The organism is Nocardia sp. NPDC004151, from assembly GCF_042874235.1.
Taxonomy (GTDB): Bacteria; Actinomycetota; Actinomycetes; order Mycobacteriales; family Mycobacteriaceae; genus Nocardia.
Genome location: NZ_JBIAMR010000008.1, coordinates 169232 through 226241 on the forward strand (window position 1 = coordinate 169232; position 57010 = coordinate 226241).

Annotated in this window: 54 protein-coding genes; 25 read left to right on the forward strand and 29 right to left on the reverse strand. The window is 69.4% G+C overall.

Annotated features, from left to right (window positions below; all coding sequences use genetic code 11):
- Window positions 1-49: 49 nt before the first annotated feature.
- The 4 genes from atpB to ACFYTS_RS19855 all read right to left on the reverse strand — a co-directional run bounded on the left by atpB (window position 50) and on the right by ACFYTS_RS19855 (window position 3321).
- Entirely contained in the window at window positions 50-814 is a 765-nt protein-coding gene (atpB, locus tag ACFYTS_RS19840; RefSeq protein WP_357283020.1) for a F0F1 ATP synthase subunit A, read from the reverse strand.
- On the reverse strand, window positions 811-1170 hold the full coding sequence (locus ACFYTS_RS19845) for a hypothetical protein (protein WP_387306170.1): 360 nt from the start codon (window positions 1168-1170) through the stop codon (window positions 811-813). Before ACFYTS_RS19845 ends, atpB begins: the two co-directional genes overlap by 4 nt.
- A 184-nt stretch (window positions 1171-1354) precedes the next feature.
- Window positions 1355-2986, reverse strand: a complete 1632-nt coding sequence (locus ACFYTS_RS19850) for a cation acetate symporter (RefSeq protein ID WP_387306172.1) — start codon at window positions 2984-2986, stop codon at window positions 1355-1357.
- Window positions 2983-3321: a DUF485 domain-containing protein gene (locus ACFYTS_RS19855; RefSeq protein ID WP_357283017.1), complete on the reverse strand. Its 339-nt coding sequence runs from the start codon at window positions 3319-3321 to the stop codon at window positions 2983-2985. The genes ACFYTS_RS19850 and ACFYTS_RS19855 overlap by 4 nt, the downstream gene beginning before the upstream one ends.
- Before the next feature lie 234 nt (window positions 3322-3555).
- Here ACFYTS_RS19855 and ACFYTS_RS19860 point away from each other — a divergent pair, with 234 nt between their 5' ends.
- The 3 genes from ACFYTS_RS19860 to ACFYTS_RS19870 all read left to right on the forward strand — a co-directional run bounded on the left by ACFYTS_RS19860 (window position 3556) and on the right by ACFYTS_RS19870 (window position 7067).
- Window positions 3556-5067, forward strand: a complete 1512-nt coding sequence (locus ACFYTS_RS19860) for a methyltransferase (protein ID WP_387306174.1) — start codon at window positions 3556-3558, stop codon at window positions 5065-5067.
- Window positions 5068-5500: 433 nt separating this feature from the next.
- Window positions 5501-6469, forward strand: coding sequence for a sigma-70 family RNA polymerase sigma factor (locus tag ACFYTS_RS19865; RefSeq protein ID WP_357093448.1), 969 nt, complete (start codon window positions 5501-5503; stop codon window positions 6467-6469).
- A gap of 223 nt (window positions 6470-6692) precedes the next feature.
- Window positions 6693-7067 carry a hypothetical protein gene (locus ACFYTS_RS19870; RefSeq protein WP_387306176.1) on the forward strand — a complete coding sequence of 125 codons (375 nt, stop codon included), beginning with the start codon at window positions 6693-6695 and terminating at the stop codon, window positions 7065-7067.
- A gap of 1 nt (window position 7068) precedes the next feature.
- On the opposite strand, the gene ACFYTS_RS19875 is transcribed toward ACFYTS_RS19870, so the two are convergent.
- Entirely contained in the window at window positions 7069-7881 is an 813-nt protein-coding gene (locus ACFYTS_RS19875) for a helix-turn-helix domain-containing protein (RefSeq protein WP_387306178.1), read from the reverse strand.
- An 86-nt stretch (window positions 7882-7967) separates the two neighbouring features.
- Between ACFYTS_RS19875 and ACFYTS_RS19880 the strand changes: the two genes are divergently transcribed.
- Window positions 7968-8819, forward strand: coding sequence for an NAD(P)H-binding protein (locus tag ACFYTS_RS19880; RefSeq protein WP_387306180.1), 852 nt, complete (start codon window positions 7968-7970; stop codon window positions 8817-8819).
- Between the two features lie 7 nt (window positions 8820-8826).
- Here the strand turns inward: ACFYTS_RS19880 and ACFYTS_RS19885 are convergent, their stop codons facing one another.
- From ACFYTS_RS19885 to ACFYTS_RS19910, 6 genes are all read right to left on the reverse strand, one after another.
- A complete protein-coding gene (locus ACFYTS_RS19885) occupies window positions 8827-9270 on the reverse strand; it encodes an SRPBCC domain-containing protein (RefSeq protein WP_387306182.1) in 444 nt (147 codons plus the stop codon).
- Window positions 9267-9635 (reverse strand): metalloregulator ArsR/SmtB family transcription factor, encoded by a 369-nt coding sequence (locus tag ACFYTS_RS19890; RefSeq protein ID WP_357283011.1) that lies wholly within the window; start codon window positions 9633-9635, stop codon window positions 9267-9269. Before ACFYTS_RS19890 ends, ACFYTS_RS19885 begins: the two co-directional genes overlap by 4 nt.
- 74 nt (window positions 9636-9709) lie before the next feature.
- On the reverse strand, window positions 9710-10180 hold the full coding sequence (locus ACFYTS_RS19895; protein ID WP_387306185.1) for a hypothetical protein: 471 nt from the start codon (window positions 10178-10180) through the stop codon (window positions 9710-9712).
- 125 nt (window positions 10181-10305) lie between these two features.
- Complete coding sequence (ppc, locus tag ACFYTS_RS19900; RefSeq protein ID WP_357283009.1) at window positions 10306-13068, reverse strand: phosphoenolpyruvate carboxylase; 2763 nt, start codon at window positions 13066-13068, stop codon at window positions 10306-10308.
- A gap of 30 nt (window positions 13069-13098) precedes the next feature.
- Window positions 13099-15792, reverse strand: a complete 2694-nt coding sequence (locus ACFYTS_RS19905; RefSeq protein WP_387306430.1) for a GNAT family N-acetyltransferase — start codon at window positions 15790-15792, stop codon at window positions 13099-13101.
- 55 nt (window positions 15793-15847) lie between these two features.
- A complete protein-coding gene (locus ACFYTS_RS19910; protein ID WP_357283008.1) occupies window positions 15848-17104 on the reverse strand; it encodes an acetoin utilization protein AcuC in 1257 nt (418 codons plus the stop codon).
- A 213-nt stretch (window positions 17105-17317) separates the two neighbouring features.
- Here ACFYTS_RS19910 and ACFYTS_RS19915 point away from each other — a divergent pair, with 213 nt between their 5' ends.
- Together ACFYTS_RS19915 and galE are read left to right on the forward strand one after the other, a co-directional pair.
- Window positions 17318-18004: an iron dependent repressor, metal binding and dimerization domain protein gene (locus tag ACFYTS_RS19915; protein ID WP_357093423.1), complete on the forward strand. Its 687-nt coding sequence runs from the start codon at window positions 17318-17320 to the stop codon at window positions 18002-18004.
- A 3-nt stretch (window positions 18005-18007) separates the two neighbouring features.
- Entirely contained in the window at window positions 18008-18988 is a 981-nt protein-coding gene (gene galE / locus ACFYTS_RS19920) for a UDP-glucose 4-epimerase GalE (RefSeq protein WP_357283007.1), read from the forward strand.
- A gap of 34 nt (window positions 18989-19022) precedes the next feature.
- Here galE and ACFYTS_RS19925 read toward each other — a convergent pair whose 3' ends face one another.
- Window positions 19023-20258 carry a DUF4192 domain-containing protein gene (locus tag ACFYTS_RS19925; protein ID WP_387306188.1) on the reverse strand — a complete coding sequence of 412 codons (1236 nt, stop codon included), beginning with the start codon at window positions 20256-20258 and terminating at the stop codon, window positions 19023-19025.
- A gap of 327 nt (window positions 20259-20585) precedes the next feature.
- Complete coding sequence (locus ACFYTS_RS19930) at window positions 20586-20993, reverse strand: VOC family protein (protein ID WP_387306190.1); 408 nt, start codon at window positions 20991-20993, stop codon at window positions 20586-20588.
- Window positions 20994-21087: 94 nt separating this feature from the next.
- Here ACFYTS_RS19930 and ACFYTS_RS19935 point away from each other — a divergent pair, with 94 nt between their 5' ends.
- Window positions 21088-22035 carry a helix-turn-helix transcriptional regulator gene (locus ACFYTS_RS19935; RefSeq protein WP_387306192.1) on the forward strand — a complete coding sequence of 316 codons (948 nt, stop codon included), beginning with the start codon at window positions 21088-21090 and terminating at the stop codon, window positions 22033-22035.
- Window positions 22036-22158: 123 nt separating this feature from the next.
- Window positions 22159-22713, forward strand: a complete 555-nt coding sequence (locus tag ACFYTS_RS19940; RefSeq protein ID WP_387306193.1) for a hypothetical protein — start codon at window positions 22159-22161, stop codon at window positions 22711-22713.
- A 67-nt stretch (window positions 22714-22780) separates the two neighbouring features.
- Here ACFYTS_RS19940 and ACFYTS_RS19945 read toward each other — a convergent pair whose 3' ends face one another.
- On the reverse strand, window positions 22781-23455 hold the full coding sequence (locus ACFYTS_RS19945) for a sensor domain-containing protein (RefSeq protein ID WP_387306195.1): 675 nt from the start codon (window positions 23453-23455) through the stop codon (window positions 22781-22783).
- 232 nt (window positions 23456-23687) lie between these two features.
- Between ACFYTS_RS19945 and ACFYTS_RS19950 the strand changes: the two genes are divergently transcribed.
- The 4 genes from ACFYTS_RS19950 (at window position 23688) to speD (ending at window position 29748) form a co-directional block, all read left to right on the forward strand.
- The gene (locus tag ACFYTS_RS19950) at window positions 23688-24641 is read left to right on the forward strand and encodes a PAC2 family protein (protein WP_357283001.1); all 954 of its coding nucleotides are present in this window, start codon (window positions 23688-23690) and stop codon (window positions 24639-24641) included.
- An 88-nt stretch (window positions 24642-24729) separates the two neighbouring features.
- The gene (locus tag ACFYTS_RS19955) at window positions 24730-27198 is read left to right on the forward strand and encodes a DEAD/DEAH box helicase (protein ID WP_387306432.1); all 2469 of its coding nucleotides are present in this window, start codon (window positions 24730-24732) and stop codon (window positions 27196-27198) included.
- 222 nt (window positions 27199-27420) lie between these two features.
- The gene (locus tag ACFYTS_RS19960) at window positions 27421-28521 is read left to right on the forward strand and encodes a type III PLP-dependent enzyme (RefSeq protein WP_357283200.1); all 1101 of its coding nucleotides are present in this window, start codon (window positions 27421-27423) and stop codon (window positions 28519-28521) included.
- A gap of 12 nt (window positions 28522-28533) precedes the next feature.
- On the forward strand, window positions 28534-29748 hold the full coding sequence (gene speD, locus ACFYTS_RS19965) for an adenosylmethionine decarboxylase (protein WP_357283199.1): 1215 nt from the start codon (window positions 28534-28536) through the stop codon (window positions 29746-29748).
- A 102-nt stretch (window positions 29749-29850) separates the two neighbouring features.
- Here speD and ACFYTS_RS19970 read toward each other — a convergent pair whose 3' ends face one another.
- Window positions 29851-30888, reverse strand: coding sequence for a beta-ketoacyl-ACP synthase III (locus ACFYTS_RS19970; RefSeq protein ID WP_387306197.1), 1038 nt, complete (start codon window positions 30886-30888; stop codon window positions 29851-29853).
- Window positions 30889-30985: 97 nt separating this feature from the next.
- Between ACFYTS_RS19970 and ACFYTS_RS19975 the strand changes: the two genes are divergently transcribed.
- The 4 genes from ACFYTS_RS19975 to ACFYTS_RS19990 all read left to right on the forward strand — a co-directional run bounded on the left by ACFYTS_RS19975 (window position 30986) and on the right by ACFYTS_RS19990 (window position 33131).
- Window positions 30986-31570, forward strand: coding sequence for a TetR/AcrR family transcriptional regulator (locus ACFYTS_RS19975; protein ID WP_357282998.1), 585 nt, complete (start codon window positions 30986-30988; stop codon window positions 31568-31570).
- Window positions 31571-31670: 100 nt separating this feature from the next.
- On the forward strand, window positions 31671-32654 hold the full coding sequence (locus tag ACFYTS_RS19980; protein WP_387306199.1) for an aldo/keto reductase: 984 nt from the start codon (window positions 31671-31673) through the stop codon (window positions 32652-32654).
- 38 nt (window positions 32655-32692) lie between these two features.
- Window positions 32693-32971: an RpiB/LacA/LacB family sugar-phosphate isomerase gene (locus ACFYTS_RS19985; protein WP_387306201.1), complete on the forward strand. Its 279-nt coding sequence runs from the start codon at window positions 32693-32695 to the stop codon at window positions 32969-32971.
- Complete coding sequence (locus tag ACFYTS_RS19990) at window positions 32952-33131, forward strand: RpiB/LacA/LacB family sugar-phosphate isomerase (RefSeq protein ID WP_387306203.1); 180 nt, start codon at window positions 32952-32954, stop codon at window positions 33129-33131. The genes ACFYTS_RS19985 and ACFYTS_RS19990 overlap by 20 nt, the downstream gene beginning before the upstream one ends.
- On the opposite strand, the gene ACFYTS_RS19995 is transcribed toward ACFYTS_RS19990, so the two are convergent.
- From ACFYTS_RS19995 to ACFYTS_RS20010, 4 genes are all read right to left on the reverse strand, one after another.
- The gene (locus ACFYTS_RS19995; protein WP_387306205.1) at window positions 33132-34727 is read right to left on the reverse strand and encodes an acyl-CoA synthetase; all 1596 of its coding nucleotides are present in this window, start codon (window positions 34725-34727) and stop codon (window positions 33132-33134) included. It lies immediately after the preceding gene.
- Window positions 34728-34761: 34 nt separating this feature from the next.
- Window positions 34762-35220, reverse strand: a complete 459-nt coding sequence (locus tag ACFYTS_RS20000; protein WP_387306207.1) for a gamma-glutamylcyclotransferase family protein — start codon at window positions 35218-35220, stop codon at window positions 34762-34764.
- Complete coding sequence (locus tag ACFYTS_RS20005; RefSeq protein ID WP_357282993.1) at window positions 35217-35993, reverse strand: MBL fold metallo-hydrolase; 777 nt, start codon at window positions 35991-35993, stop codon at window positions 35217-35219. Before ACFYTS_RS20005 ends, ACFYTS_RS20000 begins: the two co-directional genes overlap by 4 nt.
- Window positions 35994-36084: 91 nt before the next feature.
- Window positions 36085-36993 carry a LysR substrate-binding domain-containing protein gene (locus tag ACFYTS_RS20010; protein ID WP_387306209.1) on the reverse strand — a complete coding sequence of 303 codons (909 nt, stop codon included), beginning with the start codon at window positions 36991-36993 and terminating at the stop codon, window positions 36085-36087.
- Window positions 36994-37100: 107 nt separating this feature from the next.
- Between ACFYTS_RS20010 and ACFYTS_RS20015 the strand changes: the two genes are divergently transcribed.
- The 4 genes from ACFYTS_RS20015 (at window position 37101) to ACFYTS_RS20030 (ending at window position 39875) form a co-directional block, all read left to right on the forward strand.
- Window positions 37101-37688 carry a peroxiredoxin gene (locus ACFYTS_RS20015; RefSeq protein ID WP_357282991.1) on the forward strand — a complete coding sequence of 196 codons (588 nt, stop codon included), beginning with the start codon at window positions 37101-37103 and terminating at the stop codon, window positions 37686-37688.
- 24 nt (window positions 37689-37712) lie between these two features.
- Entirely contained in the window at window positions 37713-38252 is a 540-nt protein-coding gene (locus ACFYTS_RS20020; protein ID WP_357282990.1) for a carboxymuconolactone decarboxylase family protein, read from the forward strand.
- Window positions 38253-38471: 219 nt separating this feature from the next.
- Window positions 38472-39161, forward strand: coding sequence for an HNH endonuclease family protein (locus ACFYTS_RS20025; RefSeq protein WP_387306212.1), 690 nt, complete (start codon window positions 38472-38474; stop codon window positions 39159-39161).
- A gap of 21 nt (window positions 39162-39182) precedes the next feature.
- Window positions 39183-39875, forward strand: a complete 693-nt coding sequence (locus ACFYTS_RS20030; RefSeq protein ID WP_357282988.1) for a PhzF family phenazine biosynthesis protein — start codon at window positions 39183-39185, stop codon at window positions 39873-39875.
- Window positions 39876-39879: 4 nt separating this feature from the next.
- Here the strand turns inward: ACFYTS_RS20030 and ACFYTS_RS20035 are convergent, their stop codons facing one another.
- A complete protein-coding gene (locus ACFYTS_RS20035; protein ID WP_387306214.1) occupies window positions 39880-40239 on the reverse strand; it encodes a VOC family protein in 360 nt (119 codons plus the stop codon).
- A gap of 122 nt (window positions 40240-40361) precedes the next feature.
- On the opposite strand from ACFYTS_RS20035, the gene ACFYTS_RS20040 reads away from it, so the two are divergent.
- Window positions 40362-41918, forward strand: a complete 1557-nt coding sequence (locus tag ACFYTS_RS20040) for an MFS transporter (protein WP_387306216.1) — start codon at window positions 40362-40364, stop codon at window positions 41916-41918.
- 12 nt (window positions 41919-41930) lie between these two features.
- Here ACFYTS_RS20040 and ACFYTS_RS20045 read toward each other — a convergent pair whose 3' ends face one another.
- Window positions 41931-43157, reverse strand: coding sequence for an aspartate aminotransferase family protein (locus ACFYTS_RS20045; RefSeq protein ID WP_387306218.1), 1227 nt, complete (start codon window positions 43155-43157; stop codon window positions 41931-41933).
- Window positions 43158-43284: 127 nt separating this feature from the next.
- Window positions 43285-43914, reverse strand: a complete 630-nt coding sequence (locus ACFYTS_RS20050) for a DUF5134 domain-containing protein (RefSeq protein WP_357282984.1) — start codon at window positions 43912-43914, stop codon at window positions 43285-43287.
- Window positions 43915-44102: 188 nt separating this feature from the next.
- On the opposite strand from ACFYTS_RS20050, the gene ACFYTS_RS20055 reads away from it, so the two are divergent.
- A complete protein-coding gene (locus tag ACFYTS_RS20055) occupies window positions 44103-44297 on the forward strand; it encodes a hypothetical protein (RefSeq protein ID WP_357282983.1) in 195 nt (64 codons plus the stop codon).
- 337 nt (window positions 44298-44634) lie between these two features.
- Window positions 44635-45090 carry a GNAT family N-acetyltransferase gene (locus ACFYTS_RS20060; RefSeq protein ID WP_387306220.1) on the forward strand — a complete coding sequence of 152 codons (456 nt, stop codon included), beginning with the start codon at window positions 44635-44637 and terminating at the stop codon, window positions 45088-45090.
- A gap of 10 nt (window positions 45091-45100) precedes the next feature.
- On the opposite strand, the gene ACFYTS_RS20065 is transcribed toward ACFYTS_RS20060, so the two are convergent.
- Window positions 45101-45730, reverse strand: a complete 630-nt coding sequence (locus ACFYTS_RS20065; RefSeq protein WP_387306222.1) for a Pr6Pr family membrane protein — start codon at window positions 45728-45730, stop codon at window positions 45101-45103.
- A 138-nt stretch (window positions 45731-45868) separates the two neighbouring features.
- Here ACFYTS_RS20065 and hrpA point away from each other — a divergent pair, with 138 nt between their 5' ends.
- Window positions 45869-50197 (forward strand): ATP-dependent RNA helicase HrpA, encoded by a 4329-nt coding sequence (hrpA, locus tag ACFYTS_RS20070; RefSeq protein ID WP_387306224.1) that lies wholly within the window; start codon window positions 45869-45871, stop codon window positions 50195-50197.
- Window positions 50198-50307: 110 nt separating this feature from the next.
- Here hrpA and nrdR read toward each other — a convergent pair whose 3' ends face one another.
- The 3 genes from nrdR to ACFYTS_RS20085 all read right to left on the reverse strand — a co-directional run bounded on the left by nrdR (window position 50308) and on the right by ACFYTS_RS20085 (window position 52501).
- Window positions 50308-50784: a transcriptional regulator NrdR gene (gene nrdR / locus ACFYTS_RS20075; protein WP_357282979.1), complete on the reverse strand. Its 477-nt coding sequence runs from the start codon at window positions 50782-50784 to the stop codon at window positions 50308-50310.
- 105 nt (window positions 50785-50889) lie between these two features.
- On the reverse strand, window positions 50890-52113 hold the full coding sequence (locus ACFYTS_RS20080; RefSeq protein WP_387306226.1) for a hypothetical protein: 1224 nt from the start codon (window positions 52111-52113) through the stop codon (window positions 50890-50892).
- A 178-nt stretch (window positions 52114-52291) separates the two neighbouring features.
- The gene (locus ACFYTS_RS20085) at window positions 52292-52501 is read right to left on the reverse strand and encodes a hypothetical protein (protein ID WP_387306228.1); all 210 of its coding nucleotides are present in this window, start codon (window positions 52499-52501) and stop codon (window positions 52292-52294) included.
- A gap of 417 nt (window positions 52502-52918) precedes the next feature.
- Here ACFYTS_RS20085 and lexA point away from each other — a divergent pair, with 417 nt between their 5' ends.
- Entirely contained in the window at window positions 52919-53707 is a 789-nt protein-coding gene (lexA, locus tag ACFYTS_RS20090) for a transcriptional repressor LexA (RefSeq protein ID WP_387306230.1), read from the forward strand.
- 68 nt (window positions 53708-53775) lie between these two features.
- On the opposite strand, the gene ACFYTS_RS20095 is transcribed toward lexA, so the two are convergent.
- The 3 genes from ACFYTS_RS20095 to ACFYTS_RS20105 all read right to left on the reverse strand — a co-directional run bounded on the left by ACFYTS_RS20095 (window position 53776) and on the right by ACFYTS_RS20105 (window position 56938).
- Window positions 53776-54240 carry a DUF2231 domain-containing protein gene (locus ACFYTS_RS20095; protein ID WP_357282976.1) on the reverse strand — a complete coding sequence of 155 codons (465 nt, stop codon included), beginning with the start codon at window positions 54238-54240 and terminating at the stop codon, window positions 53776-53778.
- An 85-nt stretch (window positions 54241-54325) separates the two neighbouring features.
- Window positions 54326-54973: a hypothetical protein gene (locus ACFYTS_RS20100; RefSeq protein ID WP_387306232.1), complete on the reverse strand. Its 648-nt coding sequence runs from the start codon at window positions 54971-54973 to the stop codon at window positions 54326-54328.
- 291 nt (window positions 54974-55264) lie between these two features.
- Window positions 55265-56938 (reverse strand): alpha/beta hydrolase, encoded by a 1674-nt coding sequence (locus ACFYTS_RS20105; RefSeq protein WP_387306234.1) that lies wholly within the window; start codon window positions 56936-56938, stop codon window positions 55265-55267.
- Window positions 56939-57010: the final 72 nt, after the last annotated feature.

Sequence of the window (57010 nt, forward strand, 5' to 3'; positions counted from 1 at the left end):
AAAAATAGCTGCAGCCCAAATGGGTGCAACGCCGAACGACCGAAGCCGCTCAGTGGTTTTCACTCTCCAGCGACATCGACTGGCTGAAGTAGAGAATGGTCAGCAGGGCGAAGATGAACGCCTGAATCGCCCCGACGAACAGGTCGAAGAGTTTCCAGACGGCATTCGGCCCCCAGCTGATCCAGAACGGGAACAACGTGATCACCGAAACCATGACGCCGCCCGCGAACATGTTGCCGAAAAGTCGCAAGGAGAGCGACAGCGGCTTGGCGATTTCCTCGACCACATTGATGAAAACCATGGGGCCCCAGCCGGTGTGACCCTTGAGCAACTGTTTGGCGTGCCCGCCCGGCCCGCGCCGCCACGCGCCCGCGGCGTGATAGAGCAGGAACACGAACAGCGCGAGCGCCAGCGTGAAGTTGAAATCGGACGCCGGCGGCGCGATCAATTCGCCCGAACCGTACTGAACGGGCAGAACCGACAACCAGTTCGACAGCAGGATGAACGTGAACAGCGTGACCGCCAGCGGCAGCACGAACGGCGCGACCGTCATCCCGATGGCGGTCTCCACCTGGGAGCGCATCTGGACGGTAATGGTCTCGAAGAACAGCTGCACCCCGTTGGGCACGCCCGAGGTGATCTTCACCCGCAGATAGAAGGCCAGGCCCAGCACGATCAGCGCGGCCACCGCGGTGGACACGATGGTGTCGACATTGAAGGTCATGCCCAGCAGGTGCGCCTGGGCGTGATCGCCGACGTGGATCTTGGCCTCGCCCGAGGGTTCCTCGGCGGCCAGTATCGCGTAGATGCTCATGACTGCTGTCGAAGCCCTTTCACCTCGGGCAGAGCCGTATGGAGAACCAGAATCAGCTGAAAGAACGCCAGCCCGAAGAAGATTCCGACGCCGTAGGGACGGGTCAGGAATGCCACCAGAATCGACAGCCCGGTCAGAATGATCAATCGAGACGCCGAGGACAGCGCCAATTTCTGTTTGCTGGGAGTTTCCGCATCCGTGATGCGCACGATGGACATCCACGTGAGCCGGGCATTAACCCAGCCGAGCGTCAGACCGGTAGCCATGAAAACACCCAGCAACAATCGATCCAACGCACCAGTGACCATCAATGCCAGTACGCCGAAACCGATTGCAATTGCAGTCGCTCTCCGCATCCGGAGCCTGTTGAGGTCCAATACGACACCGCCTCGCCGTCATCCCACCTCGTAGTGGGGCCGTGCATGATCAATAGCATACACAGCCCAACCTCGTTGCGGGGCAGTATTTTTGATCTTCAAACTGTTGATCTTGAAATTCTGAAACGCTTTTCAGCGAACTTCCCGCCAATTAATTCGGACATCAGTGTTGCACAGCCTTTTCCGCTCCGACGCCGGTCAGCGACCGCACCTGCATCTCGGCATACTTGCCGTCGTCGTGCTCCCTGGACAGCACGGTTCCCAGCCAGCCCAGAGCGAACGAAACCGGGATGGACACCAGGCCGGGGTTGGCGAGCGGGAACCAATGGAAGTCATGGGATTTGATCATGGCGGTGGGCGCTCCGGAGACCGCCGGGGAGAACACGATCAACACGATGGTGACGGCCAGTCCGCCGTAGATGCTCCACAGCGCGCCGGCGGTATTGAAGCGCCGCCAGAACAATGAATACAAAATGGTCGGTAGGTTTGCCGAGGCTGCTACCGCGAACGCCAGCGCCACCAGGAACGCCACATTCTGATTCTTCGCCAGAATGCCGCCCACGATCGCCAACGCGCCGATCACCACCGCGGTGATCCGCGCGACCCGCACCTCGCCGTCCTTGCCCTCCCCTGCATCGGCGCCCTCGCCACGGCCACGCCTGAGCACATTGGCGTACACGTCGTGCGCGAACGACGCCGACGCGGTGATGGTCAGCCCCGCGACCACCGCCAGAATCGTCGCGAACGCGACGGCCGCAACGAATCCCAGCAGCACCGGCCCGCCCAGCTCCAACGCCAGCAGCGGCGCGGCGGCATTCTCCTTGCCCGGCGCCTTGGCGATCTTCTCCGGCCCCACCAGCGCGCCCGCGCCGTAGCCGAGCACCAGGGTGAACAGGTAGAAGACGCCGATCAGCCCGATCGCCCACACCACCGAGCGGCGCGCCTCCTTGGCCGTCGGCACGGTGTAGAACCGCATCAGCACGTGCGGCAGTCCGGCGGTGCCCAGCACCAGAGCCAGTGCGAGCGAGAGGAAATCGAGCTTGCTGGTACCGGTCTTGCCGTACTTCGCGCCCGGTTCCAGCAGCTTCGCGCCGGTCTTGCCACCGTGGTTCACCGCATCCTGCAACAGGCTGGAGAAGTTGAAGTCGTAGCGGCCCAGCACCCACACGGTCATGGCGGCGGCCGCGCCGATGAGCAGCACCGCCTTCACGATCTGCACCCAGGTGGTGCCCTTCATACCGCCGACGAGCACGTAGACGATCATGATCGCGCCGACCACGGCGATCACGAGATTCTGTCCCGCCGAACCGGACACACCCAGCAGCAGCGAGATCAGCACACCCGCGCCCGCCATCTGCGCGAGCAGATAGAACAGACTCACCGCCAGCGTCGAGGTGGCCGCCGCGGCTCGCACCGGGCGCTGCCGCATCCGGAAGGCCAGGACGTCGCCGAGCGTGAATTTTCCTGTGTTGCGCAGAAACTCGGCCACCAGCAGCAACGCCACCAGCCAGGCCACCAGGAATCCGATGGAGTAGAGGAACCCGTCGTAGCCATACAGCGCGATGGCCCCGGCGATACCGAGGAAGCTGGCGGCCGACAGGTAGTCGCCGGAGATGGCGATGCCGTTCTGCGGGCCCGAGAAGGCACGGCCGGCCGCGTAATAATCAGCGGCCGTGCGGTTGTCGCGGCTGGCCCACACCACGATGCCCAGGGTGATGGCCACGAAGATCGCGAAGATGGTGATATTGAGGCCGGGACGGCTGCCCTCGACGGCGGCGGCCAGATAGGTGGTCATCGGGTCGGCCCTTCCAGTTCGGCGCGGATCCCCTCGGCGATCGGGTCGAGGGTGCGGTCGGCGTAGCGGACGTAGAGGCCGGTGATGACGAAGGTCGAGACGAACTGCAGCAGGCCGAAGATCAGGCCGATGGTGATATTGCCGCCTACCTTGTGGGACATGAAGCCGTGCGCGTAGTCGGCGAGCAGCACGTACAGCGCGTACCAGGCCAGGAACAGAGCGGTCATGGGGAAGACGAAGCGGCGGAAGCGACGCCGCAGGCTCTGGAACTCGGGGCTGTCGAAGACCTGGGGCCAGTCGGGATCCGGTCCGCCGGTCTGGGTTTCAGTTGTCAACTGCGATACCTCCTGGTGATGCCGGTCACAGTAGCAACGAAAGTGGTTGTAACAAGGGCGAATAACCGCAGGTGAGATCATGAATTCATCCGAAAGTGAGCCGGGATTCGGGGCACTCGGCCGCCAGCAACCAACCGGTTTCTCCGGTTCCCGGCGCGCGAATTTCCCGGCTCCGGACCGCCGAACCGGGCCCGCCGCCGGATGCCCACAGCTAGCGGTGGCAGAGTTCCGGGCATGCCGACGAATCAGACGACCACATCGTCCCTGCTCGCCGACCTCGCGCCCGACCTACGCGCGGCGCTGACCCGCGTCCGCTACGACGCGGACACCCTGCTGGAGGCGCTCGGCGACACCGCCCACGCCGCCCTCGGCCGCGGCGAACCCGTCCCCGTCCGGCGCGCGGCCGCCGAACTCGGCGACCTGGGCACCCTGGTGCGACTGCTGCTGCTCGGCGACGCGGTCCCCGAACACGAAGCGGCAGCGGCCCTTTCACCCGTTCGCATCGACCGCGCCGTCGCGGCCGGATTCCTCGAACACGACGGCGACCAGGTCCGCGCCGCCCTGGACCTGCGGCCGATCGACCTCGGCCACGGCACCCGCTGGGTGCTGTCGGACCTCGACGACTCGATGCGCCGGCGCAGCCTCGACGCCGACCACGTGCTCGGCGTCGGCCAGGCCTCGCTGTCGCTGCTGCGCGCCACCCCGACCGCCAAGACCGGCACCGTGCTGGATCTGGGCACCGGTTGCGGCGTACAGGCCGTGCACGCCGCCGCGTACGGACGCACCGTCACCGGCACCGACGTGAACAAGCGCGCCATCTGGCTGGCCGAGGCCACCGCCGCGCTCAACGGCCTCGATATCGAGCTGCTGGAAGGCTCCTGGTTCGAGCCGGTCGCGGGCCGCCGCTTCGATCAGGTGGTGGCCAATCCCCCGTTCGTGGTCGGACCCGCCCGGGTCGAGCACACATACCGGGACTCCGGCCTGGCCCTCGACGGCGCGAGCGAACTCGTCATCTCCGGTATCCCGGACCTGCTCGCACCCGGCGGCACCGCCGCGCTGCTGGCGTCCTGGGTGCACCTCGAAGGCCAGGACTGGCGCAGCCGGGTCGCGAGCTGGCTGCCCGACCACGGCATCGACGCCTGGATCGTGCAGCGCGACGTCGCCGATCCAGCCCTCTACGTCGGAACCTGGCTGCGCGATGCCGGACTGGACCCGCGCGAGCCCGCCGCCCAGGCTCGCGCCGAACGCTGGCTCGACGCCTTCCGCGAATCCGGGGTCGAGGGCATCGGCTTCGGTTTCGTCTACCTGCGTGCCATCGACGGCCCGACCGAACTGCTCGCCGAGGACCTCACCCACGGCTTCGACGACCCGCTCGGCCCGGAGGCCCTGGCCTATTTCGAGCGCTCGGCGTGGCTGCGGGCCGCCGACCCGGACCTCATCCTCGACTCGCGCTACCGGGTCGATCCGGCCACCGCGCTCGAGCGGGTCTACCTCCCCGGTGACGAGGGCTGGGCGCAGGCGGTGGCCCGGCTGCATCGCGGCGACGGGCCGCGCTGGCAGCACGAGGTCGACGACACCACCGCCGCGCTACTGGCGGGCATGCGACCGGGCGGCCTCCCGCTGCGGGAACTCGTCGAACTGCTGGCCTTCAGCGAGACCGGCGACGCCGCGACCCCCGAGTTCGAGACCGCGGTGATGACCGTGGTGGCCGGGCTGGTCCGCCACGGCCTCGTGCATCCCAGCTGAGAGCTTTCCTTCGACGGCCGCCGGGCATCCCCCGGCGGCCGTCGGCGTTTCCGCAGGAAAACCGCGCTGACGGGCGGTGAGGTCAGTCACGATCACATGTCGCGCGGATACCGATCCGGTCGGTGGCGGGAATGCGGTCGAACCGCGTTTCGTTTTATCGCGTACTCGCTTGACGACACCCCGGGCAAGGCCCGTTCACACGTATTCGCTTGTCGCGTCAGGAAGTTCGAGTTCGGCGATGGCAACCACCCGGACACCGAGCGGCCCCGTAGCCGGAGGCGCGTGTTCCCGGCACCGCGCGCTTCTCAGGAACTTCTCAGCCGTGCGCCGTAAAAACCGCAGCTCAGATGCGGTTTACCGGGGCTCCGGCGGGGAACTTTCCTGAAGTCGGGCCCGTTGTACGGAGCGAGACACCACCGACAGGAGGCAAGTCATGACAAGCCCCGCCACCACTGACGTGCGCACCAGCGAACAAGACCTCGATGCCGCAAGCCCCGCCGCCGACCTGGTACGCGTGTACCTGAACGGGATCGGCAAGACGGCGCTGCTCACGGCGGCCGACGAGGTCGAGCTGGCCAAGCGCATCGAGGCGGGCCTCTACGCTCAGCACCTGCTGGAGACGAGCAAGCGCCTGTCCGCCGCGAAGAAGAAGGATCTGGCGATCCTGGTTCGCGAAGGTCAGGCCGCCCGCCAGCACCTGCTGGAAGCCAACCTCCGCCTCGTGGTCTCGCTGGCCAAGCGCTACACCGGTCGTGGCATGCCGCTGCTGGACCTCATCCAGGAAGGCAACCTGGGTCTGATCCGCGCGATGGAGAAGTTCGACTACACCAAGGGCTTCAAGTTCTCGACCTACGCGACCTGGTGGATCCGGCAGGCCATCACCCGCGGCATGGCGGATCAGTCCCGGACCATCCGTCTCCCCGTCCACCTGGTCGAACAGGTGAACAAGCTGGCGCGCATCAAGCGTGAGCTGCACCAGCAGCTGGGCCGCGAGGCGACCGACGCGGAACTCTCGCGCGAATCCGGCATTCCGGTCGACAAGATCGCCGATCTGCTCGACCACAGCCGCGACCCGGTATCGCTGGACATGCCGGTCGGCAATGACGAAGAGGCTCCGCTGGGCGACTTCATCGAGGACTCCGAGGCCACCTCCGCCGAGAGCGCGGTCATCGCCGGGCTGCTGCACCGCGACGTGCGCGTCGTGCTCGCCACCCTGGACGAGCGCGAACAGCAGGTCATCCGGTTGCGCTACGGCCTCGACGACGGCCAGCCGCGCACCCTCGACCAGATCGGCAAGCTCTTCGGGCTCTCCCGCGAGCGGGTCCGCCAGATCGAGCGCGAGGTCATGTCCAAGCTCCGCAAGGGCGAGCGCGCCGACCGCCTGCGCGCCTACGCCAGCTAGTCCCGCGGTTCCGACCCCGTGGAGCCGGTCCCCCTGCCCGGCTCCACACCGGTCATCGGGCCGTCTCGAGGCGCCGGCCCGATTTCGCCGGCCGACTCGCTCCCCCGTACGTCCCCCTCCGGGCGAGCCGAGTCGGCCGGCGTTTCCGTGTCCGGACGCCGTCGACACGCGGCACGAGTGGGATTACGGGGCACCGGCTCTCGGGGATGGGAATCTGTCGCCCGTGACCGATTCGCTGACGATGATTGCCATCGACGCCCTGTCGAAGCAGGTGAACAGCTATGCGAGCCAGATCGCCGGTAAGCCGCTCCCGCCGGTGAGCTGGATGTGGGACTGCCGCGCCCGGCTGGACCCCACCGGCGCGGAGGCCGAGTTCTGCGGCATCGTTCATCCGGATCTGCCGGCCGCCGAATCGAATATCCAGCTGGTCACCTGGGCGCGTGCGCTCGCCCTCACCGACGCCACCGAGCTGCGCGACGCCGCCGCGGGCCGCCGCGTCTTCACCGGCAGCCTCGGCAACTCCCGCATCCGGCTCACCGCGGTCATCGAAACACTGTGGCCCGCAAGCGAAACCCAGCCGTTGATTACCCTGCCCTGAACTAGCGCCGGGTCAGCGCCTGGCACGGCGTCGGGGCCGGGACGTCGCCGCGGAAGTAGGCGGTCGGCGCGACACCCATGAGCGAGCGGAAATCGGCGCTCAGGTGGGACTGGTCGTAATAGCCCGAGGAGTGGGCCAGATCCGACCACGGGGTATTGCCGCCCGCCGCCAGCACCTTCCGCAGCCGCGTGATGCGCGCGTAGTGCTTGGGAGACACGCCGATTCCGGCGGTGAACAGGTTGCGGAGCTGGCGTTCCGAGACCGCCAGACCGGTCGCGAGCTCGCCGACCGGTGCGGTGGTGTCCATCGCGGTCACCGCCGAATTCAGGAGTCGGCGGTGGTCGCGGCGCACCGGATCCTCGGTGACCCGGTGCGGGAGTTCGGCTTCCAGGAAGGCCGTCACCTCGTCCGGATCGAGCTCGAGCAGCACGTCGGCCAGCTCGGCCGCCGGGCCGGGCAGCGCCGACAGCAGGGTGACCCGATCGGTCAGCTCGGCCGCCGGGACGCCGAGCAGCGGCTGGGCGGCGCCGGGGGCCAGCCGGATGCGGGTGCAGCCCGCGGGCCGCTCCGGGTGGGCGTAGGTGGCGCGGGTGCGCGGGCCCAGCACCCAGGCGTCGCGGCGGCCGGATGCCTCGCGGCGCAACACGATCGAGGTGGCGGCCAGGGGCAGGTGGCTGAAGGCGACCGGTCCGGGATGGGTGGTCGGGATGTAGGCGATCTCGGCGATCCAGGGGCGCAGACCGGCGGGCGGCGTCGTGCGGTGCTCGAGGTCCTCGGCGGACACGACGGAGGCCAGGGTTTGCGCGGTGGTCACCGAATCCACTCTAGGCAGCATCGGCCGATCCGGCTGTGCCGGTTTTTCCTATCTCGCGAGCCGGGCCCGGCGGCAGGGTGATGGACATGATCGTTATCACCGGTGCCACGGGCACCATCGGCAGTGAAGTCGTCCGGTTGTTGGCCGGGCGGGACGTGAAAGTCCGTGCGGTGAGCCGGAATCCGGAGCAGGCGCGGGTTCCGGCGGGAGTCGAGGTGGTGCGCGGCGACTACGCCGACACCGACTCCATGGCCGCCGCCTTCTCCGGCGCGGAGGCGGCGTTCCTGGTCGGGCTGCTGGGCCCCGACTACGTGGAACTGGATCGGGCGCTGGTCGCGGCGGCGCGCGCGGCCGGGGTGCGCCGCCTGGTGAAGCTGTCCGCCATCGGCACCGGGGATCCGGAGCTGGGGCGCGTCGGCACCTGGCATATGCCCGGCGAGCAGGCGGTGCGCGAGAGCGGGGTGGACTGGACCATCCTGCGGCCCAGCAGCTTCGCCTCCAACACGCGCAGCTGGGTCACGCCGATCCAGGCCGGTCAGCCGGTCCCGAACATGACCGCCGTCGGCGCGCAGGGCGTGGTCGATCCGCGCGATGTCGCGGCGGTGGCGGCCGAAGCCCTGCTCTCCGATGACCATGCGGGACGGATCTACACCCTCACCGGTCCCGCGGCGCTGACCACCCATGATCAGGCCGCCGTGCTGGCGGCGGCGCTCGACCGTGCTGTCGAGGTCACCGACATCCCCCTGGATGTGGCCCGCGAGTTCATGCTCGAATCGGGCATGTCCGAGGAATACGCGGACGGCGCCCTGGCCGGTCAGGCCTTCGTCCGCGACGGCGGGAACGCGATCGTCACCGGCGATGTCGAGCAGGTCCTGGGCCGCGCGCCCCGCACCTACGCCGACTGGGTGCGCGACCACCGCACCGAATTCGGGGCCTGAACCGGGGTCAGGCGGCCGCCAGGACCGAGCCGAGCCGGTCGTGCATGCCCCGCCAGCCGCCGCCCATGATGCTGCGGGCGCGCTGCATGACCGGATCCTCGGGGTCGAAGCCACTGTGGCTGAACAGGACTCGGGTGCCATGCCCCTCGGGACGCAGCGTCCAGCTGATCACCCAGCCCGTCTCCTGCTCGGCCCTGGCGTCGTTCCAGGCGAGGGTGAGCAGTTCCGGCTCGACGACCTCGAGCACCCGGCCGCGGATCTCGCCGGAGAAGTTCTGGCCGGGCATGGGCTGGGTGGTCATCTCGAAGACCGTGCCCACCACCGGCTCGAACCCGACCGGCCGCATCATCCACTGCCCCATGAGTTCCGGGGTGGTGAGCGCCCGCCACACCTTGGCGGGCGGGTGCGGATAGAACTGGTCGAGTTCGATTCTGGTGGTGTCGTCGGTCATCGTCGGTCCTTATCGTCGGGATCGTGGGGATCGTCGGGCATCGCGTCGAGCACCGCGCCCAGGTCACGCAGCCGGGCCCGCCAGAACCGTTCGAACGGATCGAGCCAGGACTGCACGTCGTGCAAGGGGTCCGGTTCCACGCGGTAGAACCGTTGCCGCCCACGCTTGTCCTCGGCCACCAGGCCCGCGTCCCGCAGCACCTTCAGGTGCTCCGACACGCTGGGCCGGGCCATATCGAAACGCTCGGCGATCACCTGCACCGACTGCTCACCCTCGAGCAGCAGCTCGAGGATGTCGCGCCGGGTCGGATTGGCCAGCGCGCCGAACACACGATCGGCGTCTCCGGATTTCAGGCGGTAGGGCACCCGATCACGATAGGTAGGATATTACCTACGCGTCAAACCCCACCATCAGCCCTCAGTCCCAGAGAAAGCCACGATCACAACCCGAAGCTCCCGGTGCCGAAGCTCCCGGTACCGACGCTTCCGGCGCCGTCGCAGCCGTAGGTCCCCGGGTTCGGGGTGGGCGTGCCGGGCGGTGCGGCGGCCACCGCGACGGTCTGCGACGCGGACTGCGGCCCCTGGGTCACGGTGATCGTGTGGGAGCCCGCGGTGGTCGGGATCCAGGTGGTGTAGAAGCCGGTCATGAAGCCTTGGAAGCCCGAGAAGAAGCAGGTTCCATTGTCCCGCAAGGTCACCCGCTCCCACGGGAGATGAAAGAGCGTGGGCGAGACCTTCAGGTCGATCCACACCTCGGTACCCACCACATAACCACCGGCCGGGACGTTGAGGGTCACGGCGACTTCCGACGCCGACGCGGTCGACGTACCCAGCCCTGCCAAGGCGCCGGTCGCCATCAAAACCACTGCACTCCTGCCGATTCCGCGGGCGATCGGATAGCCTGCGCTCATGCGCTACTCCTGTTCGTGAACCCCATACGCGAGGTTCACGAACAGTAGCGTTCGCAGAGTGCGGAATTCAGACATTCCACTCAACCGGGCTGCCCCAGGTTTCCGGGGCAGCGCCGGTCGACCGATTAGCCGGAGTTGCGCAGGGCCGTGGCGAGGCCGTTCATGGTGAGCAGGATGCCGCGCTCCACGAGTTCGGAGGTGTCCCCCGCACGGCGGCGGCGGAGTAGCTCGACCTGGAGTTGGTTGAGCGGTTCCAGGTACGGGAAGCGATTGTGGATGGACTCGGCCAGGGCCGGGTTGTCGGCGAGCAGTTCGCCGGCGCCGGTAATGGCGGCGTGCATACGCGCGGTGCGGGTGAACTCGTCGCAGATCATGCGGAAGACGGTGTCGCGCAAGGCTTCATCGGGCACCAGGTCCGCGTAGCGGGCGGCGATGTCCATGTCCGCCTTGGCCATCACCTGGGCCAGGTTGGACATGACCGTATTGAAGAACGGCCAGCGGCGGTACAGGTCCGACAGGGTGGCCAGGCGCTCGGGGTCGTCACCGATCCACTGCTCGAACGCGGTCCCGGTGCCGTACCAGCCGGGCAGCATGACCCGCGACTGACTCCAGGCCATGACCCACGGGATGGCGCGCAGGTCGTAGACGGAGTCGGTGGGTTTACGCGAGGCGGGCCGGCTGCCCAGATTCAGGTCCGCGACCTCGGCCACCGGGGTGGAGGCCCGGAAGTACTCGACGAAGCCCGGGGTCTCGTGCACCAGTTTCGAGTACGCGATGCGCGCGGATTCGGCCAGCTCGTCGAGGATTTCGTAGGCGGGTTCGGCCTCGGCGCCCAGCCCCTCCACATCCAGCAGAGTGGATTCCAGGGTGCCCGCGACCAGCGCCTCCAGATTGCGGTACGCGGTGCCGGAATCGGCGTACTTGGTGGAGATGACCTCGCCCTGCTCGGTCAGCCGCAACGCGCCGCGCACCGCCCCGGCCGGCTGGGCCAGGATGGCGTCGTAGCTGCGGCCGCCGCCGCGGCCGACGGTGCCGCCGCGACCGTGGAAGAGCCGCAACCGGATTCCGGTCTTGCGGGCCACGTCCACCAGGTTCTGCTCGGCGCGGTACAGCGCCCAGTTGGCGGCCAGGTACCCGCCGTCCTTGTTGGAGTCGGAGTAGCCGAGCATGACCTCCTGCTGCATGCCGCGCGCGACCACCAGGCGGTGATAGGCGGGCACTTCCAGCGCGGCCGACAGGATGTCGGCGCCGTGGCGCAGGTCATCGATCGTCTCGAACAGCGGCACCACGCCGACCGGGCTGGAGGGCGCGGTGTCCGCGTCGCCCGGATCGAGAATGCCCGCCTCCTTCAGCAGCAGCGCGGCCTCGAGCATGTCGCTGACCGAGGTGCACATGCTGATGATGTAGTTGGGCACGGTGTCCGGGCCCAGATCGTCGAGCGCGCTCCTGGCGGCACGCACCACCGCGAGTTCCTTGGCGGCCAGGTCGCTCAGCCGCGCGGCGGGCCCGACCAGCGGTCGGCGCGTGGTCAATTCGGCCGACAGCAGCGCTACCCGCTGGTCCTCGTCGAGCGAGGCGTAGTCGGGATGCACTCCGGCCCAGGCGAACAGCTCCGCCACCACCTGCTCGTGGGTCTCGGAGTTCTGGCGCATGTCCAGGCCCTGGAGGTGAAATCCGAAGGTCTCCACGGCCGATCGCACCGAGGCCAGCTGATCATCGGCCAGCAGGCCGTCCCCGGACGCCCGCATGGACGCGTCGACGACGTCCAGATCGGCCAGCAACTCCCCCGGCCCGGCGTAGGGCAGCGCCCCGGCATCGATGCCGTCCGCGGGGAGCTCGCCCAGCGCCCGGATCGCGGTCGCGCTCAGCCGGGCCCGGATCGCGCGCACGGCCCGCCGGTACGGCTCGTCGGCCCGCTGCGGCGACTCGTCGAATCCGGCGTCGGCCAGCGCCGCCAGTTCCGGCGTCACCGGCACCAGCCGCGCCGACTGCGACAGCGTCTTCTCCAGCTCGACCAGCGCGCTCAGGTACCGCTCGAACGCGACCGTGCCCGCGCGGTGGGTGGCGCGGTGCACCACCTCGGCGGTCACATTGGGGTTGCCGTCGCGGTCGCCGCCGATCCACGAGCCGGGCCGCAGGATCGGCCGGGCCAGCAGGTCGTGCCCCGGCCAGCGCGACCGCAGCGCGGCCCGCACCTGGTCGTTGATGCGCGGGATGACGTCGAACAGCGTCAGATCGTAGTACCGCAACCCCACATCGATCTCATCCTGGATCCGCAAGCGCGCCAATCGGATCAGCGCCGCCCGCCACAGTTGCAGCACCTGGCGGCGGATGTCGACCTCGAGCTCGGCGAACTCGGGCTCGTACCTGTTGTAGCGCTGCCGCTGCCGCATCAGGTCGGTGATCTTGCCCTGCACGTCGAAAATGGTGCGCCGCCGTGTCTCGGTCGGATGCGCGGTGATGACCGGTGACACCAGCGCGTCCGACAGCAGGTCGGCGACCACCGCCCCATCGGGCCCGGAGGCGTCGAGCTTCTGATAGGTGGCGGCCAGGCTGGAGTCCTGCGGCGGCTCCCCGGCCGCGACGTGCACCGCGCGCCGGCGATCGCGCTGCAGGTCCTCGGCCAGATTGGCCAGCAGCAGGAAGTGACTGAACGCGCGGATCACCGGGATGGCGGTGCGGATGTCGACATCGCGCAGCATGTCCGCGACCGCGCTGCGCTCCACCTCCGAGCGGCGGATCCGGAACGCCTCCACCCGGACCCGTTCGATCAGGTCGAAGATCTCCGGGCCCTCATGGTCGCGAATGGTGTCCCCGAGAACGCCCCCGAGAAACCGGATGTCGTCGCGCAGCGGCGCGGTCGCAGTCTCGATCTGATTCGCCTGCACTACGTTCACCTCTCCGAGTTCGGCTACTGCTCAACCCATCCGGCGCGGCCCGATATCGAACCGGTTGGGTTCCGGCCCGATTCGCACCCGCGCGTACAGCACCGCCGCGCCCTCCGGCGAGGCCAGCACCGGTTCGCACTGCAACTCTCGCACCTCCGGCAAGTCGTCGCAGAGCGCCGAGATCCGTTGCGCCAGTTCGGCCAGCGCGCCCTTGTCGACCGGCTTGCCGAGATCGCGCCCGCCGACGCTGCCCGACAACAGCGGGGCTGCCCGGGGCGCGTCGATGAGCTCGGCCGACTCCGCCTCGGTCAGCGGCAACGCCCGGTACACCCGGTCGCCGAGCAGGTCGATGATGGTGCCCGACAGGCCGAAACTGATGACCGAACCGAACGACGGGTCGTCCTGCACCCGGAAGGTGCAGCCCACGCCCTTGGTGGCCATGCGCTGAATGTGCACCGGGTTACCGGAGATCTCGGCCAGATCGGTGAAGGCCCGCCGCACGGCGTCGGGCCGCCACAGGTCCAGGCGCACACCGGTGAGATCGGGCCGGTTGCGCCAGATCTCGCCCGTGGCCTTCGCCGCCACCGGGAATCCCAGTTCGTCGGCGGCCGCCACCGCGGCGTCGGCGTCACGGACCTCCCGGAACTCGACCACGTCGATCCCGTAGCAGCCCAGCAGTTCCGCGGCCTGCAGGTCGGTGAGCCACGCGGTGGCGTCGTCGGACATCCACCGCGCCACCAGTTCCCGCGCCCGCGCGGTGTCGGCGCCGCCGGGCCGGGCGATCGGCGACAGCGGCCGGGTGCGCCACTCGGCATAACGCCGTGCCCGCCCCAGCGCGCGGGCGGCCCGCTCCGGATCGCCGTAGGAGGGAATGGAGCCGCGTTCGAGGATGCCGCCCAGGCCGCGGGTGGCGAGCAGGTTCGGCATCCCCTGATCGGCGACGAAGGTGGTGAGCACCGGGGTCGCCGGATCCGATTGCGCGCCCGCGCGAATCGCCTCGGCGAAGGAGGCCACGGCGGCCGGCACCGGCGGCGAGTAGATGACGATGACCGCGTCCACCGCGGGATCGCTGGTCGCGGCGGCCACCGCGGTCAGGTAGTCCGCCGGACCGGCCTGCGGCCCGAGGTCGGTGGGCTCGTCCACGGTCAGGCCCTCACCGCGCGCCGCGTCGACGGCCAGCCAGCTCAACGCTGCGCTGTTGCCGATCACCGCCAGCCGAGGACCGTCGGGCAGCGGCTGATAGGCCAGCAGCATGGCGCAGTCGAACAGCTCGGTGATGGAATCGACCTGGATGATCCCGGCCTGCGCGAACAGGTTACGCACCAGCGAGCGATCCAGATCCTGATCCCCGTCCACCCGCGCCGCGTTGCGGCCGCTGTTCACGGCCACAATGGGTTTGGTGTGCGCCACCCGGCGCGCGATGCGGGAGAACTTGCGCGGATTGCCGAAGGTCTCCAGGTACAGCAGCACCACATCGGTGTCCGGGTCGCTGTCCCAGTACTGCAGCAGGTCATTGCCGGAGACGTCGGCGCGGTTACCGGCGGAGACGAAGGTCGACAGCCCCAGCTGCCGCGCCGCGGCCTCGCCCAGGATGGCCGCGCCGAGTGGGCCCGACTGGCAGAAGAATCCGATCCGCCCGCGCCCGGGCAGCACCGGAGCGAGGGTGGCGTTCAACGCGATCGCCGGATCGGTGTTGGCGATGCCGAGCGCGCTCGGGCCCACCACCCGCATGCCGTGCGCCCGCGCGGCGTCGACCAGATCACGTTCGGCCTGATAGCCGTGCGGACCGGTCTCGGAGAATCCCGCGGTCAGCACCACCAGGCCCTTGACGCCCTTGGCCATGCAGTCGTCGAGCACCGACCCGATCTCGGTGGCGGGCACCGCGATCACGGCCAGATCGACCTCGTCGGGGATGTCGCGCACGGTCGGATACGCGCGGACGCCGCGCACCGCGGTGCGGTTCCGGTTCACCGGGAACACCGGCCCCTGGTAGGCCCCCGAGAGCAGGTTGGCCAGCACCGCGCCACCCACCCGGCTGGTCGACGGGGTGGCTCCGATCACCGCGATGGACTTGGGCGACAACAGGTTCCCGACGCTGCGCGCCTCCGAGGCCCGCTCGCGTGAATCCCGCACCGACAGCAGCGCTTCGGTGGGGTCGATGGCGAATTCCAGGTGCAGCACCGACCCGTCGCGGCTGCGCTGTACCTGATAACCGGCGTCGCGGAACACCTGCACCATGGCGTTGTTCTCGGCGAGCACCTCGGCCACGAAGGTCTCGATGTCGTTCTCCGCGGCCGCGCCCGCCAGGTGTTCGAGCAGGATCGAGCCCAGCCCGCGGCCCTGATGCTCGTCGGCGACCACGAACGCCACTTCGGCCGCGCGTGGTCCCGAGCGGTCGGCCAGGTACTCGTAGCGGCCCACCGCGATGATCTCGTCGCCGAGTTCGGTCACCAGCCCGACCCGGTCGCGGTAGTCCACGTGCGTGGTCCGGTACAGGTCCTTGGGCGTCATCCGCGGGTACGGCCCGAAGTAGCGCAGGTAGCGGGTGCGGTCGGAGAGCGCGGTGTGGAAGCGCTCCAGCGCCTCGGCGTCGTCGGGGGTGATGGGCCGCAGCCCGACCACACCGCCGTCGGAGGCCAGCACGTCGGCGAACCAATGCTCCGGCGGCGGAGGCGGATTCACCGGAGTGCCGGGGGTGTCCGGCGGCAGCGGCGGAGCCGACACCGCGGGCACGCTGCCGTTGCCGGACACGGCGGCCGGGTCGGCGGAGTGGGAGGGGTCAGTCACGGGGATCCTCCGGATCCAGGCCGAGCAGGCCGAAACTCGCCCGGCGCGTTGCCAATACGGATGTGTCCAGGGCCCGGCGGGCGCGGTCCACGCGCTCGTCGCCGGTGTCGCGGCCGCCGCCGGGGCCGTCCCAGCGCGCGAACGCGGTGTCGGCCCCGTCGCCCATGGTCTCGGGCACCGCCACCGTGGGCGCGTATCGGCCGACCAGCTCACGCCATTCGGGCGGCGTCGCGGTGGTGGGGTCGATGGTGCGATCCAAGGCGGTGGCCAGCAGATGGGTCCAGGCCCGCGGCACCACCCGGATCAGGCCGTACCCGCCGCCGCCCACCGCCAGCCAGCGGCCCTCGGCGTACCGGTCGGCGAGTTCGCGCATGGCCAGGAAGGCGGCGCGCTGACCGTCGATGCTGAGTTCCAGATCGGCCAGGGGATCCTCACGGTGAGTGTCGACACCGCACTGGCTGATCACGATCTGCGGCCGGAACGCCGCCAGCGCGCCGGGCACCACCGCGTGGAATCCGCGCAGCCACAGCGAATCCCGGGTGCCGGGCATGATCGGCAGATTGATGGCGGTGCCCTCGGCCGCGCCCATGCCGGTCTCCTCCGGCCAGCCGGTATTGGGCCACAGGGTCGCCGGGTGCTGGTGGATGGACACCGTCAGCACCCGCGGGTCCCCGTAGAACACCCGCTGCACCCCGTCACCGTGGTGCACGTCCACATCGAGATAGGCGATGCGGTCGAAACCGTTGTCGAGCAACCACGAAATCGCCACCGCTACATCGTTGTACACACAGAACCCCGCTGCCGAGGCCGGCATGGCGTGATGCATACCACCACCGATGCTCACCGCCCGGCGGGTGTGCCCGGCCGCGATCGCCTGCGCGGCGGCCAGTGTGCCGCCCACGATCACCGACGCCGCCTCGTGCATGTGCGGGAAGATCGGGTTGTCGGCCGAGCCGAGTCCGTAGGGCGGGGCGGTGGGCACCGAGCCCAGCGGTTGCCGCGCGTGCTTGACGGCCTCGATGTAGTCGTGGGTGTGCACGCGCAGCAGCTCCGATTCACCCGCGGCGTCCGGTGTGAGTTGCTCCACGCCGTCGAGCAGGCCGAGTCCCTCGGCCAGCGCCATGGTGAACTGCAGGCGCACCGGGCGCATGGGGTGCTCGGGGGTCCAGGTGTAGTCGAGGAATCGATCGGTCCATACGACCGTTCCATCCACTGCGAGGTTCGGTTCACCACCAGCTCGGCCAGGCATACCTGCCACGCTAATGCGTCGCGCCGGTTCGTAGGCTTGGCACACCGCGGTGCCCGCCGGGCTGTCGTACCGGGATGGCAGGCTGCCACCGAGCAAACCTGCTGGGAACACGCTGCCCGTCCTGGCTGTTGACCGTGCGTTCGCGAAATAAGCTGTCGCCCGGTGCAGCCGCCGTGCATGGGTAGAATTCGTGCCGACGAAGGGGTTTAACAGGTGAAGGATCTGGTCGACACCACGGAGATGTACCTCCGTACCATCTACGACCTCGAGGAGGAGGGCGTCACGCCGCTGCGTGCGCGCATCGCCGAACGCCTCGAGCAGAGCGGCCCGACGGTGAGCCAGACGGTCGCGCGGATGGAGCGCGACGGTCTGCTGAATGTCGCCGGTGATCGCCACCTCGAACTGACCGAGAAGGGCCGCGCCATGGCGGTCGCCGTGATGCGCAAGCACCGGCTGGCCGAGCGGCTGCTGGTCGACATCATCGGTCTCGAGTGGGAGAACGTGCACGCCGAGGCCTGCCGCTGGGAGCACGTGATGAGCGAGGAGGTCGAGCGCCGCCTGGTCGAGGTGCTCAACCACCCCACCACCTCCCCCTACGGCAATCCGATCCCGGGCCTGGACGAACTGGGCATCGACCCCGCCGCCGGGTCCGAGGAGAAGCTGGTCCGGCTCAGCGACCTGCCCGCCGGGCAGGCCCAGGCCGTGGTGGTGCGCCGGCTGTCGGAGCACATCCAGACCGACCCGGAGACCATCAACCAGCTCCGCCAGGCCGGTGTGGTGCCGGACGCCCGCGTCACCGTGGAGAACAAGCCGGGCGCGGTGGTCATCTCGGTGCCCGGGCACGAGGGATTCGAACTGTCCGACGAGATGGCGCACGCCGTCCAGGTGAAGTTGGTCTGATCCGTGAAGCTTCTGGTTACTGGCGGCGCCGGCTACGTGGGTGGCGTGTGCGCGCAGGTTCTGCTCGAGGACGGCCACGAGGTCGTGGTCGTCGATGATCTGTCCACCGGCAACGCCGACGGCGTCCCGGCCGGGGCGAAGTTCGTCGAGGGCGATATCGCCACCGTCGGCACCGAACTGATCGCCGCCGAATCCTTCGACGGGGTGCTGCATTTCGCGGCCCAGTCGCTGGTCGGCGAATCGGTGGTGGCGCCGGAGAAGTACTGGCACGGCAATGTGGTCAAGACCCTGGCCCTGCTCGAGGCCATGCGGGCGGCGGGCACGCCGAAGCTGGTGTTCTCCTCCACCGCAGCGGTGTACGGCGAACCGGAGCAGGTGCCGATCGTCGAGGACGCCCCCAAGGCGCCGACGAATCCCTACGGCGCGTCGAAGCTGTCCATCGACTACGCGATCACCTCGTACGCGGCCGCGCACGGCCTGGCCGCGACCAGCCTGCGCTACTTCAACGTGGCCGGCGCGTACGCCGGGCTCGGCGAGAACCGTGTGGTGGAAACCCATCTCATCCCCCTCGTATTGCAGACCGCGCTGGGTCATCGTGAGTCGATCTCGGTGTTCGGCACCGACTACCCGACGCCGGACGGCACCGCGGTGCGCGACTACATCCACATCCGCGATCTGGCGCAGGCGCATCTGAAGGCGCTCGAGCAGTCGCAGCCGGGTGCGCATCGCATCTTCAATCTGGGCAGCGGCACCGGTTTCTCGGTGCGCGAGGTCATCTCGGCCTGCGCGCGGGTGACCGGGCTGCCGATCAACGTGGTCGACGCCCCGCGCCGCGCGGGTGACCCGGCCGTGCTGATCGCCTCCAGCGCCAAGGCCATCGCCGAACTCGGCTGGACGCCCGAGCACACCGATCTCGACGAGATCGTCTCCGACGCCTGGGAATTCCTGCGCTCCCTCGGCGACCGCGCGCACAGCGCCCGCTGAGCCCTTCCGAACCGGTCCGGGGTCCGCGGTGTGATCACCGCGGCTCCGGCCCGAGGCGCACGCCCAGATCGGCGGCGGTCTCGCGGCCGGAGTCCGCGAGCCGCCGCAAACGCTCGGGCGGCATGCCGGTCTGCAAGCCCAGTTCCAGCAGGCTCGCCATGCGGTGCTGCGGATCCGCGGTCAGCGCGGCATCCAGCGCCACACCGGCCAAGGGGCCGTCACCCCGCGTGTACGCGCAATAGCCCAGCAGCGCTGCCGCTTCGGCGCGATCCGGATCGGGCAGCGCCCGGGCCAGCTGGGTCCACAACGCTTCCGCGCCGTCGGCGTGCGAGCCCGGGGCCAACCCGAACATGATGTCGCGCAGCGCCGGATCCCGGAGTGCCACGGCCAGATCCGCCAGCTCGACCGGCGTGAGCCGGACCCCGGCCTCGACCCGTTCGAGATAGCCCAGCACCCGGCACAATTCGAGCCGCAGTCGCACCCGCGGATCACCGTGCTGCACCAGCCCGGCCAGCCGCCGGGCCGCGGCGGCGGCCGCGATCTCGAGGGCGGCGGCTGTCGCGTCCCGCGCCCCGGGGTCGACCGCGAGCAGGTCGGTCAACTCCCGGCGGGACCGGCGCACCGGGCGGCCGTCGAGGACGTGGCGCAGGGTCACCATCGAGGTCGCCGGATCGTGCTGGAGCCCGCGCGACCACGGTCCCGACAGCGTCCACCAGGGCAGTTCCGGCCCGATGGCCTGCACCGCCCACGCTCCGGCCAGCGGCACCGCGTCCGCGTCGAGCCGATGTTCCAGGGCGGCGACGAGATCACCGTGTGTGCGCGCCCGCACCCCCGCGTCCCGCCCGGTGGGTTCGGTCGCGCGGTCGTCGATCACGAGGGCCAGCGCCGCGACGGCCCGGTGCCGCACACAGATTCCCGCGACCCGCTCGACCAGCAGTCCGATCGCGGATCGGCCCCGATCGTCGAGATCCATGCGGGTCACCACCTCGACCGCCGCGGCCTCCGGCGATTCCGGGTCCGCCCGCAGCACGGTTACCACCAAGGACCGCGCGGGCATGAAGCCGAGCATCGCGGGGACGGCCGCGATCAGGTCACCGGGCTCGCGCAGCCGCGGCCCGCACTCCCCCGGATCCTCGAACGGCGGGTCGGTCGCGGTGTCCGGGCGATCGGACGGCCCGGATGCCGGGCGCGGCGCGGACTCGGCGGGCGGAGCCGGTTCGACGGGCAGGGCGGGCTCGACGGGCGGCGTGGGCTCGATGGGTGCGTTCATGCCGTCGAGCGTGCGCCCGGCCACCACCCGCCCCCGATCGGCGACCTCGGCTTTCGCTGGGGCTGTGGATGATTCATCGCCCCGATCGCGCGTCGTGGAGTACTCGGCGTGGCCCGGGAGCCGCAGCGCGGACTGTGTCGGTGCCCGTTGTTATCGTCCGCCCGCCCGCGCGGCCGCCGTGCCCGGACGCCCGCACCGAGCCCTCGGGACGCAAACCTGAAATGCAATCATTTCATTTTGCCCGCCCGGCCACGTTCCCGCTGCTAGTGTCCGCCTGGCACTGCCCCGCGGCAGCGCCGGAAGGAGACCGTGTGCACCGAAAGACGCCTAGGCGGGCCGGGACTCGGCCAGGATCGCCAGGTAGTGCGGATTGGACATGATCCCCAGGACATTGCCGAACGGGTCCACCACCGAGGCCGTCACGAAGCCGGTGCCCTCGCCGCGCTCGATGATCGGCTCGTGCACGGTCGCCCCCATGTCGAGCAGCCGCCGGAAGGTGGCCGCGACATCATCGACGTGCCAGTTCACGATCTGACCACCCGGGACATCCGGGTTCGAGGGCGCGAACCTGCCCGCGATGATGCCCAATTCGGCCTGGTAGTCACCGACGCGGAACTCGTAGTACCCGCCCGGCACGGCGAAATACGGCTGCACGCCGAGCAGTTCGCTGTACCAGTCCTTGGCCGCCTCGAGATCGTCGGCGAAGTAGTTGACGGTGGCCATTCCACGCAGCATGGCGGTTCTCCTCGGTCGGTTCAGCTGGTTACCACACCATCGTCGCGCACAAAGTGCTCACCGAATGAGCACTTTTCCGGGCAGAATTCCAGCCATGCGCGCGGATCGATTGGTGGCGACCCTGCTGTTCCTGCAGACCCGGGGCCGGGTGACCGCGGCCGAGGTGGCGGCCGAGCTCGAGGTGTCGGTGGCGACCGCGCGCCGGGACCTGGAAGCCCTGTCGACGGCCGGCATCCCGGTCTACCCGCAGCCCGGACGCGGTGGCGGCTGGGCGCTGGTCGGCGGCGCGCGCACGGACCTGAGCGGCCTCACCGGCCCCGAGGCCCAGGCGTTGTTCCTACTGCTGGGCCCGGTCGCCACGGCGAGCCCGGCCACCAAGTCCGCGCTGCGGAAGCTGTTGCGCGCCTTGCCGCCCACCTTCCGCGACACCGCGGAGGCGGCGGCGGGCGCGATCGTGGTGGACCCGGCCGGCTGGGGCGAACCCGACGACCGGCCACCGGCGCTGGTGGACGAGCTACAGCGGGCGGTGGTGCGCCGCAGCCGGATCCGGCTGCGCTACGACCGCGCCGGACAGCGGACCGAACGGCTGGTCGATCCGTGGGGCCTGGTCGACAAGGACGGCATCTGGTACCTGGTCGCCGGAACCGAGCACGGGCAGCGAACCTTCCGCGTGGACCGGATCGCGAGTGCCGAGCCGACCGGCGAGATCGCCTCCCGGCCGGAGGATTTCAACCTGTCGACAGCCTGGTCGGAGGTGGTCGAGGAGGTCGAACGGCAGCGTTCCTCACTCGCGGCGACGGTGCTGATCACCGCCGAGCTGGCCCCGGTGCTGCGCAAACAGCAAGGGCGGCACTGCGTTCTGGGCGGCCCCACCGGCGACGGGCGGGTCCGGGCCACGGTCACCGCGCCGACGGCGCTCATGATCGCCCAGCAGCTGGCCGGCTGGGGCGCGGCCGTGGAGGTGGTGGAGCCGGAATCGGTGCGTGTGGAACTGGCGCGCCTGGGAGCGGAGCTCGTCACCCGCTACCGTACCGGCGAGTAACCGCTTCCCTGTTATGCGAAAATCGAATGATGTTGCAGCAGTGGCGATTTCGTGAACTTTCACAGTCCGCCACTGTTACAGTCCGCCCGGCGCGACCCCTTCAACGCGCCGAAAGGATTCTCCGTGAGTAAACAGCTCTACCCAGATCTGCGACGGCCCGCCGCCGGTGCGACGGCGGCCGTCGCGCTCGCCGTGGTGGCCGGTTCGATGCTCGCCGCACCGGCGGGCGCCGCCATCGCGGACGTCAATGTCGCGGGCCTCACCAGTGACAAGCCGTGCAGTGTCGCCGACGGTTGCGTCATCCAGGCCTCGCTGACCGGCGCCGACCAGCTGACCCCGGTCGACTTCCTGGTCAACGGCGCGGTCATCGGCACCCTCACCCCCGTCTCCTACGGCGCCGGCGCGGCCGCGAACCTGGCCTGGCACCCGACCAATGACGGCACCTACACCGTGGGTATCCGCCAGGGGCTGAGCACCTCGCAGACCGTCTACATCGTCGGCAAGGGCGGAACCTGCCCGCCGATCTCCTCGCTGATCCCGGGCTCGTCGGGTGGTTCGGCGGGCACCGGTTCCGGCGGCAGCGGCTCGGCCACCGGCTCCGGCGACAGCGGCTCGGGCACCGGCTCGGGCGGCAGCGGTTCCAACTCGGGTTCGAACCAGCCGCTTCCCGCCTGCTGATGGGGTCCGGGAGCCGAGCAGGCAGGGTCGGCTCCCTTTCCCGCGGCTTCCCGGGCCCCGGGGATGCTCAGCCCTTGCGCACCTTGCGGACGGCCGCGGTGAACAGGGTGTCGAGCGCCTCGGTATCGGAGGTGGACCCGGAAGTCATGTACGTCACAGCGACCCGCACCTCGCCGACCTGACCGATCAGCGTCTGCATGCTGCGGGTGAGGCCGTCGCGGTTCTCCGGGCCGCCCGGCCGATTCTCCGGTCCGACCGTCCGGCGCAGGGCGAGGGAGTCGTCGGCGATGACCGGCGGCGGCGGATCGAGCTGCGTGGTCACCACCGATGTCACCCCGGCATGCCCGACCTTCACGGTCCCGCACTGCCGCACCTGATCCCGCAGCGTCGACAGCGGCTTGCCCGGGCGGGTCAGCACCACCGTGAGCGTCGCCTGGCCGTGGTCGTCGGTCCCGACCGACACGGCCGGACCGGTCTTCGGCGCGATCGGCGCGCAGATACTCGGATCCACCTGCGCCCCCGGCAGATACCCCTCGAGGTCGTCAGCGGCCTGTGCCGCGGTCTCCGGCGACAGCACGACCGCGGTGTAGCGCGACGGGAATTTCGACGGATCGGGCAGCATCGCGGTGAGCGTCTGGTCGACGGTGGCGACCGGCGCCGGATTGCGCACGGCGGTCGGATGCCCGGTGACCGTGGTCCCGCAGGCCGCCAGCACCGTGCCCAGCGTGACGATCCCCACCATCCGCGCGGTCCTGAGGGTGCTGCTTATGGAGGGTGCGAAGGGCTCGGTCACTCCGCCCACTATGCCGAAAATCGGCTGTTCACACCGAATGCCACGCCGCGCGCCGGGACGGCGGGAATGCGGGTTCGGGTTCGGCTTGTTGCACAGCGAGTGCGGGTGCTGCGCGCCTGTCATGGGCATGAGGGACAATGGGGTTGGTCGCGAAAGTGGGCCACGCAGGAAGGAGTACGCGATGGACTACGAGTCGCGAATGTACGAGCTGGAATTCCCGGCTCCGCAACTGTCCTCTGCCGACGGCTCGGGCCCGGTGCTGGTGCACGGCCTCGAGGGTTTCACCGACGCCGGACACGCGGTACGCCTCGCCACCTCGCATCTCAAGGACAGCCTCGAGCACGAACTGGTCGCCTCGTTCGATATGGACGAGCTGCTCGACTACCGGTCGCGGCGTCCGCTCATGACCTTCAAGACCGATCACTTCTCCGACTACTCCGAGCCGGAACTGAGCCTGTGGGCCCTCAAGGACACCGCGGGCACGCCGTTCCTGCTGCTGGCCGGGCTGGAACCGGATCTGCGCTGGGAGCGGTTCGTCACCGCCGTGCGCCTGCTGGCCGAACAGCTGGGCGTGCGCCGGACCATCGGCCTGAGCGCGATCCCCATGGCCATCCCGCATACCCGCCCGCTCGGCGTCACCGCGCACGCCTCGGACTCCGACCTGGTCGGCGAGCATCAGCGCTGGCCCGGTGAGCTGCAGGTGCCCGGCAGCGCGTCCTCGCTGCTGGAGTTCCGGATGGCCCAGCACGGACACGAGTCGGTCGGCTTCTCGGTGCACGTGCCGCACTACCTGACCCAGACCGCCTACCCGGAGGCCGCGCAGACGCTGCTGGAGAACGTGGCCGAGAACGCGGGCCTGGAACTGCCGCTGGCCGCGCTCACCGACGCCGCCGCGCGGGTGCGCGAACAGGTCAACGAGCAGATCGCGGGCAATTCCGAGGTGGAGACCGTGGTCGCCGCGCTCGAGCGCCAGTACGACAGCTTCGTCACCGCCCAGGAACGCCAGTCCAGCCTGCTGGCCAGCGAGAACGATCTGCCCACCGGCGACGAGCTGGGCGCGGAGTTCGAGCGCTTCCTGGCCGAGCAGGCCGGGTTCGCCGACGGCGACGGACCGGAGAACCCGCCGCTGCGGTAGTGGTCGTTGCGGGATTACCCGGCGCCGACCGGTAACGTCTGTCGGCGTGCAGCTGTCCGAATTGGTTCCCGACCGTGCCGTCTCCGACGTGGACCCGGACTGGTTGTACGAGACCTTCGCCGACTGGGCGGGCTCGGAGGGCCTGAACCTCTACCCGGCCCAGGAAGAGGCGCTGCTGGAGCTGGTGACCGGGTCCAACGTCATCCTCAACACCCCAACCGGGTCGGGTAAGTCGCTGGTCGCGATCGGCGCGCACTTCGCCGCGCTCAACAAGGGCGAGCGCAGCTACTACACCGCGCCGATCAAGGCGCTGGTGAGTGAGAAGTTCTTCGCGCTGTGCGAGGTGTTCGGCGCCGACCGGGTCGGCATGGTGACCGGCGACGCGGCGGTGAACCCGGACGCGCCCATCATCTGCGCGACCGCGGAGATCCTGGCCAATCTGGCGCTGCGCGAGGGCGCGGCGGCCGATGTCGGCCAGATCATCATGGACGAGTTCCACTACTACGCCGATCCCGATCGCGGCTGGGCGTGGCAGGTGCCGCTGATCGAGCTGCCCAAGGCCCAGTTCCTGCTCATGTCGGCCACCCTGGGCGAGGTCGACTTCTTCGCCGAGGACCTGACCCGGCGCACCGGCCGCGAGACCGCCATCGTCTCCGGTTCGGAACGGCCGGTGCCGCTGAGCTTCTCGTACGTGCGAACCCCCATCACCGAGACGCTCGAGGATCTGGTGACCACCAGTCTCGCGCCGGTGTACGTCGTGCACTTCACCCAGGCCGCGGCCATGGAGCGGGCGCAGGCGCTGATGAGCGTGAACATGTCCTCCAAGGCGGAGAAGGAGGCGATCGCCGCGGCCATCGGCGAATTCCGTTTCGCCACCGGCTTCGGCAAGACGCTGTCGCGGTTCATCCGCCACGGTGTGGGCGTGCACCACGCGGGCATGCTGCCCAAGTACCGCCGCCTGGTCGAGAAGCTGGCGCAGGACGGGCTGCTGAAGGTGGTGTGCGGCACCGACACCCTCGGCGTCGGCATCAATGTCCCGATCCGCACGGTCATGCTGACCGGGCTCACCAAGTACGACGGCGTGCGCACCCGGCGGCTCAATGCCCGCGAGTTCCACCAGATCGCGGGCCGCGCCGGGCGCGCGGGGTACGACACCATGGGCACCGTCGTGGTGCAGGCCCCCGAGCACGAGGTGGAGAACGCGCGCCTGATCGCCAAGGCGGGCGACGACCCCAAGAAGCTCAAGAAGGTCCAGAAGAAGAAGCCGCCCGAGGGTTTCGTGTCCTGGTCGGAGGAGACCTTCGACCGGCTGGTGGCGGCCTCGCCCGAACCCATGGTGTCGCGGTTCAACGTGACCAACTCGATGCTGCTGAATGTGATTGCGCGCAAGGGCAACTGCTTCTACGCCATGCGGCATCTGCTGGAGGGGAACCATGAGCCGCGCGCGGCGCAGCGCAGGCACATCCTCAAGGCGATCCGGCTGTACCGGGCGCTGCGCGACGCGGGCGTGGTGCAACAGCTCGACGCACCCGACGCGGACGGCCGCCACGCCCGGCTGATGGTGGATCTGCAGCGCGACTTCGCGCTCGATCAGCCGCTCTCGCCGTTCGCGCTGGCCGCACTGGAGCTCCTGGACAAGGAGTCGCCGACCTACACCCTCGACGTGATCTCGCTCATCGAGTCCACCCTCGAGGATCCGCGCCAGCTGCTGATGGCTCAGCAGCACAAGGCCCGCGGCGCGGCGGTCGCGGAGATGAAGGCCGACGGGATCGAATACGAGGAGCGCATGGAGCTCCTCGAAGAGGTCACCTGGCCCAAGCCCCTGGCCGCCGAACTCATCGAGCCCGCGTTCGAGACCTACAAGGCCGGGCATCCCTGGGTGTCGGAGTTCGAGCCCTCCCCCAAGGCCGTGGTGCGTGAGATGGTCGAGCGGTCCATGACCTTCGCCGAACTGGTGTCGGGCTACGAGCTGGCCCGCTCCGAGGGCGTGGTGCTGCGGTATCTGGCCGACGCCTACCGGGCGCTGCGGCGGACCGTGCCCGAGCAGGCCCGCACCGAGGAACTCGACGACATCACCGAATGGCTGGGCGAGCTGATCCGGCAGGTCGACTCCAGCCTGCTCGACGAATGGGAGCAGCTCACCAATCCCGGCGCGGAGTCCGACGAGCAGCAGGTGGCCTTCGGCGCGGAGTCCGTGCGGCCGATCACCGCCAATGAGCGGGCGTTCCGGGTCCTGGTGCGCAATGCCATGTTCCGGCGGGTGGATCTGGCAGCGCTGCGACACTGGGACGCGCTCGACGACATGGGCGACGACCTGGACTGGGCGGCCGAACTCGCGCCCTATTTCGACGAGTACGAAACCATCGGGACCGGTCCGAACGCGCGGGGGCCGCAGCTGTTCCGGGTCGAGCAGCGGCCGGGATTCTGGGATGTCCGCCAGGTGCTCGACGACCCCAATGGCGATCACGGGTGGTCCATCGACGCCATCGTGGATCTGTCCGAGTCCGACGCCGCGGGCGAAGTGGTCTTCGACGATCTGTCGATCACCGCGGGCTGACTCCGGCGGCCGCCGATCGAGTGCGGGGCCCGGCCGCCGGAGGACACGCTCTCGTAAGAAGCCGCCGGGGGCAGGTGAACGAATCCCGGCGTTAGAGTGACGTAATCGATCGTCCACCGGTTCGTTTTTCGAGGCTCAACGCGTGTATTGTCTCGCAGGTTGCCTGAGTCCCTGCCGCCCTGGCCGACAGAAAAGAGTTCCCTTAGATTGCCCGGTCGAAACATGCCCGAGTCGCCCTGTCTGGTCATCGACCTCGACAAGGTCCGCGCGAACTATCGCGCACTGCACGCCGCCCTACCTGCGGCACGAATTCGCTTCGCCGTCAAGGCGAGTCCCGTGCCGGAGATCATCCGGCTGCTGAACGACGAGGGCGCGGAGTTCGACGTCGCCAGCGTCGGTGAGATCGAGCTCTGCCTCGCGCAGGGCGTGGATCCGGCCGTCATGTGCTACGGCAATCCGATCAAGAAGGCCTCCCAGATCGCCACCGCCTACGCGGCGGGCGTGCGACGCTACGCCTTCGATACCGAGGACGATCTGGAGCGCATCGCCGAGCATGCGCCGGGCTCCGAGGTCGAGTGCCGGTTCCTGTCCTCGGCCCCGCAGTCGCAGACCCCGTTCGGAACCAAGTTCGGCTGCGCGCCGGGTGAGGCCAAGCGGCTGCTGGTGCGGGCGCACGATCTGGGCCTGACGGTGGTCGGCCCCTACTTTCACGTCGGCTCGCAGCAGCTGGACCCGAAGGCCTGGGGCATCGGGATCGAGCAGGCCGGCGCCATCGCGGAAGCGTTGGCGGTCAAAGACATTCCAGTGACGGCGGTGAATATCGGTGGGGGACTTCCGATTTCGTACGCCGATCCGGCTCCGGGGGTCTCGGAGCTGGGTGCGGCGATCGCCGATGCGGCGGCCCGCTATCTCCCGGAACACACCGCCCTGGTGGTGGAGCCCGGTCGCGCCCTCGTGGGCAACACCGGCGTGATCCACGCCGAAGTGGTGAATGTTCGCCGAGCGCCGGACGGGCGGCGCTGGATATACCTCGATATCGGCCGCTACAACGGCATGGCCGAAACCGAGAACGAGTACATCGCCTACCGATTCGAAACCGATCGGGACGCGGATCCGAAGGACGAGGCGGTAGTCGCCGGTCCTACGTGTGATGGCGACGATGTACTCTATCAACGCACGCGTGTCCTCCTTCCGACCACGTTGCGAGCCGGTGATCCCGTTCGGATCCTCGAGACCGGCGCTTATACGGCGAGCTATTCGTCGGTGTCCTTCAACGGTTTTCCGCCACTGACAGTCCATGTCACTGGCGCTGAGCGAGAGTGAGTTTTAGCCATGATCACGGCAGAATTCACCGGCTGGCACGTGCTGGCCGAGTTCGGTGGTGTCGACGCTGGCCTCTGCGACGACCTGGAACGACTCGAAACCGCGCTTCGAAAATCGTTGGTCGCCGCGGGGGTGACCATCTGCGATGTCGTGCGCAAGAAGTTCGAGCCGCAGGGTGTCACCATCCTGGCCCTGCTCGCCGAGTCGCACGCCTCGATCCACACCTACCCTGAGTCCGGCGACATCTTCGTCGACGTATTCACTTGCGGCAGCATCGGTTCCGGCGCCACCAAGGCCGTCGAACTGTTGCAGCAGGAGCTGTCCCCGGGGTCGGTCAACATCGAGGTCATCCAGCGCGGCCACACCGCCCGCCGGATCCACGAGCCGGTCGGCGAGGGTCTGACCCGGGTGTGGAACACGACGGAAACCATCGTCGACACCAACACCCCGTACCAGCACATGGTCATCGCCAAGACCGAGCAGGGCATCTCCCTGTTCTCCGACGACGACCGCCAGTCCACCGAGTTCTCGCAGCTCACCTACCACGAGGCCATGCTGGTCCCGGGGTACGCGCTGGCCGCGAAGCTGGACAAGGTGCTGATCATCGGTTCCGGTGAGGGTGTCGCCTCGCAGATGTCGGTGGCCGCGGGCGCCTCGCTCGTCGACCACGTCGACATCGACCAGCTGGAGGTGGAGCTGTGCGCCGAGCACCTCCCCTACGGCTATTCCGAGGCCGACCTGGCCGAGGCGGTCGCGCAGACCGGCCCGATCAAGATGCACTACGCCGACGGCTGGGACTTCCTGGCCAAGGCCGAGGCCGCCGGTGTGCGCTACGACATGATCTGCATCGACCTGCCCGACGAGCGGGTCGAGGACGCGCAGCACAACCGCCTCTACGAGGACGACTTCCTCAACCGCTGTAAGGCGCTGCTGGCCGAGGGCGGCGTGCTCGCCGCGCAGGCCGGCTGTCAGACCATGTGGCGCAACGAGACCCTGAAGCGTTCGTGGACCCGGTTCCACAACCTGTTCGAGACCGTCGTTCCGTACGTCAGCGACGAGCACGAGTGGACGTTCATCTTCGGCACCCCGGCCGCCATCGCGGACCCGGTCGCGAAGATGACCGAGACGCTGTCGACCCTGCCCTACAAGGCCGAGACCATCGACGAGCGGGCCCTGGTCCGCGGCGCGATCGAGCCGCACGCGCTGCGTGCGAGCGTGACCGTCTAGTCGATCGGCTCCGTAGCGAAGCGCCCCGCACAGCCTGGCTGTGCGGGGCGCTTCGTTTTTCGTCGTTTCACACAACGGATTTCGTTGCCCGCGGGCCGTTCGTCACGCGATCGCGGGGAGGGTGACCACCTGACCGGCGTAGGCCAGGCCCGCGCCGAAGCCCAGCAGCAGCGCGGTGTCGCCCGGCTTCGAGGCGCCCGAGCGCAGCAGCTGCTCCATCGCCATCGGGATCGACGCGGCGCTGGTATTGCCCGCCTCCGCGATATCCCGTGCGACAGTGATGTTTTCGGGCATGTGCAGCGCCCGCACCAGCGCGTCGGTGATGCGCCCGTTGGCCTGGTGCGGCACGAACGCGTCCAGATCCTCCACGTTCACGCCCGCCTGGTCCAGCGCGTCACGGCAGGCCTTCTCCAAGAACGTTACGGCCCAGCGGAATACGGCCGCGCCGTTCATCCGGATGTAGGGCCGCTCGCTGGTGCCGCCACTCGCCTCCGCCGCGGCGACCTCGGCGAAGTAGGTCTTGAAGTCCTTGTCCTGCTTGATCGCGGCGGTCTGGCTGCCGTCCGAGCCCCAGGCCACCGGCCCGATGCCCTCGACGTCGGAGGCGCCCACCACGACCGCGCCCGCACCGTCGGCGAAGATGAACGCGCAGGTGCGGTCGTCCTGGTCGAGCAGGTCCGAGAGCCGCTCCACGCCGATCACCAGCACGTGGCGGGCCTGACCGGCGCGCACCAGGTTGGCCCCGTTGGCGAGCGCGTAGCAGAAGCCCGCACACCCGGCCGAGACGTCGAAGGCGGCGGTGTCGTGCATGCCGAGTTCGGTCGCGACCACGGCTCCGGCGGACGGTCCCAACACCATCTGCGAGGAGGTGGCCAGGATGACCGCGTCGATCTGCTCGGCGGTGACCCCGGCGGCGGCGAGCGCGTCGCGGGCGGCGGCGGTGCTCATGCCGACGATGGTCTCGTCGTCATCGGCCCAGTGACGGGCCTCGATGCCGGAGCGGGTCCGGATCCATTCGTCGGAGGAGTTGATGCGGTCGACGATCTCGGCGTTGGGGACCACCCGGCGTGGCCGGTACACGCCCAGGCCGAGCAGGGCGGCGTGGGCTACCGGGGTGGCGGTGGCGATCTGGGCTGACATGCGCGGATTTCCTCTTTTCCCATATGAACCGATCGGTCCACATGGGTTAGGTTTAACATGGACCGATCGGTTCACACAAGGGCTGGAGGAAATTGCAATGACGGCGGGACCACGCGCCCGATTGATCGCGAGCACCATCACCACCGTCCAGGAACACGGCGTGCACGCGGCCGGTCTCAACGAACTCCTCAAACGCAGCAACGCCTCCCGAAACTCGCTCTACCAGCACTTCCCTTCGGGAAAGGGGGAACTGGTGGCCACCGCGGCCCGCATCGTGTCGCGCATGGTCTACTCCCACGTGAGCCGCATGTCCGACGCGCTGCCGGTCGCGCCCTCCCTCGACGCCTGGGTCGACGAGTTGCTCGGCTTCTGGCGCGGCCAGCTCGAGACCAGCGAGTTCCGCGCGGGATCGTTCATGATGGCCGCCGCCCTCGACGAACTCGACCCGACCCTGCAATCGGCCGCCGGTCAGGCCTTCTCCGAATGGACCGCCCGGCTGGCCGACGGCCTGGTCGACGCGGGCATCGAGCGCGCCACCGCCTGCTCCCTGTCCGGCTTCGCCCTCTCGGTCATCGAGGGTGCGATCGTGCAGAGCCGCGCCCTGAAATCCGCCCTCCCCTTCACCGACGCGGGCACCCAGCTCACCGTCCTGCTGCATCACCACCTGCCCAACCGCCGCTGATCCCGCGACGCGGTTGACTTGGAGCGCACTCCAGGTCGTAGCGTCGAGGGCAGGCGGCGAACCGCCGCGAATTCCATTCCTACCGAGGAGGATTCATCGCATGATCGCTACCAGGAAGCTTGGCGAGCTGACCGTCGGCGCCCAGGGCCTCGGCTGCATGGGCATGAGCGGAGCCTACGGCGTCCAGGACAACGACGCCGAGTCCATCGCCACCATCCACCGGGCCCTGGACCTCGGCGTCACCCTGCTCGACACCTCGAACGTCTACGGCCCGGAGACCAACGAGCGACTGCTCGGCCGCGCTGTCGCCGACCGCCGCGACCGCGTCGTGCTGGCCACCAAGTTCGGCATCGTCTGGGGTGAGCAGGGCACGCTCGGCGCACGCGGCGACGCCGCGTATGTGAAGCAGTGCTGCGACGAGTCCCTCGCGCGGCTGGGCGTCGACCACATCGACCTCTACTACCAGCATCGCGTGGACCCGAACGTGCCCATCGAGGAGACCTGGGGCGCGCTCTCGGAACTCGTGCAGGCCGGCAAGGTCCGTTACCTCGGCATCTCCGAGGCCTCCGCCGACACCATCCGCGCCGCCCACGCCGTCCACCCGGTGACCGCACTGCAGAGCGAATGGTCGCTGTGGACCCGCGACATCGAGGCGGAGATCGTGCCCGCCTGCCGGGAGCTCGGGATCGGCATCGTGCCCTTCTCGCCGCTGGGCCGCGGCTTCCTCACCGGCGCGATCACCTCCACCGCCGACCTGCCCGCCGACGACATGCGCCGCCGCCTGCCCCGGTTCGCCGACGGCAATATCGACGCCAATCTCGCCATCGTCGCGGCCCTGCGGGAACTGGCCGACGAGAAGGGCGTCACCGCGGGGCAATTGGCCCTGGCCTGGGTGCAGTCCCGCGGCGACGACGTGGTTCCGATCCCCGGCACCAAGCGCCGCGCCTACCTCGAACAGAACGTGGCCGCGACCGAGATCGTCCTGTCGCCGGAGGATCTGGCCCGTATCGAAGCCGCCGCTCCGGTCGAATCGGTGGCCGGGGCGCGCTATCCCGAAGCGCTCGCGCGCGTCACCAAGCGCTAGTCCCCCCGATCCCGGCCCTCGATGAGGAGAATGACCGCATGAGGATTTCGGTTGCGGCAGACGAGGACACCGGGGTGGCCACGGCCGTGGTCGAGGAGCTGCGGACGCGTGGGCACGAGGTGACCGTGCACGGGGCCCTCGATCCCGACGAGCGCGACGACTGGGCGTGGGCCTGCGAGGCGGCGGCGCGCGATGTCGCCCACGGCCGGACCGAGCAGGCGATCGTGTGCTGCTGGACCGGCACCGGCGCGTCCATCGCGGCCAACAAGGTCGCCGGGGGTGCGGGCGGCGCTGTGCGTGGACGCGTATACCGCTGAGGGAGCGCGGAAGTGGAACGACGCGAACGTGCTGGCGCTGAGTCTGCGTCTCACCTCGCGCGCGCAGCTGAGCGAGATTCTCGACGCCTGGTTCGCCGGGGCCCCGAGTGCGGACCCCGGCGATCGGGCGAACATCGCCCATGTGGATCTGATCGGGTGATCAGTCCTGCGCGGCCAGATGCGCGTGCCGCGTGCGCAATTCGCGCTTGAGAATCTTGCCGCTGGGGTTCTTGGGCAGCGCCTCGACGAAGGTCACGTACTTGGGGACCTTGTATCCGGCGAGGCGCTGTTTGCAGTGGGCGAGGACGGCGGCCGCGTCCGGCTCGGTTCCGGTGCGCGCCACCACGATCGCGGCGACCGCCTCGATCCAGCGCGGATGCGGGATGCCGACCACCGCGGCCTCGGAGACGTCGGGGTGTTCGTAGAGGACTTCCTCGACCTCGCGGCTGGCCACGTTCTCGCCGCCGGTCTTGATCATGTCCTTCTTGCGGTCGACCACGCTGAGGTAGCCGTCGGCGTCGAGCACGCCCAGGTCGCCGCTGTGGAACCAGCCGTTGCGGAAGGCTTCCGCGGTCTTGGCGGGATCGTTCCAGTAGCCGAGCATGGCCTGCGGGGACCGGTGCACGATCTCGCCGACCACACCGACGCCGACCGGATTGTCGTCGTCATCCACGACCCGAGTCTCGACATTGAGCGCCGGACGGCCCGCCGACCCGGGCTTGGCGAGCTGGTCCTCGGGTGCGAGAACCGTTGCCAGCGGCGAGAGTTCGGTCTGGCCGTAGAAGTTGGTGAGGCCGACGCCGGGCAGGCGCTCGGCCAGTTCGTGCAGCACCTCGACCGGCATGATGCTCGCGCCGTAGTAGCCCTTGCGCAGCGACGACAGGTCGTAGCTGTCGAAGTCGGGGTGGCGCAGCAGCGAGACCCACACCGTGGGCGGGCAGAACAGTTTGGTGGCCCGCTCGGTCTCGATGGTGCGCAGCACCGTGGCCGGGTCGGGGCCGGGCAGCAGGATGCTGGTCGCGCCCAGCCACAGGTCGGGGGTGAGGAAGCAGTGCAGCTGCGCGCAGTGGTACAGCGGCAACGCGTGCACCTCGATGTCGTCGGCGCTCATGCGGCCGTCCACGACGACGCTGGTGTACTGCGCGATCAGCGCGCGGCTCGACAGCACCGCGCCCTTGGGGCGCGACTCGGTGCCGGAGGTGTACATGATCTGGATGGGGTCGTCGGCGGCGACGAACACCTCGGGGGCGGAGGCGTCGGAATGGGTTTCCCAGGCGCTCACGTCCTCCCATCCGGTCGTCGGGGGCAGGTCGCCGAGGCCGATGTGGCCGAGCAGCCGGATCTGGCCGTCGCCCAACTGTTTCACCGCGGCCTCGGCCTGCTCGGCGAGGCCGTCCTCGGCAATGAAACCGACCGCCCCGCTGTGTTCGAGGATGAACGCCACCTCGTCGGCGGTGAGCATGAAATTGATCGGCACCGAGATCGCACCCAGCCGGGCCAGCGCGAAGTAGAGGAGCACGAACTCGCGGCAGTTGCGCGAGTAGATCGCGACCCGATCCCCCTGCCCCACACCGCGATCGGCCAGGCTGTGCGCGACCCGGTTCACGGCCACGTCCAGATCGGCGTAACTCTCGCGCCGATCGCGCCACACCAGCGCGGTCTTGGCCGGGACCCGGGCGGCGCTGCGCCGCAGCAGATCTCCGAGCGCCTGTGAGCGCGCGCCCGTCACGGTCCGATCAGTGCCCTGTGCATCCATGCGACCAACTTCTACCGCACGAGTGTGTCCCGTGTCATACAGTCTCGCTGAGCAGGACCAGATCTCGCCGCCACGCAGCACATTTCGACTCGAAATACGGCAGGTGCCCGGTCTCGAAGGCCGCGGCCGACCAATCGGCCCCGGAGACCTCGGCGGTCCAGGTGTAGGTCCACGCGTACCCGACGCGCTCTCCCGTGTGCACCGACACCGGGGTCAGGTCGTACTCGTCGTCCTCGAAGGCGTCGAGCACCCGCCAGTCGTCGGCGGTGAGCCCGGTGAGCACGAAGCCATCTGTCACGGCGTCGGTCGCGGTGACCAGTCCCGGATACGCCCGCCCGGGCAGCGCGGCGGCCCGCCGCCCGATCGACCGCGCGGGCTCCATCCGCGGGACGCGGCCCATCAATGCGGTCAGCACGGCCTCGAACCGCAGGGTGCCGTAGACGAACAGTGGATCACTCGCGGCCGGAAGCCTCCGTGCCCACCGGTCGTTCATCGCCCGGCGATCCGCGCGAACAGGCCCGCGTCGTGGGAGTTGACGACGGTCACCGTGTCCCCGTGCAGCTTCCGCAGTTCCCGCAATCGCCGCTGGTTCAGCCGGTACGCCTCCCCCGCGATGGACCCGGTCTCGTACACCTTCCACCAGAACGGCGTGAACGGCTCCTCGGGGTGGATGCTGGATTCGGTGACGAACGAGTCACCGGCGTGCAGGAGCCATCCGTTGCCGTGATCGATGGCCACCCCGGCGTGACCGCGGGTGTGACCGAGCAGCGGCACCACCAGGATCTCCGGCGGCAGCCCGGGCAGGTCACGCACCGCGGTGAAGCCGAACCAGTCCTCGCCGCCCTCGACCTCGTTCACCATCCACTTCGGTCCGTGCGCCCACTGCGCGGCCCGGTAGCGCAGCTTCTCGGACAGCGTGGGCGTGGCGGTGGCGGCCCGGAATTCGGGTCCGTGAATATGCACGGTGGCTTCGGGGAAGTCCGAGAGGCCGCCGGAATGGTCCAGGTCGAGGTGGGTGAGGATGATGTGCCGGACGTCGCGCGGGTCGTAGCCCAGCGCCTGGATCTGGCGGATCGCGGTCTCACCCTCGGACGGTTTCGCGCCCATCAGGAAACGGCTGGCACCCAGCATCTTTCCGGGCTGCCGCACGGTCTCGAGCCCGAACCCGGTGTCGACGAGCACGAGCGCGTCGCGAGTCTCGACGAGCAGGCAGTGATCGATGACGCCGAATCCCATGGTGCCGCAGTTGAGGTGATGGACGCGCATGGCTCGAGCGTTTCAGACGCCCCAGAGTGACGCAACCGCGCAGGTTGTCGGATTCGTCGTGGCGGCCGGCGGGCCGGTCCGGCGCGAGGGCTCAGCGCGGACGGCCCTCGCGGATGATCTCGGCGAGCAGCTCGTAGTCGTCGCCGCGCGCGGTGGAGGACCGGAACGCCAGCCCGACCGTGCGGCCCGGCGCGGGCGCGGCGAAGGTCGCCACCTCCAGGGTGCCGCGCGCGGTCTCGGCCGGGACCGCCATGGCCGGGATCAGGGTGACGCCGAGGTCGCCCGCGACGAACTGCACCACCGTGGCCAGCGACGCGGCGCGGGTGTCACCGACCGCGCCCGGGTGCGCGTCGTGGGTACGGCACAGGTCCATGGTCTGATCGCGCAAGCAGTGGCCTTCGTCGAGGAGCAGCAGCGGCAGCGCGTCGAGGTCGGCCGGAGTCAGGTCGGAGCGGCCGGCCAGCTCGTGGCCGCGCGGCACGACCAGCACGAACTCCTCGGTGTAGAGCGGTATCTCGACGAGGCCGGGCGCGTCGGCGGGCAGCGCCAGCATGGCCACGTCGAGCACGCCCGAGCGCAGGCCGTCGAGCAGCCGGGCGGTCTGGTCCTCGATGACGTGCGGTGCGAGACCGGGTACCCGCCTGCGCAATTCGGGCAGCAGGGTGGGCAGTACGTAGGGGGCGACGGTCGGGATGATGCCCAGCCGCAGGGTGCCGCGCAGCCCCTCCCCGGCGGCCGACGCGACAAATCGGTCAGCGGCCTCGAGGGTCGCGATGGCTTGTGGCAGCAAACGTTTGCCGTCGGCGGTGACCAGCACACGACGCGTGCTGCGCTCGATCAGCAACAGCCCCAGTCCGTTTTCCAGTGATGCCAGCGCCTGGGATAACGTGGGCTGGCTCACGCCGAGCCGGGTCGCCGCGGTACCGAAGTGCCGGTACTCCGCGACGGCCACGAACGCACGCAGCTGTGACAGGGTGGGCTGATAAGTTTGATCAGTCACGCCTATGAGTGTAGTGCGACCGATCACCTTTACCTCTCACCCCTGTTCGGCCAGGATCGTATACAGAAGTCTCGACACAATCGGCATGACTACAACGAGGAGCATTCATGGCACTGCTGACCATCGGCGATCAGTTCCCCGCGTACAACCTGAAGGCTGTCATCGGCGGTGATCTCTCGAAGGTGAACGCTCAGCAGCCCGACGACTACTTCACCCAGATCTCGAGCGACGACTACGCCGGCAAGTGGCGCATCGTCTTCTTCTGGCCCAAGGACTTCACCTTCGTGTGCCCGACCGAGATCGCCGCCTTCGGCAAGCTGAACGAGGAGTTCGCCGATCGCGACGCGCAGGTGCTGGGTGCCTCCGTCGACAACGAGTTCGTCCACTTCCAGTGGCGCGCACAGCACGAGGACCTCAAGACCCTCCCGTTCCCGATGCTCAGCGACCTGAAGCGGGAACTGGCCGCGGCCACCGGCGTGCTCAACGCCGACGGCGTCGCCGACCGCGCCACCTTCATCATCGACCCGAACAACGAGATCCAGTTCGTGTCGGTCACCGCCGGTTCGGTGGGCCGCAATGTCGACGAGGTGCTGCGCGTGCTCGACGCCCTGCAGTCCGACGAGCTGTGCGCCTGCAACTGGAAGAAGGGCGACCCGACCATCCAGGCCGGCGAGCTCATGACCGCGTCGGTGTAAGCAAGGCTCGTAAGGAATTTCGTCGTGACCATCGATAACCTGAAGAACTCGCTGCCCGAGTACGCCAAGGACCTCAAGCTCAACCTGTCCTCCATGGCGCGCAGCACCGTGCTCAACGAGCAGCAGCTGTGGGGCACCCTGCTGGCCTCGGCCGCGGCCACCAAGTCCGCGACCACGCTGCGGGAGATCGCCGAGGAGGCGGCCGACGTGCTGTCGGCCGAGGCGTACAACGCCGCGCTGGGCGCCGCGTCGATCATGGGTATGAACAACGTGTTCTACCGCGGCAAGGCGTTCCTGGAGGGCCGCTACGACGATCTGCGCGCGGGCCTGCGCATGCAGATCATCGGCACTCCCGGCGTGGACAAGGTCGATTTCGAGCTGTGGTCGTTCGCGGTCTCCTCGATCAACGGCTGCCAGCACTGCCTGGAGGCGCACGAGCACACCCTGCGCGAGGCGGGCGTGTCGCGCGAGGTGATCTTCGAGGCGCTGCGCGCGGCCGCGATCGTGGCGGGCGTGGGCCAGGCCGTGGCGTCGACCGAGGCGCTGGCCGCGGCCGCCGTCTAGTCGATCGCGGGCGTTGCCCGGGACGCGGATTCTCGGTGAGGGGCCGGACACCACGGGGTGTCCGGCCCTTCGTCTTATCTGCCTGCATATTTGCCAGTAGATTGCTGCAATCCGGCAACAATGCCCGAAATATACGAATTGCCCACCTAGACTCCCCGCATGCCTCCGCGCTCCCGGACCCCAGCCCGGCGTCGCCGGCGCAGAATCTTCGCCTCCTCCGTGCTTCTCATCGCGCTCTCCGCGGGTGGCCTGGCGCTGTATCTGAATCGCCAGGAGACCCCCACCGCCGAACCGCCCTCGCCGCCCGAGCAGGCGGGCACCCCGATCCTCGACGCCGCCCGGGCGCGGGCCGGACTGGACCGCCTCCCCGTCGCGTGGAACCGCAACTGGGAGACCTACGACCGCAACGCCTTCGGCCCCGGCTGGTCCGGGCGCGGCGGCGAGCCGGTGCTCAGCGGCGGGTGCACCGCACGCGAACAGGTGATGAAGCGCGACCTCACAGAAACCCTTGTGGGCGAAAGCAATTCGTGCCTGGTGCTGTCGGGGACACTCGACGATCCCTACACCGGGGAGCGAATTCCCTACGACCGCTTCACATCCTCGAATATCGAGATCGACCATGTGGTCGCGCTCGGCGACGCCTGGCGCTCGGGGGCCTCGCAGTGGAAGCCCGAGCAGCGCGAGAAGTTCGCCAACGACGTCGGCAATCTGCTCGCGGTCCAGAAACAAGCCAATCAGGAGAAGGGCGCCAAATCACCGGATCAGTGGCAGCCGCGGCAGGCGTACCAGTGCGAGTACGCGCGCCGCTGGGTGAGCGTCAAGGAGCGCTGGGGATTGAGCGTGCAACCCACCGAGAAGAGCGCTCTGGCCAACATGCTCGATATCTGTGGACCTCCCGCGAATCGATAACTGTCGGTAAGCTCGCGTGACATGACCGTTCCGGAGAGTGATAGCGCCCAGATCGAGGTCGTGCGTGTGTTCACCGACGCGGCCGGTCGATTCGGCAGCCCGCTCGGCATCGTCCGCCGCTCCGCCGTGGAGCACATCGACCATCAGGCGCTCGCCGCCCGCGCGGGCCAGGCGCTGACCGCGGTGGTCGACGACCCAGCCGACGGGCGGGCGGCGATGCGCATCTACACCCCGGCCGTCGAACTGTCCTTCGCCGGGCTGCCCGCCATCGGCGCCACGTGGTGGCTCAACGAGCAGCGCACGCCGGTGAAGGTCATCGATGTCCCCGCCGGACCGGTCGAGGTCGCGCTCACCGAGGGTTTGGCCTGGGCCCGCGCCCGCGCCGCCTGGTCGCCGTCGTTCGAATTCCACCAGTTCGAGGATCCGGCGTTGCTCGCCACCCTCGACCCGGCCGACTTCCCCGGCGGCCAGCACTACTGCTGGGCCTGGACCAACGAACCGCGGGCCGGCGTCCGCGCCCGAATGTTCGCCCCGGGATTGGGAATTCCCGAGGACGAGGCCACCGGGTCGGCGGCCATCGAGCTGACCGCGCTGCTCACCCGCGGCCTGCACATCACGCAGGGGCAGGGCTCGCAGCTGTTCACCGAATGGGACTCCGACGGCTGGGCCCGGATCGGCGGGCGGGTAGCCGCCGACCATCCCATCGTGATCTAGCGACTCACCGAGCCATGCGCTGACCGAAGGCGAGCCGGTGGCCGCCGGGAATGCGCAGCACGAAATCGCGCAGCCCCCAGGGGTGCTCGGTCAGTTCGGCGGTGATCTCGCCGCCGTGCCGCCGGCAATGCGCGTACAGCGCGTCCACATCGGCCACGCCGACATATCCCGCGGTGGTCTCGTTGACCGCCGGATTAGGCGTGCGCACCACCCCGAGTCCGACCCCGCCGCGCCGCAGCAGCGCCAGTCCCATCGCGGGCTCGTCCACCTCGACCTCGAAGCCCAGCACATCGCGCAGGAATTCGACGGTGGGCGTGAGGTCGGCCACCTCGAGATTGGCCCGGTAGCTCTCGAATTCGACCATTTCCGCAGCATACTGCCGTTGCCGGGCCGAAATTCGGTTGCGCGTCCGTCGGTGGGCGGTGAGATGGTGGAGGGCGCGCCGTCGCCCCTGCGGCCATACCCCCATCGGAAGGACGATTCGTCGTGGATACCGCCCTCGTCACAGCCGCCCGCGAGCGGCCGGAGCTGGCGGGGCGCCGCGAATGGATCGGCCTCGGGGCGCTCGCGCTGGCCTGCCTGGTCTACGCCATGGATCTCACGGTGTTGCATCTGGCGGTGCCGCAGATCAGTTCGACGCTGCATCCCAGCAGCACGCAACTGCTCTGGATCATCGACGTCTACGGCTTCATGCTGGCCGGTCTGCTGATCACCATGGGCACGCTCGGCGACCGGATCGGGCGGCGACGTCTGCTGCTGGTCGGCGGCGCGTTGTTCGGTTCGGTGTCTGTGGTGGCGGCCTTCTCCCCCACCGCCGAGTTCCTGATCGGGTGCCGGGCGCTGCTCGGTGTCGCCGGTGCGACCATCGCGCCCTCGACACTGTCGTTGATCTTCACCATGTTCCGCGATCCCCGGCAGCGGTCGCTGGCCGTGGGCACCTGGGTGAGCGCGTTCTCCGCGGGCGGCGTGGTCGGCCCGTTGCTGGGTGGCGTACTGCTGGAACGGTTCTGGTGGGGCTCGGTGTTCCTGCTGGCCGTCCCGGTGATGGCGCTGCTGCTGGTGCTCGGTCCCCGGGTGCTGCCGGAGTTCCGCGATCCCGAGGCCGGGCGGCTCGACTTGACCAGTGCCGCACTGAGTGTGGTCGCCATGGTGTCGCTGGTGCTGGGCATGAAGACGGTCGCGCAGGACGGCCTCGGGCCGGTGGCGCTGGTGGCCGTCGCGGTCGGCCTGGTGGCGGGCGCGCTGTTCGTGCGACGGCAGCTCACGCGGCCCGATCCCATGCTGGATCTGCGGCTGTTCCGGCTCGGCGCGTTCCGGACGGCGCTGGCCATCAATGTGATCGCCATCTTCGTGGCGTTCGGCTACTTCCTGTTCGTGGCCCAGTACTTCCAGCTGGTGCTGGACATGACGCCGATGGCGGCGGGCCTCGCCATGGCGCCGTCCAGTGTCGGGTTCATCATCGGCTCGCAGGCGGCCCCGCGCATCGTGCGCGTGGTGCGGCCCGCGTATCTGATCGGGGCCGGAATGGTGCTGGCCGCCATCGGTCTGGCCATGCTCACCCGGCTCACGGTGGACGGCGGACCGGTCGCGGCGGTGGTCGCGTCGCTGCTCATGGCGCTGGGGCTGGCGCCGGTCTTCGGCATTACCACCGAACTGATCGTCGGCTCCGCGCCGCCCGAGCAGGCCGGAGCCGCCTCGGGCGTGTCCGAGACCGGCGCGGAACTCGGTGGCGCGCTGGGCATCTCGATCCTCGGCAGTATCAGCCTGGCCATCTACCGGGCCGATCTCGCCGACTCGCTGCCGCACGGTCTGCCCGGCGCGGACGCGGTGCGCGAGACCCTCGGCGAGGCGGTACAGGTAGCGGCGACGCTGCCCGACAGCGTCGGCGCGTCGGTGCTGGTGGCGGCGCGCACGGCCTTCATCCACGGGGTGCACATCACCGCGGGGGTGGCTGCGGTCGGCGCGCTGCTGGTGGCGGTGCTGGCCGTGGCCCGGCTACGCCACGTGCCCGCCGGAGAGTTGTCCGGCGGGCACGATCACTGATCCGCTCGTCGCTCAGCCCAGAGCGCCGGCGAACCGCGTGGCCATCTGCACGACCTCGGCCTCGGTGATGACGAACGACGGCGAGATCTGCAGCGCGCCCTGACCGGCCGCGCGGGTCGAGACGCCGTGCGCGCGCAGGGTTTTCACCATCCCCAGCGCCTCGGCGGGATCGGCGAGCTGGACCGCGGCGACCGCGCCCAGGCCGCTGCGCACCTCGGCTACACGCGGATGGTCGGCCAGCGGCGAGAAGTGCTCGTGCAGCAGCGCTTCCAGGTTCTTGCTGGCCTCCAGGAGGTTCTCGCGCTCGAAGATGTCGAGATTGGCCATGGCCGCGGCGGCCGCACCGGCGTGACCACCGTAGGTGTAGCCGTGCCGCCACCACACACCGCCGGAGAAGAACGGTTCGGCGATGCGGGGTGCGATGAAGACCGCACCCATCGGCACATAGCCCGAGGTGAGGCCCTTGGCGGTGGTCATGAGATCCGGTTCCAGGCCGAAACGCGAGGAGGCGAACCAGGATCCGCCGATGCGGCCGAAGCCGGTGACGACCTCGTCGGCGACGAACAGGATGTCGTTGTCGCGGCAGATCTGGCGGACCTCGGCCAGATAGCCCTCCGGCGGCAGGTAGACGCCGCCCGCGCCGATGATGGGCTCGGCGAAGAAGGCGGCGATGCGCTCCGCGCCGAGCTCCTCGATCAGCGCGGTCAGCGCCTTGGCCTGATCCCATTCGATGGTGCGGGTGTCGGGCATGAAGACCCCGGTGTAGCCCTCGCCGTTGACCGGAATCCCGGCCAGCGAGGTACCGCCGACGTGCATGCCGTGGTACGCCTTCTGCCGTCCGACCAGGATGGTCTTCTCCGGGCGGCCCATCTCCTGCCAGTAGCGGCGGGCCAGCTTGGCGGCGGTGTCGATGCCGTCGGAGCCGCCCGAGGTGAAGAAGATCTTGCTGCCCGGCACCGGGGCGAGCGCGGAGAGCCGCTCGGCCAGATCGCGGGTCACCGGCGAGACCAGGTCACCGAAGTTGGAGTAGTGCGCGACCTGGGTCAGCTGCGCGGCCACCGCGTCGGCGATCTCGCGGCGGCCGTGGCCGACATTGGCGAACCAGAGTCCGCCGGTGGCATCGAGATACTCCGCGCCACCCTCGTCCCAGATGCGGGCGCCCTCGCCCCGCGCCACCACGAACGACCCGTCCCGCTCGACCGCACCCATATCGGCGAAGCCATGCCACAGCGAACCCATCCAGAGCACCTCCATCACCCGATACCGGCCACCCCCAACCGGGCGAACCGACCTTTGCTCACTATCTAACCCCGTAGGACGGTGAACAGGTCGAACGGCCCCCGGCTGCGCGGAACGGGCGGCGGGCTCAACCGGCGGCGGCCGCCACCAGCATGTAGGCGGTGCCGAGGTCCATCACCAGGTGCGGCACCACGGCCGGGGCTCCGGCCGTACCGCCGGGGTGCGGGAACACTCCCGGCAAACGGCGGCGCAGGCCCGGTGTCAGCATGACGACGGCGTCGAGCGCGAACAGCGCCGCGAGCGCCAGCAGCGGCCCGGGCGCGGGTCCCCCGAGCCCGGGCACACCGTGCTCGTGCGCCCCGTGCCCGCTCATCGCGTACAACATGGCAGCGGCCGCCAGCACGTGATACGCGAACGCCCCGGCGGCACCCGCCCCGGCGGCACCTGCCCCGGCGTCCCCGATCCCGTTGCGCCACCGCAGGATCCGCTCACCCAGTACCAGCGTGTACACGACCACCATGGCCGTCAGCACCCCGCGCACCGCGTGCGCGTCGACGGCGGTCGGGAACACCAGCATTCCCACCATCACCAGGCACATCACCAGATGCGCGGCATCGGATTCGCGGTCCGCGCGCGGCCCGTCGCACCCGACCGGCCGCACCCGCGCCAGCCTGGCGACCACCAGGGCGGCGGCCAGGCAGAAGGCGATCACCGCGCTCCACCGCACCAGCCCGTACTGCTCCACGAACAACCCCACGCCCCACCACCTCTCACCGCGGCGACCGGCTCCCCTTCCATGCTGACATCCTCGGCGCGCGCCGCCCGGAACTTGCGCTGCCGAATCCCCCGCCCCGCACCGCCACTCGTGACCGATTGCCCGGCCGATTCACTCGCCCGGCGCCCCTGAAACGTTCGTATCGAGACAATGAACAGAGGAGTCACTCCATGCGTCACAGTCGAGCCGAGCGCCCGCGTCGAACCGACGATCCCGTCGACCCGATCGCCGATCTGCGCGCGAACCTGAACCTGCTGCGCCATTCGGTCGAGCAGATGACCGAGGCGATGAAGGGCATCCTGCAGGAGATGCGCAGCGTCGACGCGCGGCTGAGCGCCCTGGAGGCCGGTGCCGCCGAGCGCTGACCGAGGTAGGGGTGAGCGCTGATCGGACGCTGACATGGCAACGGCCCGGAGCCTTGCGGCTACCGGGCCGTCTTCGAGCTTCGGGCCGCCGTGCACGTATCCGACGCCCCGCGCCGGCACTCTCGGAAATGTGCACTTCACGGTTCGCCCCACGACGCTCCGAATACCGGCGGAGTAACCCGACAAGATCACGAAACCCTTCCGGCCACACCGAGTATCGCCGGTCGGGCGGCTGTGTACAGGGCACACCGGGACCGACGGCACGCCAGGTCGGCGAGTTGGCGCTGCAGGTCAGTCCGCGCACGACCCTGGGCCAGCGGCTCGCTAGCCTGACCACATGCGGATTGTGGTCGATGATCTGACCGGGCCCGAGGTGATCGGTTTGCTCGAAGCGCATGTGGCCGAGATGCTGGCGAATTCGCCGGAGGACAGCATGCACGCGCTCGACGTGGCGGCGCGGCGCAAGCCGGAGATCACCTTCTGGTCCGCATGGGACGGGACCGAGCTCGCCGGATGCGGGGCGCTCAAGGAGCTGGATCCGACGCACGGGGAGATCAAGTCCATGCGGACCACGGCCGGGTACCGCGGGCGCGGAGTCGCGTCACAGATGTTGCGGCACATCCTCGCCGAGGCCGAGGCCCGCGGGTACGCGCGGTTGAGCCTGGAGACCGGATCGTCGGAGTTCTATCGGCCCGCGGTGCGGCTGTACGAGCGCTACGGGTTCGAGCATGGCGGGCCGTTCGCGGACTACGCCGAGGACCCGCACAGCGTGTTCATGACCCGCGCGCTCTGAGCCCGCGGGGTCAACGACGGGCGACCGCCCGGGGTACCACACCGGTCACCGCGGCCACGATGACGCCGAGGATCGCGAAGACCACGGCCATCACCGCCAGGCCGATGGTCAGGGAGCCGTAGCCCTGTTCGCGCGGGTCGATGAACGGGTAGGGGTACCAGTCGGCGAAGGGACCGCGGATCAGGACGTACGCGCCGTAGGCCAGGGGAAAGGCGAGCCAGCCCAGGACCAGCTTGACGGTCGGCTTGATGCCGGGAGCCAGCACCAGCAACCAGTCCGCGATCAGCACGATGGGGATCAGCCGGTGCAGGATGTCGTTGATCCACTTCTCGGTCAGCTGGACGTCGATGTCCGACAGCAGCACCGCGTAGATGATGAGGGTGATCGTCAGATAGAGGGTGGCCGCGCCCCGCACCAGTTCCCACCGGCGGCCACCGGGGTCGCGCAGGCCGCCGACCAGCAGCACGACAATGCCGATGAGGTTGGACTGGATGGTGAAGTAGCTGAAGAAGTTCAGGTACGAGTAGTCCGGATTATCCAGGTTGCGCAGCGGGATCCAGACCAGCGCGACGATGCCCACGACAGCGAAGACGACCCGCAGCGCCCGGATCCACAAGGGCGTACCACCTCTGACGACCATGGCCCAGATCGTCGCATGACGATCCGCTCGAATGCGGACGATACGCCGATGCGGCACACTTCCGGCAAGCGTGCGACCGGGCGGTCCGAGACCGCGGCGACCGGCACGGACCGACTCTTCGCTATCGTTGACAGTGCAATGACCAGGACCGCCGCCACCTCTCGCGAGCTTCGTTCCCGCCTGGCCGATCTCTCGATCCGCGACGAACATCGCTTGCGTCGCCGGCTCGACAAGGCCCGCGGCGGCGATCTCACCTCCCTCGAAGCCGAATTCGACGCCGCCCAGCGCAGGGTGGAATCCCGCCGGGCCGCCGTCCCGGCCATCGCCTACCCCGAACAACTACCGGTCTCCGCGCGCCGCGACGACATCGCCGCGGCCATCGCCGCGCACCAGGTCGTGATCGTGGCCGGTGAGACGGGTTCGGGCAAGACCACGCAGCTGCCCAAGATCTGTCTCGAGCTCGGGCGCGGAATTCGCGGCACCATCGGCCACACCCAGCCGCGGCGGCTGGCCGCGCGCACGGTGGCCGAGCGCATCGCCGAGGAACTGAACACCGAACTGGGCGACGTGGTCGGTTACACGGTGCGGTTCACCGATCAGGCGTCGGATCGCACGCTGGTGAAGCTGATGACCGACGGCATCCTGCTCGCCGAGATCCAGCGCGACCGGCTGCTGCGCCGCTACGACACGATCATCATCGACGAGGCGCACGAGCGCAGCCTCAATATCGACTTCCTGCTCGGATATCTCAAGCAGCTGCTGCCGCAGCGGCCGGATCTGAAGGTCGTCATCACCTCGGCGACCATCGACCCCGAGTTGTTCGCGCGGCACTTCAGTGACGAGAACGGCACGCCCGCACCGATTGTCGAGGTCTCGGGGCGGTCCTATCCGGTCGAGGTCCGGTATCGGCCGCTGTCGCTGGAGGTTCCGGTCACCTCCGAGGATCCCGACGACGAGGACACCGCGATCGTCGACCGCGACCCCACCGACGCCATCGGCGACGCGGTGCGGGAACTGCAGGCCGAGGGCGACGGCGACATCCTGGTCTTCCTGTCCGGCGAACGCGAGATCCGCGACACCGCCGACTCGTTGCGTGATCTGCGCCTGCCGCGCACCGAGATCCTGCCGCTGTACGCGCGGCTCTCGGCGGCCGAGCAGCACCGAGTGTTCGAGGCGCACACCGGACGACGGGTCGTGCTGGCCACCAATGTGGCCGAGACCTCGCTGACGGTGCCGGGCATCCGCTACGTGATCGACCCCGGTACGGCGCGTATTTCGCGCTACTCCATGCGCACCAAGGTGCAGCGGCTGCCGATCGAGTCGATCTCGCAGGCCTCGGCGCGGCAGCGGTCGGGCCGCTGCGGCCGTGTCGCCGACGGTATCGCCATCCGCCTGTACTCCGAGGACGACTTCGAATCCCGGCCGCAGTTCACCGAACCGGAGATCCTGCGCACCAATCTGGCCGCCGTCATCCTGCAGATGACCGCGCTCGGACTCGGTGACATCGAGGGCTTCCCGTTCGTCGAGCCGCCGGACGGCCGCGCCATCCGCGACGGCATCACCCTGCTCGAGGAACTCGGCGCGCTCGCCCGCGCCGAGGCCGACGCCTCCGCGCGGCGCGAGATCCCGGACGCCGGACTCGTCCTCACCCCCATCGGCCGCGAGATGGCGCAGATCCCCGTCGATCCGCGCATGGCCCGCATGCTGGTGGAGGCCAACCGCGGCGGCTGCCTGGCCGAGGTCCTCATCATCGTGGCGGCCCTGTCGATTCAGGACGTCCGCGAACGGCCCGTCGAGCACCAGCAGGCCGCCGACACCAAGCACGCCCGCTTCACCATCGAGGGCTCGGACTTCCTGTCCTCCCTGCGCCTGTGGGACTACCTGCGCGAACAGCGCAACGCCCTGTCCTCCAACCAGTTCCGCCGCATGTGCCGCGACGAGTTCCTGCACTACCTGCGCATCCGCGAATGGCAGGACCTGCACGGCCAGCTCCGCACCATCACCCGCAGCCTGGGCTGGAACACGGAGGGCACCGATGCCCAATTCGACCGCACCGCAACCGGATCCGACGGCGGCGGCGAGGCCACCCGTGGTCGCCGCGGCCGCGGGTCCGCCGGAGCCGATGATGCGAGGTCGGGCGCGAACCCGGGCCGCACCCCGGAAGCCAAGCGCGGCAACGACTCCCGGCAGTCCGGCGGCACACAACGCGCCGATGGCGAGCGCGGGCGCGTCGCTGGGCGCGGTAGGCGCGCGGGCGACAAGACCTCGGGCGATTCGCCTGCCGCCGGCGACACGGCTCGTGGCGCGCGCGGCTCGGGCAGCGGCGCATCCGGCTCCGGCAGGCGCGGACTCGCGGAATCGCCGGCGGCCAAGGCCGGGCCGGTGGATGACTCGCTGCCGTGGGATGTGACGTCGATTCATCAGGCCCTGCTGGCGGGCATGCTGTCGCATATCGGGGTGCGGGAGGCGGAGAGCCGGGAGTTCCTCGGGGCGCGCAATGCCAAGTTCATGATCTTCCCCGGGTCGTCGCTGGCCAAGAAGCCGCCGCGGTGGGTGATGGCGGCCGAGCTGGTGGAGACCTCACGGCTGTGGGGTCGGACGGCGGCGCGGATCGAACCGGAGTGGGCCGAGCGACTGGCCGGGGATCTGGTGAAACGCACCTACTCAGAACCGCATTGGTCGGCCAAGCGAGGTGCGGCGGCCGCCTACGAACGGGTCACCCTGTACGGAATTCCGCTGGTGACCCAGCGCCGGGTGGATTTCGGCCGCATCGATCCGGAGCTGTCGCGGGAACTGTTCATCCGGCACGCGCTGGTGCAGGGCGAGTGGCAGACCAAGCACGATTTCTTCGCGCGCAATCGCGAATTGCTCGAGGATGTCGCCGATCTGGAGCATCGGGCACGGCGTCGCGACATCCTGGTCGACGACGAGGTGCTGTTCGAGTTCTACGACAAGCGCATCCCCTCGGACATCGTCTCGGTACGGCATTTCGACAGCTGGTGGCGCAAGACCCAGCGCACCGACCCCAACCTGCTGGACTTCACCGCCTCCACGGTGGTGAACGAGGACGCGGCCCTGCTGGATCCGACCGCCTACCCCGACAGCTGGCGTCAGGGCGAGCTGACCTTCCCGCTCACCTATCAGTTCGAGCCGGGCCAGGCCGACGACGGTGTCACCGTGCACATTCCGATCGCCCAGCTGGCGCACGTGCGCTCGGTCGGCTTCGACTGGCTGGTACCGGGTATGCGCGAGGAGCTGGCCTCGGCGTTCATCAAGACGCTGCCCAAGCAGCTGCGCCGCACCGTGGTTCCGGCCCCGGACTTCGCCAAGGCCGCGCTGGACCGTCTCACCCCGCGCGCCGAACCGCTGCGCACCGGCCTGGCGCGGGAGCTGTCCCAGCTCGGCGCGGTGACCATCGCCGCCGCCACACTGGACCCGGCGGGCCTGCCCGACCATCTGCGCATGACCTTCGCCGCCATCGACCCGTCGGGCACGATCGTGGCCCGCAGCAAGAGCCTCGCCGAGCTGAAAACTCGTCTCGCCGAACAGGTCTCGAAGTCGGTGGCGCGCGCCAACAATGCCGCGGAGCGGTCCCCGGCGGCCGTGTGGACCTCCGAGTCCCTGGGCACCCTGCCGTCCGCGGTGAAGCGCCAGGTCGGCGGGCAGACCATCACCGGCTATCCGGCCCTGGTCGCCGAGTCCGAGGGCGTGGCCGTGCGGGTGCTCAGCTCCCCCGCCGAGCAGGCCACCGCCATGCGCACCGGCACCCGCGCCCTGCTCCTGGGCGCGATCACCACCAGTACCCGCGCCGTCACCGCCGGCCTGCCGCCCACGGATCGGCTTGCGCTGAGCCAGAATCCGTACGGCACCCTCGACGCCCTGGTGGAAGACTGCCGCGCCTGCGCCGCCGATGAACTGATCGCCGCCAATGGCGGGCCGGTGCGCAGCCCCGAGCAGTTCCAGGCCCTGGTGGAGAAGGTCCGCCCGCGGTTCACCACCGCGGTGGCGAATATCGTCCGCTCGGTGGTTCCGGTACTGGCCGAGGCGCATCGGGTGCGCGCCGCCCTCGCCGACTCGCGTGACCGCGACGCCACCGACGACGTCACCCATCAGCTCGACGATCTGATCTTCCCCGGCTTCATCTCCGAGTGGGGCAGCGCCCGATTGCGGGAACTGCCACGGTATCTGGAGGCCGCCCGGCTGCGGCTGGAGGCGCTGCCCGCGGCCGCCAATCGGGACCGTGCGGGCATGACCGAACTCGATCGCGTGCACGCGGCCTACGACCGGCTGGTCGCCAACCTCCCGGAGGGCCGTCGTGGCGGACGCGACATCGTCGAGATCTGGTGGATGATCGAGGAACTCCGGGTCAGCCTGTTCGCCCAGCAGCTGGGCACCCCGTACCCGGTCTCGGCGAAGCGGATCGAGAAGGCGATCGACGCCGCGCGCCGCCCACCGCAGAAGCGCTGACGAATCCCGATCGGCAGCGCCGTCGGATACGGATCGGTCCGGCTCCGAATTGCTCGGGGCCGGACCGTGAATCAGTGGGACGCGGGGCGCAGCGCCCTGTGGGGACGCTGTTACTCCGCGGTCGCACCGACCGCGTGCTCGTCGCGGTGTTTGCGGAGATCGGCGATCTCGCGCTCGAAATCCTCGGCGGAGCTGAAGGATCGGTACACCGACGCGAAGCGCAGATAGGCGACCTCGTCCAGATCGCGCAGCGGTCCGAGGATGGCCAGGCCGACCTCGTGGCTGGGCACCTCGGGGGAACCCTTGGCCCGCACGGCATCCTCCACCTGCTGGGCGAGCAGGTTCAGGGCGTCGGAGTCGACCTCGCGACCCTGGCAGGCGCGGCTGACGCCGCGGATCACTTTCTCGCGGCTGAACGGCTCGGTGACACCGCTGCGCTTGACCACCGACAGGATGGCGGTTTCGACGGTGGTGAACCTGCGCCCACATTCCGGACAGGCACGTCGCCTCCTGATGGCGGTGCCTTCCTCGGCCTCACGCGAGTCGACCACCCTCGAATCGGGATGGCGGCAGTACGGGCAATGCATCCGGGATCCTTCGTCGATGCCTGGGTTCCACAGCAACCTCGAGCAATCTCGAGGATACCGTGGCGGACGCGGTCTGCGGCGTCCGCCCGGGTCGGCGTCGCCGAATCAGGCCGTCAACCGCCATTGCGAGGTCATGTCGGCCAGCAGGTCCGGCAGCCGCTGGACGAGCCGCCCCTGGACCAGTTTGACGGAGAACGGTTCGGCCAGAACCGGTCTCGCGATGGCCGGGTTCGCGCACAGTTCCAGGTAGCGGGGCAGCAGGTCGTTGGTGATGTAGTTCCACCGCGTGTCGCGGTCGGCCCAGTTGAAGTCGGGCAGCGGGGCCCGTAGCGACATGTTTCCCGACGTCAGGGTGGTGGGCGCGAACACGCCGGGCGCCCGCACGCCGGGGACGGCGGCCTTCCCGGCGATGGTGCTGACGTAGGTCAGCACTCGCCCCATGGCCCCGCGACCGTGCGAGGTGACATCCCACTGGTCGGCGATGATCTGGTTCTGTTCCCGGTCGGTCATGCGCAGCGCGGCGTCGGCGAGCCCTGCCGGGGCGCCCTCGGCCAGTTCCCGCCAGGCCGTGATGGCGTTCTCGTCGAGCACCCCGGCCTGGTACATCTCCTCGACCCCGGCCGCGCCCGCGGCGGCGTACGCCTCGTGCATGGGCACCTGGTCGATGAAGATGTGCTTCTGCATGATCATCAGCCGGGTCTGGTACCAGGCCAGATCGTCGGCGGTGAGCCGCTCTCCCTCGGTCCCCAGCGCGCGGATGTCGGAGGGCAGGATGTCGAGCAGCGGCCCGGGCGTGCCGCGCAACAGGTCGGCGACCGCGTCGCCGAGCTGATGGATGCCCGGCACGCTGACGATCGCGGACGCGTCGCCCATGTCGAAGAAGCCCGAGGCGAAGGAGCCGCCGGCCAATCCGGCCAGGCCGGTCCACCAGTATTCCGGGTGAGAGTTGTTCAGCCGCAGGTAGTTCACGTACACCTGGGTGAAGGTGGCGGTGTTGGCCGCGACGCCACGCCCGGGATCCCACCCGGCCAGATCGATCTCGGCATTGCGGGTGGCGACCACCAGCCAGTACTGGTGCAGCAGCGTGGCGTAGTGCCGCGGCGGCACCCCCGCCGCGCGCGCGGCGTCGAGCGCGCCGCGCAGGGTGTCGGGATCCAGGGGCAGGGCGGGATTCAAGCCGCCGCCCGCCGCGCCGTCCCCGTTCACCGATGGCAGGTCCAGATATTCGGCATAGACGGCTTCGGCGTGCACCGCCGGTGCGGTCACCAACCCGATCATCAGGCAGGTGAGCACTCCGGCCACCCGGACCAACCCTCGAACTCTCGGCATTACGCCCCCTGTCGCTCGCGCGCCGCGATGCGGTCGCGCGGATGTAGCCTCTGTCACATTCAGGGGGACGGTAGCAACACGTTTCAGTTTTCAATCTGCAATTTCGGCCACGTCGTGGCCGGTGATCCCCATCCCGGAAACCGGCTACGACCGGGCAATCGGCCGAGCATCACCACCGCTATCGGACCGGGGGCGGCACCATCTGCACCGTGGGTGGCGTGGTCTGCGAATCGAAGTCACCGGAGCGTAATTGCGCGAGGCCGATCAGGCCGGCCACGGCCAGAGCGCTCAGCAGCGCGGTGATCGCCAGCGCGGCGAGGCCGGTCCGAGCGCGCTGCACCCGGTCCAGCGGATGCGTTCCACGGGCGCGTCCCGCGGCGTGTCGCACGACGACATGATCGGTTCGAACACTCGGGCGAGGCATCGGCCGCATGCGCGCGCGGCAGGGCCGGCGGTTCCGGACGGGGTGTGCCGAGGCCCCGGACGGGGTGGCCGGGGACTGATCGGAACGCAGCTCCCAGGGGAGGCTGTCGAATCCCAAATCGCTTTCCAGAGTGTCGATCTCGCTGACCATGGCGCGCATCGAAGTAACCTCCAAGGTAGGGCGGGCCGCAGAGTGCTGGACAACTGACTCGATCATGTGTTCGATGAACTGATGTTCGAATTTCTATCACGGCGGACCGCCAATGTCACTGATTTCCGCGACATGCGTCGAACAGATGTTTGATCACACGCGTCACACGGTCTACAGTCGAGTCACGAGTTGCCCGGACGTACGACACGGCGCGTGCGGGAACGAATTCCGGTGAGCGACAGCAGTGAACGGAGGACGGCGGCGGTGAGCGAACACGGCGGCGTGGACGGTGAGAACGGACCCCTTGGTCCCGAAGGTAACGGCCCCCTGTCCGAATCGTCCGGCGCCGGCGCCGATCTGACCGTGCGTCAGCGCCGGGTCCTGGAGGTCATCCGCACCTCGGTGCACGACCGCGGCTACCCGCCCAGCATCCGCGAGATCGGCGACGCCGTCGGCCTCACCTCCACCTCCTCGGTGGCGCACCAGCTCCGGGCGCTCGAGCGCAAGGGCTACCTGCGCCGCGACCCGAATCGGCCACGCGCCGTGGACGTCCGGGGCCTGGACGAGACGGTGGTGCGCGCCACCGCCGGGGTATCGCAGCTCCGCGCGGTCAATGCCGAGGCGGAGCCCTCGGACGACCACCCGATCCCGACCTACGTCCCGGTGCTGGGCCGGATCGCCGCCGGTGGCCCGATCCTGGCCGAGCAGGCGGTGGAGGATGTCTTCCCGCTGCCGCGCGAACTGGTCGGCGAGGGTTCGCTGTTCCTGCTGAAGGTCGTCGGTCAGTCCATGATCGACGCGGCCATCTGCGACGGCGACTGGGTGGTCGTGCGCCAGCAGAACGTCGCCGACAACGGTGACATCGTGGCGGCCATGATCGACGGCGAGGCCACCGTGAAGACCTTCAAGCGCACCGGTTCCCAGGTGTGGCTGATGCCGCACAACCCCCTGTTCGAGCCGATTCCGGGCAATGACGCCCAGGTTCTCGGCAAGGTCGTCACGGTCATCCGCAAGATCTGACCGTGCCGCACTGTCGTGACTCGGTGGCCGCCCCGCAGACCGGCCGCCGGGTCACGACAGTCGCCTTCTCAGTGATTCACCACGCCGTTCCACACCGCGTGCGCGCCCGAATCCCCGGCCCGGAAGGTCTGCCAGGTGGCGGCCCCGCCGGCGGCCAGCGCGAGCACCGCGATCATCGCCACCAGCGCCCGGCCCAGCGGCCGTTCCCGCCGGGACCGCAGCTGCACGAAGGCGAGCAGCGCGGCCGGAACCAGCAGCGGCGCAACGAAGTACGGCATCTGCCGCCCGAGCCGCGCGTGCTCGTCGAGCAGCGGCGGCATTCCCAGCTGACGCTGGAACCACTCCCCCGCGTCGACGGTGATCGGGGTCAGCACGGTCACCACCACGGCCAGCACGACCACGAGCCAGATCAGCCGGGCGCGGGCCGCGGGCCATACAGCGCACAGGATCAGCAGGCCCGCCGTCAGCGGGACCAGTATCACCACCGCGTGCACCAGCAGAACATGGGCGGGCAGCCCATTGATTGTCGACATATCGACTCTTTCGAACTCGGTGAATGCCCGGCGTAAACGGTACAACGTACGACGGGCCCGACCGGTTCGATCGCGAGCCGGGCGCTCAGTCGGTTTCGGCCGGCTCCACGATGCGAGTCAGCAGCTGGGTGGGCGCTTCGTCGGCCGGGGCCGCCGGCTCCGCGGCGACCGGTTCGGCGGCTCGCGGTGCGGCGGCTTCGGGCTCCGGGGTGGGCGCGACGGCCGGCTCGGGAGCCGGGATCACCTCGGTGACCTGCGGGATCGATAGATCCGGCACCGCGGCGGCGGCCACGTCGGGCGTGCCCGCGAGAGCGGCGGCGGGGGTCAGGTCGTGGACGGCCATCACCGCGGGAGCATGGACGATCCGACGGGTCGGCACTTCCTCGGCCGGGCCGGCGTCGACGGCGCCGGGCAGGCCCGCGCCCGCCGCGAAGCCGAGCACCTCGTACTGCGTGCCGAGGGTCATGACGGCCGAGCTCTTGTCGTGCGCGATGTAGCCCTGATTGGCACCCAGGACCCGGCGCAGGGATTCGAGCCAGCGGTGGTCGAGCACGCGGCAGTCGGCCCACGGGAAGTACTCGAGTCCGGTGCGGAGGTAGAAGCGGTCACCGATGCGGGCGCCGCGCAACAGCTCCAGCAGCCAGGCGTCGATGAGATTGGGCTGCGCATTGCGGTAGATGCGCGAGCGCGGCGGGATCGAGCCGTTCGCGAATTCGCCGAAGTAGTTCAGCAACTCGCCCGGAAACTCATCCGGTTTCCCAAATCCAACAACATCCAAACCAAGAAGTTGCTCGGGAAGTTGGGCGGCGATCCTGCGCTCGTCATGCAGTTTGAACTTCCTATTGATGTTCTCAGTGCGCATTTGTCTCCGACTTCCCACTCCAACTTCACGAAACCCTAGCATGAACCCAACCGTTTCAAACTAGTTTGGTCGGCCGCCCACAGTAGTGGTACGGCATGGTCCGCAACGAATCCGCTACCCGCAGTTGCGGCTATCTCGGCGCAACGAACAGGCCGCTCGGCCTCATTGGCGATAGCGGCCAGCAATGATGTCACCCTGGGCACGAAGGCCCGGATTGCCCGGCTCCCAGTAGTTTCCGTGCGACAGCACATCGAATGGCAAGGCCCGCAACACAGGCAGGTCGAGAGTTGCCCCCGACGAAGTGAAAACCGTTGCGCGGAATTCGCGATCGACCGGGTTAACACCGTGTACTAATTGACCGAACACGGGAACCGGGTCAGCGGGGTCGGCAGTGGCATAGACATGCGCGCTGTTGTGGCCCGCCGGAATACCCATCAAACGCAATTCTGAAACATTGTCAACTTCTATCCCAGGACTTCCCACCAGTACCACGTCATCGGCGGCCAGCGTGTTCGCTCCACTGGCGGCCGCCCCGATCACCGTGCTCCCGTAGCTGTGGCCGAGAACGGTCTGATGGGACGCGAGGCCCAGATGGCTTGCGCGCAGTCCGGATTCGAACCGATCCAGTGCGAGCGCGCCCGCGTGGGCTCGCCGATCGCCCAGCGCCCCGGCCAGATCCGGTGGTGCGTCGTAGCCGTACCACGCGATGACCGATGTCCGCGCCGGCGGATCGGATCGTTCGGCGGCGGCCAGCAGCGCTCGGACCCGTCGCACCCCGGCCCCGATCGCGGTCAGCGGTGAGCCGGTGCCCGGCACGAAGGTCGCCACATTCGCGGCCGTGTCCGGATTGTTCAGCGCGATCGCACCGTGCCCGGCGGTGTCGACCGCGAGCAGGAGGCGGCCGCGCGGCGCCGGACCGAGCTGCTCCTCCAGCGCCTCGTATCCCGCGACCCTGGTGAGCGTCTCGGCTCGCGCCGCCTCCCACTCCCGCAGCCGCATCCAATCCCCGCTGCTGGTGGGCAGATTCTCACCCCGATACCAGTCGGGGTGCCGGTCGACCAGCCGTCGGTCCTCCGCCACCGCCGCCGCGCGCAGCTCCCGCACGACCAGCCGGTTGTAGTGGTCGCGGGCGAGCGCGGGCAGTCCGTCCCGGTTCCCGATCAGCGGATCGGCCGCGAACAGCTCGTCGCGATCGGCCGGGCCGAGCGCCTTCCACAGCGCACCCAGCGCTTTCGGGTCCTCCGGCAGCAGCGCGGTTCCCTCGAGGGACCCGCTGATCCGGGTACTCGGCCCACCGCCGCGCGGATCCGCCTGCAATTCCGTCAGCGTCATCGCGGCCGCGGCGAGCCGGGCGCCGACCCGCTCGTCGATCTCTCCGGCGGTGTCGAGCAGCGACACCAGCCGCGCCTGCAGGGCCAGCGCCTTCGCGTCGAACCCGGCCTGGAAGATGCAGTCCAGCGCCAGGTCCCCGATCTGGGAGCGCGGGCCGGTGACCGTGCCGTTCTCGGCGATCCGGCATCCATTGTCGTGCGCCTCGTCGCGGATGTGGCCGACCAGCGAGCACACCCGATCGAGTGCGCCCGCCTCGGCGAGCGCGTCCGCGACCTCGATGAGCGCCGCGCCGATATGGTTCGCCGCCAGCTGGGATTCCACGGCCCGCACAGCCGCCGCGGTCGCCGCCGCTCCCCGCCACCCGGCAACGGCGGTGTCGACCGCTCGCGCCACCCGTGTCCGCGCCGCGGAGAACGCCGAATCGGCTTCCACCACAGCGATACTCGCGCGGTCGGCGGCAGTGGGATCCCACCCGCACACCTGGGACAGGCTCGCTCGCGCCACCGCCCCTCCCGTCCGTGACCGGATCGCCTACCGAACCTGCTTCCTGGTAATGAGTGCCGGTCGAGGCTGGAC

Coding starts and splice junctions, on each gene's coding strand:
- atpB (WP_357283020.1), bottom strand. CDS start 814: ATGAGCATCTACGCGATACTGGCCGCCGAGGAACCCTCGGGCGAGGCC.
- ACFYTS_RS19845 (WP_387306170.1), bottom strand. CDS start 1,170: ATGCGGAGAGCGACTGCAATTGCAATCGGTTTCGGCGTACTGGCATTG.
- ACFYTS_RS19850 (WP_387306172.1), bottom strand. CDS start 2,986: ATGACCACCTATCTGGCCGCCGCCGTCGAGGGCAGCCGTCCCGGCCTC.
- ACFYTS_RS19860 (WP_387306174.1), top strand. CDS start 3,556: ATGCCGACGAATCAGACGACCACATCGTCCCTGCTCGCCGACCTCGCG.
- ACFYTS_RS19865 (WP_357093448.1), top strand. CDS start 5,501: ATGACAAGCCCCGCCACCACTGACGTGCGCACCAGCGAACAAGACCTC.
- ACFYTS_RS19880 (WP_387306180.1), top strand. CDS start 7,968: ATGATCGTTATCACCGGTGCCACGGGCACCATCGGCAGTGAAGTCGTC.
- ACFYTS_RS19885 (WP_387306182.1), bottom strand. CDS start 9,270: ATGACCGACGACACCACCAGAATCGAACTCGACCAGTTCTATCCGCAC.
- ACFYTS_RS19895 (WP_387306185.1), bottom strand. CDS start 10,180: ATGAGCGCAGGCTATCCGATCGCCCGCGGAATCGGCAGGAGTGCAGTG.
- ACFYTS_RS19910 (WP_357283008.1), bottom strand. CDS start 17,104: ATGCCTGGCCGAGCTGGTGGTGAACCGAACCTCGCAGTGGATGGAACG.
- ACFYTS_RS19925 (WP_387306188.1), bottom strand. CDS start 20,258: ATGAACGCACCCATCGAGCCCACGCCGCCCGTCGAGCCCGCCCTGCCC.
- ACFYTS_RS19930 (WP_387306190.1), bottom strand. CDS start 20,993: ATGCTGCGTGGAATGGCCACCGTCAACTACTTCGCCGACGATCTCGAG.
- ACFYTS_RS19935 (WP_387306192.1), top strand. CDS start 21,088: ATGCGCGCGGATCGATTGGTGGCGACCCTGCTGTTCCTGCAGACCCGG.
- ACFYTS_RS19945 (WP_387306195.1), bottom strand. CDS start 23,455: ATGGTGGGGATCGTCACGCTGGGCACGGTGCTGGCGGCCTGCGGGACC.
- ACFYTS_RS19950 (WP_357283001.1), top strand. CDS start 23,688: ATGGACTACGAGTCGCGAATGTACGAGCTGGAATTCCCGGCTCCGCAA.
- ACFYTS_RS19960 (WP_357283200.1), top strand. CDS start 27,421: ATGCCCGAGTCGCCCTGTCTGGTCATCGACCTCGACAAGGTCCGCGCG.
- ACFYTS_RS19970 (WP_387306197.1), bottom strand. CDS start 30,888: ATGTCAGCCCAGATCGCCACCGCCACCCCGGTAGCCCACGCCGCCCTG.
- ACFYTS_RS19975 (WP_357282998.1), top strand. CDS start 30,986: ATGACGGCGGGACCACGCGCCCGATTGATCGCGAGCACCATCACCACC.
- ACFYTS_RS19980 (WP_387306199.1), top strand. CDS start 31,671: ATGATCGCTACCAGGAAGCTTGGCGAGCTGACCGTCGGCGCCCAGGGC.
- ACFYTS_RS19985 (WP_387306201.1), top strand. CDS start 32,693: ATGAGGATTTCGGTTGCGGCAGACGAGGACACCGGGGTGGCCACGGCC.
- ACFYTS_RS19995 (WP_387306205.1), bottom strand. CDS start 34,727: ATGGATGCACAGGGCACTGATCGGACCGTGACGGGCGCGCGCTCACAG.
- ACFYTS_RS20000 (WP_387306207.1), bottom strand. CDS start 35,220: ATGAACGACCGGTGGGCACGGAGGCTTCCGGCCGCGAGTGATCCACTG.
- ACFYTS_RS20005 (WP_357282993.1), bottom strand. CDS start 35,993: ATGCGCGTCCATCACCTCAACTGCGGCACCATGGGATTCGGCGTCATC.
- ACFYTS_RS20015 (WP_357282991.1), top strand. CDS start 37,101: ATGGCACTGCTGACCATCGGCGATCAGTTCCCCGCGTACAACCTGAAG.
- ACFYTS_RS20030 (WP_357282988.1), top strand. CDS start 39,183: ATGACCGTTCCGGAGAGTGATAGCGCCCAGATCGAGGTCGTGCGTGTG.
- ACFYTS_RS20035 (WP_387306214.1), bottom strand. CDS start 40,239: ATGGTCGAATTCGAGAGCTACCGGGCCAATCTCGAGGTGGCCGACCTC.
- ACFYTS_RS20045 (WP_387306218.1), bottom strand. CDS start 43,157: ATGGGTTCGCTGTGGCATGGCTTCGCCGATATGGGTGCGGTCGAGCGG.
- ACFYTS_RS20055 (WP_357282983.1), top strand. CDS start 44,103: ATGCGTCACAGTCGAGCCGAGCGCCCGCGTCGAACCGACGATCCCGTC.
- ACFYTS_RS20060 (WP_387306220.1), top strand. CDS start 44,635: ATGCGGATTGTGGTCGATGATCTGACCGGGCCCGAGGTGATCGGTTTG.
- ACFYTS_RS20065 (WP_387306222.1), bottom strand. CDS start 45,730: ATGGTCGTCAGAGGTGGTACGCCCTTGTGGATCCGGGCGCTGCGGGTC.
- hrpA (WP_387306224.1), top strand. CDS start 45,869: ATGACCAGGACCGCCGCCACCTCTCGCGAGCTTCGTTCCCGCCTGGCC.
- nrdR (WP_357282979.1), bottom strand. CDS start 50,784: ATGCATTGCCCGTACTGCCGCCATCCCGATTCGAGGGTGGTCGACTCG.
- ACFYTS_RS20080 (WP_387306226.1), bottom strand. CDS start 52,113: ATGCCGAGAGTTCGAGGGTTGGTCCGGGTGGCCGGAGTGCTCACCTGC.
- ACFYTS_RS20095 (WP_357282976.1), bottom strand. CDS start 54,240: ATGTCGACAATCAATGGGCTGCCCGCCCATGTTCTGCTGGTGCACGCG.